General features: G+C 72.4%; 32 protein-coding genes, 3 pseudogenes and 1 riboswitch (1 of these 36 running past the window's edge). Of the genes and pseudogenes, 22 read left to right on the top strand and 13 right to left on the bottom strand.

Annotated elements, in window-relative coordinates; all coding sequences use genetic code 11:
* Nucleotides 1-231 (top strand): annotated as a pseudogene (locus AB0L00_RS21420) (lipoyl synthase); the annotation flags it as partial.
* Between the two features lie 82 nt (nt 232-313).
* Here AB0L00_RS21420 and AB0L00_RS21415 read toward each other — a convergent pair.
* Nucleotides 314-1,576 (bottom strand): C39 family peptidase, encoded by a 1,263-nt coding sequence (locus AB0L00_RS21415; protein WP_345363851.1) that lies wholly within the window; start codon nt 1,574-1,576, stop codon nt 314-316.
* A gap of 204 nt (nt 1,577-1,780) precedes the next feature.
* Between AB0L00_RS21415 and AB0L00_RS21410 the strand changes: the two genes are divergently transcribed.
* Nucleotides 1,781-2,479 carry a DUF4191 domain-containing protein gene (locus AB0L00_RS21410; protein WP_364436736.1) on the top strand — a complete coding sequence of 233 codons (699 nt, stop codon included), beginning with the start codon at nt 1,781-1,783 and terminating at the stop codon, nt 2,477-2,479.
* A 25-nt stretch (nt 2,480-2,504) separates the two neighbouring features.
* Here the strand turns inward: AB0L00_RS21410 and AB0L00_RS21405 are convergent, their stop codons facing one another.
* Complete coding sequence (locus AB0L00_RS21405) at nt 2,505-2,969, bottom strand: RDD family protein (RefSeq protein WP_364436734.1); 465 nt, start codon at nt 2,967-2,969, stop codon at nt 2,505-2,507.
* A 136-nt stretch (nt 2,970-3,105) separates the two neighbouring features.
* On the opposite strand from AB0L00_RS21405, the gene glnA reads away from it, so the two are divergent.
* Nucleotides 3,106-4,530, top strand: a complete 1,425-nt coding sequence (gene glnA, locus AB0L00_RS21400; protein ID WP_364436733.1) for a type I glutamate--ammonia ligase — start codon at nt 3,106-3,108, stop codon at nt 4,528-4,530.
* A 133-nt stretch (nt 4,531-4,663) separates the two neighbouring features.
* Here the strand turns inward: glnA and AB0L00_RS21395 are convergent, their stop codons facing one another.
* The 4 genes from AB0L00_RS21395 to AB0L00_RS21380 form a co-directional block, all read right to left on the bottom strand.
* Complete coding sequence (locus AB0L00_RS21395; RefSeq protein ID WP_364436730.1) at nt 4,664-5,281, bottom strand: hypothetical protein; 618 nt, start codon at nt 5,279-5,281, stop codon at nt 4,664-4,666.
* 816 nt (nt 5,282-6,097) lie between these two features.
* Complete coding sequence (locus AB0L00_RS21390) at nt 6,098-6,865, bottom strand: hypothetical protein (protein WP_364436728.1); 768 nt, start codon at nt 6,863-6,865, stop codon at nt 6,098-6,100.
* A 172-nt stretch (nt 6,866-7,037) separates the two neighbouring features.
* Complete coding sequence (locus AB0L00_RS21385) at nt 7,038-7,982, bottom strand: helix-turn-helix domain-containing protein (RefSeq protein ID WP_364436725.1); 945 nt, start codon at nt 7,980-7,982, stop codon at nt 7,038-7,040.
* Between the two features lie 330 nt (nt 7,983-8,312).
* Nucleotides 8,313-9,254, bottom strand: coding sequence for a fatty acid desaturase (locus AB0L00_RS21380; RefSeq protein ID WP_364436723.1), 942 nt, complete (start codon nt 9,252-9,254; stop codon nt 8,313-8,315).
* A 504-nt stretch (nt 9,255-9,758) separates the two neighbouring features.
* Between AB0L00_RS21380 and AB0L00_RS21375 the strand changes: the two genes are divergently transcribed.
* From AB0L00_RS21375 to AB0L00_RS21345, 7 genes are all read left to right on the top strand, one after another.
* Nucleotides 9,759-9,908 carry a hypothetical protein gene (locus tag AB0L00_RS21375; protein WP_364436721.1) on the top strand — a complete coding sequence of 50 codons (150 nt, stop codon included), beginning with the start codon at nt 9,759-9,761 and terminating at the stop codon, nt 9,906-9,908.
* 313 nt (nt 9,909-10,221) lie between these two features.
* Entirely contained in the window at nt 10,222-11,088 is an 867-nt protein-coding gene (locus tag AB0L00_RS21370; RefSeq protein WP_364436719.1) for a sugar isomerase, read from the top strand.
* Nucleotides 11,085-11,966, top strand: coding sequence for an ROK family protein (locus AB0L00_RS21365; protein WP_364436717.1), 882 nt, complete (start codon nt 11,085-11,087; stop codon nt 11,964-11,966). The genes AB0L00_RS21370 and AB0L00_RS21365 overlap by 4 nt, the downstream gene beginning before the upstream one ends.
* Nucleotides 11,963-13,069, top strand: coding sequence for an N-acetylglucosamine-6-phosphate deacetylase (gene nagA, locus AB0L00_RS21360; protein ID WP_364436714.1), 1,107 nt, complete (start codon nt 11,963-11,965; stop codon nt 13,067-13,069). Before AB0L00_RS21365 ends, nagA begins: the two co-directional genes overlap by 4 nt.
* Nucleotides 13,066-13,998 carry a 1-phosphofructokinase family hexose kinase gene (locus AB0L00_RS21355; RefSeq protein ID WP_364436711.1) on the top strand — a complete coding sequence of 311 codons (933 nt, stop codon included), beginning with the start codon at nt 13,066-13,068 and terminating at the stop codon, nt 13,996-13,998. The genes nagA and AB0L00_RS21355 overlap by 4 nt, the downstream gene beginning before the upstream one ends.
* Complete coding sequence (locus AB0L00_RS21350) at nt 13,908-14,735, top strand: class II fructose-bisphosphate aldolase (RefSeq protein ID WP_364436708.1); 828 nt, start codon at nt 13,908-13,910, stop codon at nt 14,733-14,735. The genes AB0L00_RS21355 and AB0L00_RS21350 overlap by 91 nt, the downstream gene beginning before the upstream one ends.
* Before the next feature lie 432 nt (nt 14,736-15,167).
* Nucleotides 15,168-17,282 (top strand): transglycosylase domain-containing protein, encoded by a 2,115-nt coding sequence (locus AB0L00_RS21345; RefSeq protein WP_364436705.1) that lies wholly within the window; start codon nt 15,168-15,170, stop codon nt 17,280-17,282.
* Nucleotides 17,283-17,354: 72 nt separating this feature from the next.
* Here AB0L00_RS21345 and AB0L00_RS21340 read toward each other — a convergent pair whose 3' ends face one another.
* Nucleotides 17,355-17,720 carry a hypothetical protein gene (locus tag AB0L00_RS21340; RefSeq protein WP_364436703.1) on the bottom strand — a complete coding sequence of 122 codons (366 nt, stop codon included), beginning with the start codon at nt 17,718-17,720 and terminating at the stop codon, nt 17,355-17,357.
* A 101-nt stretch (nt 17,721-17,821) separates the two neighbouring features.
* A riboswitch (SAM riboswitch) is annotated at nt 17,822-17,935 on the top strand.
* Nucleotides 17,936-17,970: 35 nt separating this feature from the next.
* Between AB0L00_RS21340 and AB0L00_RS21335 the strand changes: the two genes are divergently transcribed.
* The 5 genes from AB0L00_RS21335 (at nt 17,971) to AB0L00_RS21315 (ending at nt 25,005) form a co-directional block, all read left to right on the top strand.
* A complete protein-coding gene (locus AB0L00_RS21335; RefSeq protein WP_364436700.1) occupies nt 17,971-19,224 on the top strand; it encodes an aminotransferase class V-fold PLP-dependent enzyme in 1,254 nt (417 codons plus the stop codon).
* Nucleotides 19,225-19,696: 472 nt separating this feature from the next.
* Complete coding sequence (locus AB0L00_RS21330) at nt 19,697-22,639, top strand: SseB family protein (RefSeq protein WP_364436697.1); 2,943 nt, start codon at nt 19,697-19,699, stop codon at nt 22,637-22,639.
* On the top strand, nt 22,636-23,004 hold the full coding sequence (locus tag AB0L00_RS21325; protein ID WP_345365671.1) for a hypothetical protein: 369 nt from the start codon (nt 22,636-22,638) through the stop codon (nt 23,002-23,004). The genes AB0L00_RS21330 and AB0L00_RS21325 overlap by 4 nt, the downstream gene beginning before the upstream one ends.
* A gap of 130 nt (nt 23,005-23,134) precedes the next feature.
* On the top strand, nt 23,135-24,184 hold the full coding sequence (locus tag AB0L00_RS21320) for a hypothetical protein (RefSeq protein WP_364436694.1): 1,050 nt from the start codon (nt 23,135-23,137) through the stop codon (nt 24,182-24,184).
* A gap of 521 nt (nt 24,185-24,705) precedes the next feature.
* Nucleotides 24,706-25,005 carry a hypothetical protein gene (locus tag AB0L00_RS21315; protein ID WP_364436692.1) on the top strand — a complete coding sequence of 100 codons (300 nt, stop codon included), beginning with the start codon at nt 24,706-24,708 and terminating at the stop codon, nt 25,003-25,005.
* A 208-nt stretch (nt 25,006-25,213) separates the two neighbouring features.
* Here AB0L00_RS21315 and AB0L00_RS21310 read toward each other — a convergent pair whose 3' ends face one another.
* Both AB0L00_RS21310 and AB0L00_RS21305 read right to left on the bottom strand, forming a co-directional pair.
* Entirely contained in the window at nt 25,214-26,521 is a 1,308-nt protein-coding gene (locus AB0L00_RS21310) for a carotenoid oxygenase family protein (RefSeq protein WP_364436689.1), read from the bottom strand.
* 71 nt (nt 26,522-26,592) lie between these two features.
* Nucleotides 26,593-27,159: a hypothetical protein gene (locus AB0L00_RS21305; RefSeq protein WP_364436686.1), complete on the bottom strand. Its 567-nt coding sequence runs from the start codon at nt 27,157-27,159 to the stop codon at nt 26,593-26,595.
* Between the two features lie 90 nt (nt 27,160-27,249).
* Here AB0L00_RS21305 and AB0L00_RS21300 point away from each other — a divergent pair, with 90 nt between their 5' ends.
* The gene (locus AB0L00_RS21300; protein WP_364436683.1) at nt 27,250-27,801 is read left to right on the top strand and encodes a PadR family transcriptional regulator; all 552 of its coding nucleotides are present in this window, start codon (nt 27,250-27,252) and stop codon (nt 27,799-27,801) included.
* Between the two features lie 30 nt (nt 27,802-27,831).
* On the opposite strand, the pseudogene AB0L00_RS21295 reads toward AB0L00_RS21300, so the two are convergent.
* From AB0L00_RS21295 to AB0L00_RS21285, 3 genes and pseudogenes are all read right to left on the bottom strand, one after another.
* Nucleotides 27,832-28,290: pseudogene (locus AB0L00_RS21295) on the bottom strand (RNA methyltransferase); the annotation flags it as partial.
* Between the two features lie 336 nt (nt 28,291-28,626).
* Nucleotides 28,627-28,977: pseudogene (locus AB0L00_RS21290) on the bottom strand (rRNA methyltransferase); the annotation flags it as partial.
* A gap of 65 nt (nt 28,978-29,042) precedes the next feature.
* On the bottom strand, nt 29,043-30,023 hold the full coding sequence (locus AB0L00_RS21285) for an endonuclease/exonuclease/phosphatase family protein (protein WP_364436681.1): 981 nt from the start codon (nt 30,021-30,023) through the stop codon (nt 29,043-29,045).
* A 723-nt stretch (nt 30,024-30,746) separates the two neighbouring features.
* On the opposite strand from AB0L00_RS21285, the gene AB0L00_RS21280 reads away from it, so the two are divergent.
* The 6 genes from AB0L00_RS21280 to AB0L00_RS21255 all read left to right on the top strand — a co-directional run bounded on the left by AB0L00_RS21280 (nt 30,747) and on the right by AB0L00_RS21255 (nt 40,990).
* Nucleotides 30,747-33,308 carry a substrate-binding domain-containing protein gene (locus AB0L00_RS21280; protein ID WP_364436678.1) on the top strand — a complete coding sequence of 854 codons (2,562 nt, stop codon included), beginning with the start codon at nt 30,747-30,749 and terminating at the stop codon, nt 33,306-33,308.
* A 231-nt stretch (nt 33,309-33,539) separates the two neighbouring features.
* Entirely contained in the window at nt 33,540-35,000 is a 1,461-nt protein-coding gene (locus tag AB0L00_RS21275) for a sigma-70 family RNA polymerase sigma factor (protein ID WP_364436675.1), read from the top strand.
* Between the two features lie 72 nt (nt 35,001-35,072).
* Complete coding sequence (locus AB0L00_RS21270) at nt 35,073-36,767, top strand: AMP-binding protein (RefSeq protein ID WP_364436672.1); 1,695 nt, start codon at nt 35,073-35,075, stop codon at nt 36,765-36,767.
* A gap of 186 nt (nt 36,768-36,953) precedes the next feature.
* The gene (locus AB0L00_RS21265; RefSeq protein ID WP_364436669.1) at nt 36,954-38,399 is read left to right on the top strand and encodes a sigma-70 family RNA polymerase sigma factor; all 1,446 of its coding nucleotides are present in this window, start codon (nt 36,954-36,956) and stop codon (nt 38,397-38,399) included.
* A gap of 248 nt (nt 38,400-38,647) precedes the next feature.
* A complete protein-coding gene (locus AB0L00_RS21260; protein WP_364436667.1) occupies nt 38,648-40,123 on the top strand; it encodes a hypothetical protein in 1,476 nt (491 codons plus the stop codon).
* 75 nt (nt 40,124-40,198) lie between these two features.
* Nucleotides 40,199-40,990, top strand: a complete 792-nt coding sequence (locus AB0L00_RS21255; protein WP_364436665.1) for an isocitrate lyase/phosphoenolpyruvate mutase family protein — start codon at nt 40,199-40,201, stop codon at nt 40,988-40,990.
* Nucleotides 40,991-41,031: 41 nt separating this feature from the next.
* Here AB0L00_RS21255 and AB0L00_RS21250 read toward each other — a convergent pair whose 3' ends face one another.
* Nucleotides 41,032-41,033, bottom strand: partial view of a phosphotransferase family protein gene (locus tag AB0L00_RS21250; RefSeq protein WP_364436662.1) — a 2-nt sliver only. Its footprint extends 1,063 nt past the window's final position; a 2-nt sliver of its 1,065-nt coding sequence is all that appears in the window; its start codon lies off the right edge, out of view; only part of the stop codon is in view: it crosses the right edge, with 2 bases visible at nt 41,032-41,033.

Genomic DNA, 41,033 nt, shown 5'->3' with positions numbered 1-41,033 from the left:
CGGGACCTGCACGAAGCCGGATGTGAACTGCTCACCATCACCCAGTACCTGCGGCCCTCCCCCCGCCACCACCCCGTCGAACGCTGGGTCAAACCCGAAGAGTTCGTCGAACTCAAAGACGAAGCCGAGGCCATCGGCTTCACCGGCGTCATGTCCGGGCCCCTGGTCCGCTCCAGCTACCGCGCCGGACGCCTCTACCAGCAGGCCATCACCGCCCGCCAGGCCGACTGAGACGCGCAGGGGAACGCCCCGGCCGCGCGCGGCCGGGGCGTTCCTCTCTTCCGGGGGGACAGAAGTCTTCAGGCGGGTGCCCTCACCAGTTCTTCTCGACGCCGGGGACGTTCGCCGGGAGCCGGTGGCCGGGCGGGTACATGATGTAGGCGATGCCGCCGCTGGAGGAGCTGCGCTGCCAGACGTTCTCGAAGTTGGCCCGCGGGTAGACGTTCCGCACGGCCGCGTCCGAGGACGACGCGGGGTCGTTGATGATCGGGTCGCCGGTCTTGGTGAACCCGACGACCACGAACAGGTGGCCGTTGGTGCTGTAGCCGGCGCCCGGCAGCTCCGAGGCCTTGAACGACTGCGAGGTCACGACCGGGATGCCGGCCTTGATGAACTGCTCCAGCTCGGTGAGCGAGCGCAGCCGGGTGATGAACCCGTTCAGGCCGAAGCGGGCGGCGTACGCCGGGTTGAACGGCCAGTTGCCCGCGCCCTGGTAGTTGTAGTCGTAGACGTTGCGGGCGGCGTAGTCGACCTGCGGGTCGGCGTACGACGGGTCGACCCAGGACAGATCCTTCTTGGACGGCCCGCGCTTCCAGTAGGAGACGACCATGGAGGTCGAGGTCGGGCTGCACCACGCCTCGCCGCCGTTGTCGTACTGCGGGTACTGCCCCTTGTGGATCTCCTGGGAGTACGTCGGCACCTTCAGCTCGATGCCCTCCGCCCCGCCGAGCGGGCTCACCGGCACCGTCGTGCGGGACGGCACCAGCGAGGCCATCGCGCCGACCGAGCGCAGCACCGGGCGGACGTGCCCGCCGGGCAGCCGGTAGAGCGTCACGCGGAGCTGGTACGACGTGAGGGAGTTCTTGGCGACGAAGGTGTCGATGTCGACGTTGCCGTTGTCGTCCTTCTGCCCTGGGACCGAGGTGCGGTTGATGTCACCGCCCTCGCCCGGGTCGTCGGCCGCCCAGCGGCCCATGACGTACCACTTCGTCTCGGCGCCCGTGCCGGTGTGCCCGCGCATCTCCACCTGCAGCCAGCTGCCGTGCGGCGTGCTGGCGTTCCAGGACGCGATGAGCTGGCTGGCCCCGAACCCGATGGAGACGTTCGGGGAGGTCCAGCGGGCGTAGTCCCAGGTCTTGGTGCCCGCGCCGTACGGGTCCGTGTAGGTGGTGGTGCCGACGGGATGGGCGATCGTCAGCGCGCCCGACCCCAGGCGGCGCACTCCTTCGGAGGAGCCGGCGGCGAAGTCGCGCGCCGACGTCCACTGGTGATAGGCGACGCGCGACTGTTCTGCGGGGGTCACCTCCGCCGAGCCGGGCGCCGTGGTCGCCACGACCGTGGCGAGACCAGCTGACACGAGAAGCGGAACCTTCCATACCGAAGCACGTACATCGGACCAGGCCATGACGACTCCAAGAGCAGCGGAAACCTGCTTCGGGACGCTAAGACGGCGAACCGGATCATGTCAACGCTTTACACGCCCTGTGGCTGGATCGAAATTTGTTAACGCCGCACTGGCCCGCTTTCGACTCGGGTCCCGAACCCTCGTATCCTTCCATCCATGCCAAAGAAGCCCCAGGACGGCACGCAGGACGAGCGGACCGGTCGCCTCAAGCAGATTCGCATGGTCGCCTCGTTGGTCCACCAGGCCAACCCGAAGGCGATGCCGATCGTCTTCGCGTCCGCGCTCGGCACTCTCGTCGTCTTCGTGGTCCTCGGGCTGGCCCTCGGTCAGGAGCTGTTCCTGATCCCGCTGGGCGTCCTGGTCGCCCTCCTGGTCGGCATGATCGTGTTCAGCCAGATGGCGCAGCGCACGCAGTACGCCATGCTCGAGGGCCGGCCGGGCGCCGCCGCCTCGCTGGTGGAGAACATGCGGGGCCGCTGGGTCGTCACCCCGGCCGTCCAGGCCAACCGCAACATGGACGTCGTGCACCGCGTCATCGGCGTGCCCGGCGTGATCCTGCTGTCGGAGGGCCCGCGGTCGCGGGTCGGCAAGCTGATCGGCGCCGAGAAGAAGCGCATCTCGCGGGCCGCCTCCGAGGTGCCGATCTACGACATCCAGGTCGGCTCCGAAGAGGGCCAGATTCCGATCAGCAAGCTGCAGCGCCACCTCACAAAGCTGCCGCGCAACCTGAAGAAGGAGCAGGTCAGCGAGCTGATCGACCGTCTCAACGCGCTGCCGCAGGCGATGCAGATGCCGAAGGGCCCGATCCCGAAGGGCGTCCGGATGCCGAAAGGCCCCAAGCCGCGCACCCGCTGAGCCCGGCGCCTCCGGCCGACCTCGGTCAGAGGCGTACGACGACGGTGTTGGCCGCGCGGTCGTGCAGGCCACGGTAGTCGCGGTCCCAGATCAGCGCGGGCACGACCAGGACCAGGAGCACCGTGCGCACCAGGGACCAGAACGGCCCGACCGGGCGGCCGTCGACGCGGACGACCCGCAGCCCGCACAGCCGCTTGCCCAACGTCGTCCCGACCAGCCCGGTGAGCAGCCACGCCATCACGCCGAACACCAGGAGCGTGAGGAGGCTACGGGTCTGCGGGCCGACGTGCAGGGCGCCCGCCAGGGCGGCGGCGATCGCCAGCGCGATCAGCCAGTCGATCACCAGGGCGCCCAGCCGCCGTCCGTACCCGGCCACAGCGCCCGCCCCCTCGCGCGGGAGACCCATCCGCTCCCCGGGGCGACCCAGGTCCACACCTGCCGCGCGAGCCCCTTCGATCCACGATCCGATCGAGCGGCGACGTTCACTCATACCCTCAAAGTTAGCCGCCGAACCGCGTTCCAACGGTTCCAGGGTGGCCGTAACACACGCGAAACACATGGGACATGGCTTGGAAACGGCGGGTACCTAACGTTCTAACCGCACTAGAGCGCCCCAAGGAGGTTGGATGTTCAACAACGCCGAAGAGGTCCTGAACTTCATCAGGAGCGAAGGGGTGCAGTTCGTCGATTGCAGGTTCACGGACCTGCCCGGCACGACGCAGCACTTCACGTTCCCGGTGGAGAACTTCGGAGAGAACGTCTTCACCGACGGGCTGATGTTCGACGGCTCGTCCATCCGCGGGTTCCAGGAGATCCACGAGTCGGACATGCTGCTGCTGCCGGACCCGTCGACGGCTGTAGTCGACCCGTTCCGCCAGCACAAGACGCTGAACCTCAATTTCTTCGTCCACGACCCGCTGACCGGCGAGCCGTACACCCGTGACCCGCGCAACGTCGCCCGCAAGGCGGAGGACTATCTGCGCGGCACCGGCATCGCGGACACGGCGTTCTTCGGCCCGGAGGCGGAGTTCTACATCTTCGACGACGTGCGCTTCGAGACGAAGGCGCACGAGTCGTACTTCCACATCGACTCCATCGAGGGCGCGTGGAACACCGGCCGCAAGGAGGACGGCGGCAACCTCGGCTACAAGCCGCGGTTCAAGGGCGGCTACTTCCCGGTCCCGCCGATGGACCACTTCACCGACCTGCGCTCGGAGATGGTCCGGCAGCTCATCGAGTGCGGCATCGAGACCGAGATGCAGCACCACGAGGTCGGCACCGCCGGTCAGGCGGAGATCGACATCAGGTTCGACACGCTGCTGACCATGGCCGACAAGATGATGCTCTACAAGTACATCATCAAGAGCGTCGCCCGGCAGCACGGCAAGACCGTCACCTTCATGCCCAAGCCGATCTTCGGTGACAACGGCTCCGGCATGCACTGCCACCAGTCGCTGTGGAAGGACGGCTCGCCGCTCTTCTACGACGAGGTCGGCTACGCGGGCCTGTCCGACACCGCCCGGTACTACATCGGCGGCCTGCTCAAGCACGCCCCGTCGCTGCTGGCCTTCACCAACCCGACGGTGAACTCCTTCCACCGCCTGGTCCCGGGCTACGAGGCGCCGGTAAACCTGGTGTACTCGCAGCGGAACCGCTCGGCCTGCGTCCGCATCCCGATCACCGGGTCGAACCCGAAGGCCAAGCGCCTGGAGTTCCGCGTCCCGGACCCGTCCGCCAACCCGTACCTCGCGTTCGCCGCCATGCTGATGGCCGGCCTCGACGGCATCAAGAACAAGGTCGAGCCGCCGGAGCCGGTGGACAAGGACCTGTACGAGCTGCCGCCCGAGGAGGCGCGCAACATCCCGCAGGTCCCGGGCTCGCTGGAGGCCGTCCTCGACGCGCTCGAGGCCGACCACGACTACCTCCTCGAGGGCGGCGTGTTCACGCCGGACCTCATCGAGACGTGGATCTCCTACAAGCGCGAGAACGAGCTGGACCCGATCCGGCTCCGCCCGCACCCCCACGAGTTCGAGCTGTACTACGACGTCTGATCGACCCATCGCTGGCGAGGGGGCGCCCCCCCCCCGGGCGGCGGGCCCCCCCGCCGCCCCCCCCCCTCGCCAGGGATCCGCATGCCTGCCGGCTCAGCCGGCTGAGCCGGCCGGCCGCGTCGCGGCTGCGGCGTCACACGGTGGCGAAGGCGAGCCCCGCGCCGACGGCGACGATGACCGCCAGGACGACGATGACCGTCACCGTGGCCAGCGGTTTCTTGCGATGCGGCACGTACACGGCCGTGGGCTTCCTCGGCTCCGGCGCCGCGACGGACGACGACGGCGCCGTCGGGCGGCTCGGCGCCGTCCGCGGCGGCGGGGCCGCCGGACGCGGCGCGACCGGCCGGACGGCGACCGGGACCACCGGGGCGGGCGACGCGGCCGGGGGTGCGGCGGGCGGCGCGGGGTGCGGCGGGGGCGTCGGGGTCGGCGGGGGCGTCGGCGGAGGCGCCGGCGGCGAGGTGGGGGGCGGCGGAGCCGGTGGTGCCGGTGGCGGCGGGGGCGGCGGTGGTGCGGCGCGCCCGCAGGGTCCGATGGCGAGGCGGACGTCCAGGGCGTGCAGCAGGTCCAGGTCGAGGCATACCGAGAGCGTCACGGCGAGCAGCGGCTGCGGCCCGCCCACCGCGACGGAGACCGGCCGGGGAGTGCCCGCGGTGACGGAGAGCGGCAGGAGACCGCCCACGGCGACGGAGAGCGGCCCGGGGTCCCCGACGGTGACGGGCAGCAGCCCGGCCCCGCCGGAACCTGTCACGGCGAGCCGCCGCTCGGCCGGTGTGCCGGACCGGCCGGGAACGCGATCGGCGGGGTGGGTGCGCGCCGAGGCCTGCCGACCGGGCGGACGGGATGGCTGCGGCTCACGCGGATCGGCCGGATCCTCACGGGCCGGTCGCGTGGCGGGCCGGGATGACGGGGACGACGGCCATGCGGGATCGGCGGCGGACGGCCCGCCGGAGTCCGGACCCCGGGACGCCGCGCCGTCGGGGGGCGCGTCGGCGGAGGCCGGGCCGCCGGACAGCAGACCCCCCAGGAGGCCCCCGGCGAGCGGGCCTTCCGGCAGAGGCCCGTCGGAGGGCTCTGCCGAGGAGCCCCGGCGCCCCTCGCCGACCGCGCGCGACCGGGCGGAGCGGGCCCCGCCGTCGGTCGCCGCCTCGCCGACCGTACGGGATCGGGTGGAGCGGGCCCCGGCGTCGGCCGCCGGGGCTGCGGAGGGCGGGCCCCCGGAGGATCTCGTGGCAGAGGCCCGGCGCACCGATCGGGGCGTCCGGGACCTGGAACGGGCTCCGTCGTCGGCCGGCGGGGTGGCGGGGAGAGCGCGGTCGGAGGACTCCGTCGCGGAGGCCCGGTGTCCCTCGCCGGGCGTGCGGGACCGGGTCGAGCGGTCCCTGTCGGCGGTCGGCGGGCCCGCGGAGCGAGGGCCGTCGGAGGACTCCGTCGCGGAGGCCCGGTGCATCGGGCCGGGCGTGCGGGACCGGGTGGAGTGGGGCCCGTCGTCGGCCAGGGCGGGGCTCGCCATGAGCCCGATGAGCGAACCCGTGGCCAGAACGCTGATGCCGCGTGCGCGCATGGGTCACCGGCTCTCAGGGATGCGGGGGAACTCCTGCTGCGCCGACGTGAACGCGTCGGGCTTGACGCGGAGCGCGCCGTTGAACACGTGGGAGATGTCGAACGCGAGGTAGACCCCGACGGCGAGCATCGCGGCCATCGCGGCCGCCGGGATGAGGGCCGTCCCCCGGGGCCGGGCCCCGGCGAGGAACGGGAACGCGCCGACGAGGATCCCCGTGACGATGGTGAGTGCCAGCAGGCCCCTCGGCGGGGCGCTCTTGGCGTCGACCGCGCGCTGGCCGCGGGCGGCCGACATGTCGCGGATGCGGTCGAGGAGGCTGCTGCGGGCGGTCTCCGCGTTGTTGCCGGAGACCTGCAGGCCGGTGACCTGGGCGCGCAGCGTGTCCAGGCGCGCCCAGCCCTCCTGGCTGAGCCGCCCCTGCTTCATGACGTTCCACTCGTTGTCGACGACGAAGCGCACGTAGTCGCGGAGTGACGCCTGGATCTGGGTGCCGGCCGGGGCGGGCAGCGCCGCGGCGGCCCAGTAGGCGTCGACGATCGCCTGGCTCTCCGCCTGGGTGTTCTGCCGGGCGGAGTCGGCCGTCGTCCACGGGACCACGATGGCGATGGCGAAGACGAGCAGGAAGAGGGAGGACAGCATCGAGCCCGCGTGACCCGCGGTCGTGCTGGCCGGTCCCCGGTCGTCGGCGCCGTGCCGTGCCTTCCGGAAGAGGAACGCGGCCGCGAACACGGCCCCGACGGCCGCGGCTACAGCGAGGGTGAACACGAGCATGACCGTCTCCATGGCTTGCCGTTGACGAGACGCGCGTGCGCCGACCTGTAGCGCACCGTCACATGACTATCACACTACGTATCTCGTTAGTAGCCGCAACGTCTCCTGTCCGAAGGCGGCCAACGACGGTGGGTGGCTCGCCGGTCGCGTCGGGATTCGCGAGACCGCGGGATCAGGCCTCGTCGGCGCGGGTGAGCGCGAGCCAGGCGTGCAGCGCCATCTCGAGCGCGAGTTGCCGGTCGGTGTCGTACAGGCGCTCCCCGAACAGGTCCTCGAGCTGCCGGAGGCGGTACCGCACGGTCTGCGGGTGGATGTGGAGGCGTTCGGCGGCCTCGTTCGCGTTGAACCCGCGCTGCAGGCAGGCGAGGAGCGTCTCGGCGAGGCGTTCACGCTGCCCGGGGCGCAGGGCGTCGAGGGGGGCGAGCCGTCCGGCGGCGACGTTCCGGATGAAGTCCTCGTCGCGGAAGATGACGAGCGTCGCCTCATGGTCGCTACAGCGGATCAGGCCGTCTGGGGAGATGATTCCGCGCCGGACGAGGGCGAGGGCCTCCCGGGCCCACCGCAGCGAGCTCGCCGCGGAGCGGAGCGGGACGGTCGGGCCGACGGCGGTGATCCAGTCGACGTCGATGGCCTCGAGGATCCGGGAGCGTCCCGGGCCGTCCGGGTCGGGCAGCAGCAGGTACGGCTGCGGGCCGTCGGTGTCGACCAGCACGTCCGGTGGAAGCGTCAGCGGGGTGAACTGGTCCTGCTTGCGCTCGTGCAGCGCGACGCCCGCGACCGTACGGGGCAGGGCCCAGCCGGCGATCCGGGCGACCTCCGCGGCCTCTTCCGGCGACGCGGGCGGGTCGGACAGGAGCAGGCCCAGAAGCCTGCGCCGGCGGCGCTCGACCTCGCCGGCGGCCCGCCCGATCGCCTTGAGGTACCCCTCGGAGGCGGCGGCGGCGATCTCGTCGAGGAAGAGGAAGATGGCCTCGGCCAGCGGGCCGAGCACGTCGGGCGAGTCGCACTGGTCGGCGATCCGGCGCCAGGCCAGCCGGGCGCCCACCCTGAGGGATCGCTGCAGGGCGTCGAGGCTCCGGCCCTGGTCGGCCTCCCAGGCCCCGATCGTCCGGTACACCGAGGCGATGCTCTCCCAGGGGGCGCGCGGGTTCTCCAGCAGGTCGACGAACTGGCGGAGCGCGCCCTCGACCGCGAGCCGTTGCTGGTGCTGGAAGACGTCGTCCTCCGGGCGGTCGAACTCGGGCAGCCCGGGATCCGATCTCGGCGATCACCTCGTCCGCCAGCGGCCCGACGAGAGGACGCAGCCAGGCGGCCGTGCCTCGGGGGACGGCCAGCCATGGCCGGGATTCGGCGTCCTGTCTCCTCACCACGGTCAACACACCCTTCACCGGCCGATCGTGCACGACGGGGGCGGGCTCGGTCGGCGGATGCCGCCGACTCGGTCGATTCAGTCGGCGCCGGCCCGTGCGGCGAGCCGCTGTTCGTCCGGCCAGCGGACGTCTCGGGCCCAGCCGAGGCGTTCGAAGAGCCAGATCAGCCGGGCGCTGGAGTCGAGCTGGCCGCGCAGGACGCCGTGCCGCGCGCAGGTCGGGTCGGCGTGGTGCAGGTTGTGCCACGACTCGCCGCCCGACAGCGGGGCGAGCCACCAGACGTTGCCGGACCGGTCGCGGGACCGGAAGGGCCGCTCACCGCCGACGTGGCAGATCGAGTTGATCGACCAGGTGACGTGGTGCAGCAGGCCGATGCGGACGAGCCCGGCCCAGAAGAAGGCCGACCAGGCGGCGCCGCCGTCCCAGGTGCCGGAGCCCCACAGGCCGCCCGCGACGGCGGGACCCGCGAAGGAGAACAGCACGATCAGCGGCTGCCACTGCGCGACCCGGCGCAGGTCGGCGTCGGCGAGCAGGTCGGGGACGTAGCGGCGCTGGTTGGTCTTCGGGTTGTTGAACGTCCATCCGACGTGCGCCCAGATCATGCCCTTGACCAGGGCCGGGACGGTCTTGCCGAACCGCCAGGGCGAGTGCGGGTCCCCCGGCCGGTCGGAGAACTGGTGGTGGCGGCGGTGGTCGGCGGCCCAGGTGATCACGTCGCCTTCGACCGCCATCGTGCCGGCCACGGCGAGCGCCGCCTTCAGCGGGCGGGCGGCCTTGAACGCCTTGTGGGTGAACAGCCGGTGGTAACCGATCGTGATGCCGTGCCCGGCGATCACGTACATCACCGCGCCGATCACCAGATCGTGCCAGGTCACGCCCCAGCCCCACAGGGCGGCGACGGACACGATCACGGCGATGAACGGAATCCCCACGAAGATTCCGACGATCACTCGGTCGCCGATGCCCATCCGCGCTCCCCACGGAGCATTCGTGTCGACCGCAACGGCCTGTTCCGCCATCTGACCCTCCTTCTGACATCGCGGGTCAGCGGAACGTTACTGGCGAGTATCTTTGTGATCTACGCAACATTCGCACACCTTGACCGCCGCACTCCTCACAGAAGTGACAAGCCACGGACGCCGGCAACACCACCGGCAAACCCGTCTTTCGCCGCCACGATCGGCAGATCCGGAGCCGGCTTTCCGCGATTTTTCAGCCGCTTTTCGGACGATTCCGCGATATCTCCGATGCAGGGTCAGCGACCCTTTACCGACGCGCCGGCGCCACCGTCATTACCGCGCCTTTACCGTGGGCGGCGCGGGGCGGCGCGCAGGACCCTCGCCACGGGGACGCCGAGCTCGGACGAGCGCACGGGGGGAACACATGGAGGCGCATTCCGGCCGGTCCGTACGGTCGGCGCGGCGAAATGAGGCCGGAGACCGTCTCCGAAGCGCGATCGACGCCGAATCGGTCACACCGCTCATATGTTCTCGGCGTCCATGGCGGCCCGCCACCATGACGGGTTGTCCGTCTCCGGATTCGGGTTCGGGTTCGGGTTCGCGGCCTCGTACTACGGCCTTCCCGACATCGGCTTCATCGCCTGGCCGGACCTGGTGGGCTTCGTCCAGCGGCTCCGGCCGGCCTTTCCACCGACGCCTCGCTGTCCGACCTGAGCGACCTCGGCGTGGGCGTCGCCATCTGCCGCACGCCGTGCCTGTTCGCCGCGCAGGCGGCGATGGACCGGGCGCCGGTCCGGCCGAAGGAGGAGGACGGCCGGTTGCCGGAGATCGCCGGCGGCACGGTCGGGCGTGGCCGCCCGCCTGTCCCTCCTGGAGCGCAACCTCAGCCGGCACCATCCGCGGGACGACGAGTGACCCGTCCGCCGCCTCCCGCGCATCATCTGCTCAGGACTGTTGGCGACTTCGTGTTCATTAGTGCATGATGCAAGCACGAATCGCTCAATAACGAGCAAACGCGGAGGCGGGATTGGCGCAGCAACACGTACTGGCCGAGATCGAGAGTCAGCCCTCCTGCTGGCGGCTGGCGGCTGACCGGCTGGCCGACGCACGGGACGTACTTCCCCGTGACGGCGAGCGGGTCGCCGTGTTCGGTTGCGGCACGTCCCTGTACATGGCCAGGGCGTACGCGGGGTTGCGCGAGAGCCGGGGCCTGGGCGTCACCGACGCCTTCCCCGCCTCGGAGCTCCCCTTCGGCCGCGACTATGACCGGTATGTCGCCATCAGCCGATCCGGCACCACCACCGAGGTGCTCGAGGCGGTCGAGCGCCTGCCGAACGTCACGGCGATCACCGCGATCCACGACGCGCCGTTCGCCGCCGGCACGCGGCAAGTGATCCTCGACTTCGCCGACGAGAAGTCCGTGGTGCAGACCCGCTTCGCCACGACGGCGCTGGCGCTGCTGCGGGCCTCCATCGGCGACGCGGTGTCCGCCGACGACGCCGAGCGGGCGCTGGCCCAGCCGCTGGACCCCGAGTGGGTGGCCGCCGAGCAGATCAGCTTCCTCGGCCGGGGCTGGACCAACGGCCTGGCGGACGAGGCGGCGCTGAAGGCGCGCGAGGCCGCGCAGCTGTGGACCGAGTCCTACCCGGCGATGGAGTACCGCCACGGCCCGATCAGCATCGCCCAGCCGGGCCGGCTGACCTGGATGTTCGGTACCGCTCCGGAGGGTCTGGCCGACGACGTCGCCGCGACCGGCGCGACGTTCGTGACCAGCGACCTCGACCCGCTCGCGCACCTGATCGTCGCGCAGCGGGTGGCGGTCGCCCAGTCCGAGGCGAAGGGACTCGACCCCGACCGCCCGCGGTCGCTGACCCGCTCGGTCGTGCTGAAGTGATCGTCGCTCTCGACGTCGGCGGCACGTCGATGAAGGGAGCGGTCCTCTCCCCCGGCCTCGACCGGGTCTCCGCCCTCCGCCGGCCCACGCCGCGGGGCGAGGCCGCGGTGGACGCCGTGCTGGAGACCGTGGCAGAGCTGGTCGAGCAGGCGGGCACCGCAGAGGCCGTCGGCCTCGCGGTGCCCGGCATCGTCGACGACGAGCGCGGCGTGGCCGCCTGGTCGGAGAACATCGGCTGGCGCGACGTCCCGTTCCGCGACCTGATCGCCGAGCGCACCGGACTGCCGGTCGCGGTCGGCCACGACGTACGCGCCGGGGGCACCGCCGAGATACGCCTCGGCGCCGCGCAGGGCGCCCGCAACTCGCTGGTCATCCCGATCGGCACCGGCATCGCGGCGGCGATGGTGATCGACGGACACCTGTGCGTCGGCAACGGCTACGCCGGGGAGATCGGGCACATGTCCGTCGGCGTCGACGAGCCGTGCGTCTGCGGCGGCACCGGCTGCCTGGAGGCCGTCGCGTCCGCCGCGGCGGTCGGCCGCCGCTACGCACGCCGTACGGGCCGGGACGCGACCGCCGGTGAGGTCGCGGCCCTGGTGAGCGAGGGCGACGCCGACGCGGCGGCGATCTGGGCCGAGACGATCGGTTTCCTCGGCACCGCGCTCGCCGCCGCCACCGCGCTCGTCGCACCCGAGGTGATCGTCATCGGCGGGGGCCTGTCGCGGGCGGGTGACCTCCTGCTCGGCCCGCTCTCCGACGACCTCACCGGACGGCTCACCTTCCATCGCCGGCCGCGCCTTACGATCGCGACATTCGGCGACGAGGCCGGGTGTGTGGGAGCCGGTCTGTGGGCACGCGACCTATTGGAGCGACGATGACGACGATGACGGTGCTGAGCGCGGACAAGGTCGTCACCCCCGGCGGGATCCTCGAACCCGGATGGGTCGGCGTCGAGGACGGCCGGATCACGCACGTCGAACAGGGCCGGCCGGAGCGCGCCGACCGGCACGCCCATGTGATCGTTCCCGGCTTCGTCGACATCCACTGCCACGGCGGCGGCGGCGCGTCGTTCGACTCCGCGGACCCGGACGAGTGCGTACGGGCGGCGGCGTTCCACCTGGAGCACGGCACCACGACGCTGGTCGCCAGCCTCGTCACCGCGTCCCCCGCCGAGCTGGAACGCCGGGCGTCCGTGCTCGCCGAGCTGGCCGACGACGGCGTGCTCGCGGGGATCCACTACGAGGGGCCGTTCCTGTCCGTCGCCCGCAAGGGCGCTCACGACCCCACGCTGCTGCGCGACCCCGACCCCGCCACCGTGGAGCGGCTGCTCAAGGTCCCGAACGTCCGCATGATGACGCTCGCGCCCGAGCTCGACGGCGGCCTGGACGCGGTGCGCCGCGTCCGCGACGCCGGGGTGGTCCCCGCCGTGGGGCACACCGACGCGACGTACGAGGTCGCGGTCGAGGCGACACGGGCGGGCGCGCGGGTCGCCACCCACCTGTTCAACGGGATGCGGCCGCTGCACCACCGCGAGCCGGGACCGATCCTCGCGCTGCTCGAGGCGCCGGAGGTCGTGGTCGAGCTCGTGGGCGACGGCGTGCACCTGCACCCCGCGATCGTGGCGCACGTCGCCCGGGTCGCGGGCGGCGCGCGGACCGCGCTGGTCACCGACTCCATCGCGGCGGCGGGCATGTCCGACGGCGAGTACACGCTCGGCGGGCTCGACGTCGAGGTGCGCGACGGCGTGGCCCGGCTGGCCGAGGGCGGCTCGATCGCCGGCAGCACGGCGACGACCGCGGCGATCTTCCGGCAGACGGTGCGGGCGTCCGGTGTCGCACTGGAGGAGGCCGTACGCCTCGCCTCGACGACCCCGGCCACGCTGCTCGGTCTCACGGACCGGGGCGCCATCGCCCCCGGGCTCCGCGCCGACCTGGTGCTGCTCGACACGGACCTCCGGGTCCAGAGCGTGGTGACGGCGTGATCGTCACCGTCACGCCGAACCTCGCGCTCGACGTGACGTACGAGGTGCCGGAGCTGCGGCCGGGCGGCACCCACCGGGTCGAGACCGTGCACACCCGCGCGGGCGGCAAGGGCGTGAACGTCGCGCGCGTGCTGCGGTCGCTCGGCCACGACGTCCTCGTCCTCGGCCTGGCCGGCGGGGCGACGGGTGACGCCGTCCGCGCCGACCTCGACGCCGCCGGGCTGGCGCACGACCTGGTCCCCATCGCCGGGGAGACCCGCCGTACGGTCACCGTCGTCGCCGGCGGCGACGCGACGCTCCTCAACGAGCCCGGCCCGGTCGTCACCCCGGAGGAGTGGGCGGCCCTCGAGGCCCGCATCCCCGACGCCGACGTCGTCGTCATCTCCGGCAGCCTGCCACCGGGCGTGCCGCAGGACGCCGTCGCCCGGCTCGCCCGGCGCGACGTGCCCGTCATCGTCGACACGTCCGGTGAGGCCCTGCGGCACGCCGCGCCGTACGCCTGGGCCGTCAAGCCGAACGCCGCCGAGCTGACCGAGCTGACCGGCACGGACGACCCGGTTGCGGGGGCACGGGCGCTGCGGGCGCGCGCCGTCGTCGTCTCGCTCGGCGCCGACGGCCTCATGGCCGTCACCGGTGACGAGGTTCACCGCGTGCCCCCGCCGCGGGTGGTCAGCGGCAATCCGACCGGCGCGGGGGACTCGGTCGTCGCCGCGCTCGCCGCCGGCGTCGGAACGCCGTGGCCGGACCTGCTCAAGGACGCCGCCGCCCTGTCGGCCGCGGCCGTACTCGCCCCCGTCGCGGGTTCCTACGATCCCGCCGCCTACGAAGGATTCCGCAGATGCCTCTCGTCTCCGCAGGAGAGTTCGTCGTCGCCGGGCAGGGCGTCGGCGCCTTCAACGTCATCCAGCTCGAACACACCGAGGCGCTGATCGCGGGGGCCGAGGCGGCGGGCCGTCCGGTCATCCTGCAGATCAGCGAGAACGCCGTGCGCTACCACTCGGCCCTCGAGCCGATCGCGGTGGCCTGCCTCGCCGCGGCGCGCGCCGCGAAGGTCCCCGTCGCCGTGCACCTGGACCACGCGACCTCCCCCGAGCTCGTACGGGAGGCGGTCGGGCTCGGCCTGGGCTCGGTGATGTTCGACGCGTCCGCGCTGGACTACGACGCCAACGTCGCCACGACCTCCGAGATGACCGCCCACTGCCACGACCACGGCGTGTGGGTCGAGGCGGAGCTCGGCGAGGTGGGCGGCAAGGACGGCGTGCACGCGCCCGGCGCGCGTACCGACCCGGAGGAGGCGGCCCGCTTCGTCGCGGCGACCGGCGTCGACGCGCTCGCGGTCGCGGTCGGCACCTCGCACGCGATGACCGACCGGACCGCGTCGGTGGACCTCGACCTCATCGCGCGGCTCCGCGACGCCGTACCGGTGCCGCTCGTCCTGCACGGATCCTCCGGCGTGCCCGACGCCGACCTGACGCGCGCCGTCGAAGCGGGGATCGTCAAGGTGAACATCGCCACACACCTCAACAAGGTTTTCACCGACGCGGTCCGGGCATATCTGGCCGACCATCCGACGGTTGTGGACACCCGAAAATATCTGGCGCCGGGGCGGGACGCCGTGGCGCGTGAGGTGGCGCGGTTGATCGGCACGGTGCTCACCAGGGGCTGACGGGCTCTTTATCCTCCGTGGCATAGGATCGTCAAGCCCCCGAACGCCGGGAACGCCGATCCGTACCGCGCGACCCTAACGGTAAGTTCGAGGGTTCACGCAGGTCACGGGGGACGAGTGAGTGACAAGGACACCGGCGCCGACGCCGGTGAATTCGCAACGCAGTCAGGGTCTACGCCAACTTCCGAGCCGTCCGGCGCGTCCAACAATGGAGGCGCCGACGGGCTCGAGGCTGCGGCAGGACCGGAGGACGCGGCCGATCCGCGCGGCGCCGCCGAATCGGCAACACCCGTCGAGTCCGGAGCCGCTGATCACCATGACGCCACTCGACCCGACACCGACCCTCGACCCGGCATCGCCCCGGCCGTGCGACCCACGGCGGGCAGCCCGTCAGCGGTCATGGTCGGCGAAAGCCCGTCGACCATGACCGCCGTGCACGCCCTGCCTGAGGGCGAGAAGTCCAAGCCGCCGAAGAAACCGAAGAAGCAGCGGAGCCGGCGGGCCAAGTGGCTCCGCCGCACGACGTACGTCCTCGGCGTGCTGATCCTGCTGCCCGTCGCCGCGTTCGTCGTCGCCTACCTGATGACGCCGGTCCCGAGCTCCGCGCAGCCCGACGCCGTGAAGGAGGCGTCGGTCTTCTACTACAGCGACGGCAGCGTCCTGCTCCGCACCGGCAAGAACCGCCAGCCGGTGCCCCTGTCCCAGGTGCCGAAGCCGGTCCGGGACGCCGTCATCTCGGCGGAGAACCGCAGCTTCTACAGCGACCCCGGCGTGTCCTTCAAGGGCACCGCGCGGGCGTTCTGGGCCACGGCGACCGGCGGGTCGCTACAGGGCGGGTCCACCATCACCCAGCAGATGGTCCGCAACTACTACAGCGGCCTCAGCCAGCAGCGCACCGCGTCGCGGAAGCTCAAGGAGATCATGATCGCGCTCAAGGTCGGGCGCGAGAAGGACAAGAGCTGGATCCTCCAGAATTACCTCAACACCATCTACTTCGGCCGCGACTCCTACAGCATCGAGTCGGCCGCGCAGGCGTACTACGGCAAGGACGTCCAAAAGCTCACCCCGGCCGAGGGCGCGTACCTCGCGGCGGCCATCCAGGTGCCGACCTACGCCGGTGACCTGTCGGTGAAGGGCGCCCTGCCGTACATGCAGGCGCGCTGGAAGTACGTCGTCGACGGCATGGTGCAGATGAAGAGCATCACGCCGCAGGAGGCGGCGGCCATGCGGTTCCCCACGCCGATCAAGCAGAAGACGAAGGACATCTACGGCGGCCAGAAGGGCTACGTGTACGAGCTCGTCAAGGCCGAGCTGAAGCGCATGGGCTACACCGACGACCAGATCGCCAAGGGCGGCCTGAAGGTCCGCACGACGTTCGACAAGGACCTGATGGACGACGCCAAGAAGGCGGTCGAGGACGCCATGCCCTCCGGCGTCTCCAAGAAGGTGATGGCGGGCCTGGTGTCGATCGACCCGTCCAACGGCGAGGTCAACGCGTTCTACGGCGGCAAGGACTACCTGGACCAGGCGTTCAACTCCGCGTTCGACGCCAAGGTGCAGCCGGGATCGGGGTTCAAGCCGTACGTGCTGGCGGCGGCCCTGGACGACGGGATGTCGCTGGACGACTACGTCGACGGCAGCAACGACCAGACGTTCGACGGCAGCGACAAGCCGATCCAGAACGACAACAACGAGGACTTCGGCCCGGTGAACCTCGTCACCGCCACGCAGAACTCCATCAACACCGCCTACGTCAACATCGCCCAGAAGATCGGGAACGACAAGGTGATGAAGATGGCGGAGAAGCTCGGCATCCCCGAGTCGCAGCTCACCGCCAACGGGGCGAACACCGCCGTGACGTTCCCGCTCGGCGTCATCGACGTCAGCGTGGAGCAGCAGGCCGCCGCGTACGCCGCCTTCGCCTCCGAGGGCGTGTACCACGCCCCGCACGTCATCCGGTCGGTCACCGACCGGGACGGCAAGAAGCGCACCGAGCCGACCGACGGCACCCGGGTCTTCAGCAAGCAGGTCGCCCGTGACGCGACGTACGCCATGCAGAAGGTCGTCGACAACGGCACCGGTTACAAGGCCGCGCTGCCCGACCGGAACGCGGCCGGCAAGACCGGCACCACGTCCAGCGGCAAGCAGATCTGGTTCAACGGGTTCATCCCGCAGCTCGCGACCTCGGTGGCCGTCTTCCGGACCGACAACAAGGCGCTCAGCCTGCCCGGCTACTCCGCGTACGGCGGCGACCTGCCGGCCAAGATCTGGCACGACTACCTCGTCAAGGCCGACGAGAACATGTCGGTGAAGCAGTTCGGCGACCCCTCGGTGTACGTCGGCCAGCGTCAGTGGCCGCCGTCGTACGCACCCGTCCAGCCGCGGCCGTACCCGACCTTCTCGCGGCCCCGGACGACTCGGCCGTCGGCGCCGACGCACCCGTCGCCGCCGACGCACCCGTCGCCCCCGCCGACCGGCGGCCCGCCCCCCGGCGGCCCGCCGACCGGCCAGCCGACGGGCCGGGTGTACGACTCCGGCTCGGAGTGAGCGATCCGAGCGCCCGCGGGCGCTCGGACCTCAGTGACGGCCCTTGGCCAGGGCGGCCGGCTGCCGCCGGCCTCAGTGACAGGCCTTGGCCAGGGCGGCCGGCTGCCGCTGGACGGCCGCCTGCATTCCGGAGATGTCGCGCGGGGTCATGCCGGTGCTGACACCCCGCCACTCGGTGGCCATGCCGCTCAGCGTGCGCTTGACCTTCCGGTCGTCGGACTCACGGGCGAGCGCGTCGAACCGGGTGGCGAGGGTCGCCGCCGCCTGCTTCCACCCGGTGATGTCGTCCGGTGAGATGCGGTTGAGCGTCGCGTTGTAGGTCCCGACCGCCTTGACGGCGTCGTCGCACACCTGGCCCTTGTTCGTCCCGACGGCGCAGCCGGCCGCGCACACCGCCACCAGCGCGGCCCCCACCGGCCACCGCCATCCACTCCGCATTACCCGCTCCCTTCGACGTTGCCTGCCGGTATTAGACGCGCGGAAGCGGTCATGTGATCGCGAATAGGCAGAGTCCGGACGGTGCTCTATAATCCCGATCAGGTCACGAGTGCCAGCGTTGAGCCCCGGCTTGCTGGCCGGCAACCCTCCGTCCGTGGCGGGGTGCCCCGGGTGATGACCGGGTTCGGCACGACCGTGCCGGACAAGCGCGGACCCCTCGTGGGGTCCCAGGCCCCGCTGGAGGTGCGTGTTGTCCGCTGTCCTCGATCTGCCCGCCGTCGCCCGTCCCACTCTTCGTGTCGTCGGCGCGGGTGTTCCCGTCCCCGTGGCCGGTGGCCGCACCGTTTCGTACGCGAACCTCGACTACGCGGCGAGCGCGCCCTGTCTGGAGGCGGTGCGCGACGCGCTCGACGCCGCCCTCCCCTACTACAGCAGCGTGCACCGCGGCGCGGGCTACGCGTCGCAGGTGACGACCGACCGGTACGAACGCGCCCGTCGCGTCGTACGCGAGTTCGTCGGCGCCTGGCACCGGGACGCCGTGGTGTTCACCCGCAACACCACCGACGCGATGAACCTCCTCGCGCACGCCCTGCCGCACGGCACCACGGTCGTCGTCTTCGAGTCCGAGCACCACGCGAGCCTGCTGCCCTGGGGGCGCGGCCACCGGGTCGTACGGCTCGCCGCCCCCGACTCCCCGACCGCGGCCGTCACGGCCGCCGGGGAGGCCCTCGCCGCGGCGCCGTCCGGGCCGCGCCTGCTCGTCGTCACCGCCGCGTCGAACGTCACCGGCGAACTGTGGCCCCTCGCCGAGCTCGCCGCCGTCGCCCGCGCGCACGGCGCCCGCATCGCGGTGGACGCCGCGCAGCTCGTCCCGCACCGGCCGTTCGACATGGGCGCGCTCGACGTGGACTACGTCGCCTTCTCCGGGCACAAGCTCTACGCGCCGTTCGGCGCCGGCTGCCTCGTGGGCCGCGCCGACTGGCTGCGCGCCGCGGAGCCGTACCTGCTGGGCGGCGGCGCCACCGCGAGCGTCGGCGAGCACGTGACGTGGTCCACCGACCCGCAGCAGCGGCACGAGGCCGGCACGCCGAACGTCCTCGGCGTCGTCGCCCTCGCCGCCGCCTGCGAGGCGCTGACCGACTGGGACGCCCTCGTCGCGGAGGAGGAGCGGCTCCTGGCGCGGCTGCGGAGGGGGCTGGCGGCGATCCCCGGCGTACGGGAGCTGTCGCTGTGGGGCGACCGGCATCCGCGCGTCGGCATCGTGTCGTTCGTCGTGGAGGGGCGCGAGTCCCGTGCCGTCGCCACGGCGCTCTCCGAGGAGTACGGCATCGGCGTGCGCGACGGGAAGTTCTGCGCGCACCCCCTCGTCCGGCGGCTGGTCGGCGCGGGAGACGGCGGCTGCGGCGACGGTGACGGCACCGCCCTGCGGGCGAGCATCGGCATCGGCACGACGGACGAGCACATCGACCGCCTGCTGACCGCCCTCCGCCGACTGTCCCGCTGAGCCCGACCCGGTGCGGTCGGCCCCGGGAGGTCCGCCCGCGAGGCCCGAGTCGGTACCCCCCGGATGCGGCCGACCTGGTGCAACGGGCCCGGTGCGGCCGGCCCGGTGCGGTCGGCCCGGTGCGGTCCGCCCGGGAGGCCGACCCGTGCGGCCGGCCCAGTGCCGCCCCCGATCCGGCCGGACCCGGTGCAACCGACCCCGCGCGGTCGGCCCGGTGAGATCGGCCGGATGAGGCCAGCCGGGCGTGGCCGGCTCTCAGGAGATGGGCTCGCCGGCGGCAAGACCGCAGGAGGCGAGCCCCGGCGGGGGGCGGCAGATCACTCCTGAGACAGCAGCGTGTAACGTGGCCAAAAGGGGCAAATGATACCGATTAGTCCTGATTGGTCCGATCGACTGGTGGTACTCGTGCGCACCGCCGGTTTGCTCCCGGTACGGTGGACACCTTGTGCAAAGAGCTTCCGGGGGGTGGCCAATGACCGACACATGGGAGCCCGCTAACCAACTGGAGCAGCAGCTTGGCGAGGTGCTGCGCGCCGGGGACCAGAACGCCTACTTCAGGCTGCTGAGCGTGGCCGAGCTCGTCGTCCCGGTGCCGCAGACGGAGCCCAACGCCTCCGGACAGCCCGCGTTCACGTGGCCGACCAGCGTCCACGAGGGGCGCACCCACGTGCTCGCCTACACGTCCGTCGAGTCGGCGCGCCGCCACCTCGGCCCCGGCTACGAGCAATTCGTACGGATGTCGCTGGTGGAGATGGCGCAGTCCTGGCCGGACGCCGACTGGTGGCTCGCGGTCAACTCCGGGATGCCGATCGAGGCCTACCTGCCCGCCTGGTTCCTCAACCAGATCACCGCGGACCAGGTGAGGGCCGAGCAGCGACCGCACGTCCCGGAGGCGGCTCCCACCCCGGCCGCTCAGCCGGTCCCCGCTCCGGAGCTCGGCACCGCCCCGGCGGGGCACGACGCCGAAGGCGTCGCGCACGCCGCACCGGGCGGCCCCGACACCGGCCCGTACGCCGCGCCGGGCGGTCAGGACTCCGGTCTCGACCCGCGCCCGGCCCTGGACGGAACCGACCCGGCCACCGGCGGCCACCTCGCACCCGGTGGCCAGGACACCGGTCTCGACCCCCACGCGCTCCCGGGCGGAACCGACCCGGCCACCAGCGGTCATCCCGCACCCGGTGGTCAGGACACTGGTCTCGACCTGCGCCCGATCCCGGATGGGACCGGCCCGGCCACCGGCGGTTACCCCGCGCCCGGCGGCCAGGACAGTGGTCTCGGCTCGCACGCGATCCCGGGCGGAAGCGGCCCGGCCACCGGTGCGCACGCCGCGCCGGGCGGCGACGAGGCCGGTTCCCAGCCGACCACGGCCTGGCCCGCGACGATCATCGACGTGCACACCGCGTCCGGCGTGTACGACGCGCCCGGCTCGCAGCCCGCGCCGGCCGACCAGCACGCCGCCCCGCCGGCGCCCCCCGCCGCGGAGACCGCCCCCGCGCCCGTACGACCGGCCGAGCCGCAGAGCCCGGATCCGAGCTTCGCCCCGAAACCGGCCGGAGACGTGCCGACGGTTTCGTGGCCGGACGTGCATCAGCCCGTGCCCGGCGGAACGCCGCCCGCGCCGGACGCGCCCGATCCTGGCATTCCCTCGGCGCCGCCGGACGGCCCCGCGCCGACGCCCGGCCCGGACACCGCGCCGCCGTCCGGGGACGGCACGCGGCCGTACCTCTCGTACGCCACGGCGAGCGCGGTTCCGCCCGCACCCGGCACGCCGCCCCTGGCCGAGACCGCGCCGCAACCGGTCATCTCCGGTGACGAGCCGATGCCCGCCGGCCCCGACGAGGCGGCCGTCGCCGCCGAACCGTCCCCGGACGCGGCCGCCCGGCCGGACGCCCCGGTGCCGTCCTCCGACGCGCCCCTCACTCCCCACTTCACGGCCGGCGCCGAGTTCGTCCCGCTGGACGAGGAAGAGCGCCTGCTGCACGACGCCGCCGCCCGCGACGACCGGGACGGATTCCTCCGGACGCTCCTGGGCGTACGCCAGATCTGGGTGCCCATGGTGGAGGGCGGCGACCTCATGCTGGGCCCCGGGCGGCCGGGCTTCCAGTGGTACACCCGCGAGTCCGGCGGGCGTACCGTCGTCCCGCTGTTCACCGGACCGAGCCGGATGCGCGAGGCGATGGGCGGCCACCCGTTCGTCCTGTCCGACCTCGCCAAGGTCCTGCGCTTCTGGCCGGACCCTGCGTGGGACCTCGTCATCAACGACGGCTCCCCCATCGGCGCCACGATCCCCGGCGAGCGCATCATCGCCCTGTCGCGGCAGGTCGACGACGCGGCCGCGGAGCGACTGACGAGCGACTTCCCGGCGCAGAACGACGCCGAGCGGCGGCTGTTCGAGGCCCGGAACGACCCGGCCCTGCGTCTCACCGCGCTGCTCGAGGCATCGGTGTTCCTGCCCGTGTGGAGCCGTACGCCGCCGACGGTGCAGACCCCGCCGAACGACCCGGCGTTCCCGTGGTCGGCGGTCCCGGTTCGCGGCCGAACGTCGGTGCTCGTGTTCACCTCCTTCGACTGGATGAAGGAGGCGGTCGGCACGACGGGCTTCGTCATGCCGAAGTTCACCGACCTCATCGCCGCGTGGCCGGAGCCGAGCTGGGACGTGTCGGTGAACCCCGGCACCCCGATCGAGATCGCGCTGTCCGCCGAGGAGATCGCCGCGATCGCGGGCCGGTCCGCCGCGCCGCCGCCCGAAGCGGCGCCCGGCGATGTCCCACAGGACACGACGGCCGAGGCACCGGTCACGCCGCAGCCGGAGCCCGCGGCGGTCGTGGAGGCGCCCAGCGCCCCGGCCGAGGTACCACCGGCCGAACCGCAGGCGGCACCGCTCCCGGAACCGGCGCCGCAGCCCTCCGTGGCCGCGCCGCCCGGCGCGGAGAGCGGGTTCACGATCATGCAGAAGGTCGTGGCCCACGACCAGGTCCCGTGGTACCTCGAGAAGGCGTACGACCGGGTCGCCGGCTTCGTGTACCGCGTGCCGGACGTCATCGACCTCAACACGCCGCGTCGGCTGTACGAATGCCTCGGCCTGATCCGCGACGGGGCGCCCTTCACCGCCGACGACCCCGAAGTGCACGTCATCCGGTGGCCCGCGTACCGCGCGGGGCTCTACCGCACGCCCTTCGGCGGCACGTCCGAAGACGCGCTCAAGGAGTGGGGCGAGGACGGCTGGGTCGTCGAGCCTCCGCCGTTCACCGGAGACGGCTTCGCCTCCGGCAGCGCGGGCAGCATCCCGGAGTACAAGGTCGAGAGTTTCCGGCTGCCGCACGGCTCCGAGATGTACGCCATCAGCAGTGACGGGTCCGAGCGCTTCGTCGCGAGGTACGACGCGGACCGGCTCGTGTGGGAGAACGAGAAGTGAACAGAGACGGCTACGTCGCTCGATGGCAGGGCGGCGACTACGACGCCGTGCCCGGTGTCGACGGTGAGGTCCGGCTGTACTCCGCCGGCCCGGCGGAAGGCTTCACCGAGATAGGGCCCGGCCGGTTCCTGCGAATCGTCCGCGAGGACGAGGTCGAGAGCCTGCGCTACCTGCGAACCCGCTGCACCTGGCGCGGGGAGCCGTTCGTCGTCATCGGCGAACACGACGGCTGGGTACGCGTCGAGTACAGCGGCGGCCGCGCCCCCGTCGCCGCCGCTCTCGAATTGGAGCGGGTGGACATCGGCGTCTACCAGGCATGGGTCGCTCGCGACGAGATCACCGGGCTTCACCAAGAGCTCATCTAGGGGTTGCTGCGATATAACCTCGTTAGCACGGTTGATTGATCGGCTTTCACGTGATCGCATGATTCATAACCACCGAGCCGGGGTAAGCCGGGGTGGGCGTCTTTGCGGTGCGATGGGGAGGTTGTGAGCGGTGCTCGCACGATCGGCACGAAACCCGCTGGTCATCGTTCTCGGCGCAGGTATCGTCCTGATCGTCGGCAACGCCCCACCCGCCCTCGCAGCCGACGACACATCGAAATCACCCTCCGTATCGCCCTCCGGCTCAAAGCCGACAACGTCCGGCCACACGGCCAGTTCGAAACCGACGGACGGCACGAGCACGGACTCAGCTTCTCCAACACCGCCCGCGCCAGTGCTGCATGTGAAACTCACGCGTAAGGGCAGCGGCACAATCTATACAGACAGCACGGTCTCTTACACGGCACACGTCTATAGCGAGGAGACCAGCGTCGACGACGTCCGACTGAGCCTGGGAACGACTTCCGGAGTCGTCAGCGCTCGGTGCACGCCCTCCGCAGGTCTGTGCAAGCTCGGGAACGTTAACGCTACGGGCGAGACCATCGACTTCACGGTCGCCGTATCGGCCACCGGGACGGTCAGTCTGTCGGCTGAGGCGATCTCGAGCAGCAGCGGCGCCGACAGCGGCGTTACTCACACCTCTTTCAAGGTGACCAAGAAGCCGACGCCGTCGAAGTCGTCTACGCCGAAGCCGACGGCTACGGCTACGCATTCGAGCGGGTCGAACAGTGGCAGTAGCGGATCGAACAGTGGCAGTAGTGGGTCGAGTTCGACGACGACTCCGTCGGGGAACCTGAACTCCGGGACGACGTCCGGGGCGAACAGCACGCCGCAGACGGCGCCGCAGAACAACGCGGTTCTGCCGAACGTCCCGCAGAACCAGACGCAGGGCCAGACGAATCAGGCGCCGTCGACCGCGCCGCTCCTCGAGAACGCCGGCAACTCGCAGTCGATGCAGAACGCCGCCGACGGGGCGAACGAGCTGACATTCGACAAGCTGGCCAGCACGCAGGCCGCGTGGCTCGCCGCGCTGCTCGTGGCGTTCGGGCTGCTGCTCACCCAGGTGCGGCTCGGCAAGGCGACCAACCGGAGCGTGAAGGCCGTCCCCAAGCCGAAGGGCACGCACCGCAAGCCTCGCGGTGGCACGCGCCGCGCCCACTGAACCGCGGCTCTCGACGCACGACCGGCCCGGCCCCGACAACACCGTCGGGCCGGGCCGTTTCGCGTTGCCCGTACGGCGTGGTCGCGGGCGAAAGGCTCGGAAAAGGCGTCCGGGCCGCCCGGCGTTTCCCTCAATCCAGGTGAATCGCCGGGTTGACGGCGGCCTCTGCCGAGTCTTCCGCCCGCCACCGGGCCGACGCACCGGTCGGGCACCGGTCGGGCACAGGACCGGGGAAAGCCTTTGGCGGGCGTTGCTGCAGTCGTTCAGGCTCGGTCGCGTGAGCCTCAAGCTGTCGCTGGCCGGAACCGATAACGACCTGGTGCGGGCGCTGGGGAACGCTCCGCGCGCGAAGGCCGCGTACTTCTCGCTGGTCGGTCGGGGTGGTGATGCGGTTCCGGCGATCCGCGAAGGCCTGCGGTCGCCGACGCCGGTGTGCGCGAGCAGGGCTGTCATCTCCTCGACCGGTTGCTCGTCGCCGAGGCGCTCGACGGCCTCGTCGCGATGCTCGGCGACGAGAGCGCGTGCGGGTGGCGGTGGTGCACGCGCTGTCCTGCGACCGCTGCAGGCAGGACGCCCGCCGTCCCGCCCAGGGCGTCGTACTGCCGCGCGCGATGCGTCTGCTGGTGGTAGACCCCGGTCCGCACGTCCGGGCGATGGCGGTGGAACTCGGCTTCCGGTACGCGCACGGCAGCCCGGACGCGGCGACCGCCCTGGCCCGCTCACGGGACCACGACCCGTCCCCCGCCGTACGGAAGAAGGCCGGCTGGTACGCACCGGACGGGACGATCCGGCGGAAGACCGCCGGCCGCCGAGCGCACTGAGCCGCTGCGGGGAGTGGTCCGTGACCCGTACGTATGGGGGCGGGTCATAAGGCTCACGGGCAGCCCGGCGATTGCCCTCATTCCCGGTGAATCGCCGAGTCGGCGGCGGCCCTTACCGAGTTTTTCGCCCGGCCGCTGGGCCGGCGCACCGGTCGGACGCGATCGGCCCGCCTGGGATCGGTTCCCGTCCGGGGAGAGGACGGAGCCGTCAGTCCTCGAGCCAGCGGCCGTGGAAGCCCATCGGCACGCGGCGCGGCAGCCGTACGGAGGCGACGAACTCCAGGTCGGCGGCGTCGAGCACGAGCAGCTCCGAGCCGTCGCCGGAACGGTCGGTGACGATGGACAGCAGCCGGCCGTGGTCCTCGGCGCTCGCGTCGGGGGCGGGCACGTAGACCGCCTCGCCGGGCACGCCGCCCACATCGCGGACGCGGGAGATGCCGGTGCGAGCGTCGTACTTGACGACGGCGTCGTCCGTCACCGTGTACAGGAAGCGGCTGGACCGGCCCAGCCGGCTCTCGTCGAAGGTCGGGAACTCCACGTTACGGTCGTCCAGCGGCTCCTCTTTGAGCGCGCCGGAAGCGGGGTCCAGCGTCCATCGGTGCAGGTACGCGCCGCCGCTCGCGGCGGCCGAGGCGGCCGGGTCGGGGCTGCCGCCGATGCCCGACCAGAGGGCGGCGAAGCCGCCGCGGGCGTACCGGACGGCGTCCAGGACGATCCGGCCGCGCGCGTCCTCGTACGCGTTGCCGACGTGGAAGACGTAACAGGGGTCGATGTCGTACCAGCGCGTGGCGCCGCCGTGTCGGGGCATCACGCCGAGCCGCGCGCCGTACGTCTCGTCCCAGCGGTACGGCATGCCGGAGCCGAGGAGCTCCAGGTCGAACACGACGGGCAGGTCGAGCCAGAGCACGTGCCGCTCGGTGACGGCGAAGTCGTGGATCATCGTCGGCCCGGGGACGTCGACGACCCGGCTCTCCACCAGCTCGCCGGTCGCGGAGAGCCGGTGGTAGGTGAGGTACGGCGGCACGAACCCGTATCCGAAGAAGTGCAGCTCCCCGGTGACCGGGTCCTCCTTGGGGTGGGCGGTCATGGCGGTCGTCAGCCGGCCACCGAAGTCGCAGGGCCCGACCGTGTCCAGTTCGGGCGTCATCTCGTACGGCAGACCGACCTCGACCAGCGCCATGATGCGGCCCGCGTGCCGGATGACGCTGGTGTTGGCCGGTGTCGCGGTCAGGTCGACCCCCTCCGGCCCGACGAACCGCGTTCCCTCGAGTTTGCGGGTGCGGACCCAGCGGTTGCGGTACCACTCGGCGCGGCCGTCGCGCAGGCGTACGCCGTGCAGCATGCCGTCACCGCCGAACCAGTGCCCCGGGTCGCGGCCGGGCAGCGGGTTGGGACCGTTGCGGAAGTAGCGGCCGGTCAGGTCGGCGGGCAGCGCGCCGGTCACCGGCAGATCGACGGCGTCGGTCTCGTCGGCGACCGGGGCCTTGAGCCCGCTGAGGTAGTCCGGAAGGTTCATCGTCGTCTCCGTCTCGGCCGGCCGTGCGGCCGGCGCGCTCGCCGGGTGATGGGGGGTACGGGCCGATCCGCTCACTGGGCGACGGGCCGGTGGCGGGCGGCGACGGTCGCGGGGTAGCGGGCGGTGAACAGCGCGGGCAGGACGAAGCCGGCGACCTTGATGAGGATGACGAGGGTCGTGGCGTGCGGGGCGACCTGGACCAGCAGCGCCAGCACGGCGCCCGTCACGGTGAACGCCGCCGCCCACACGGCCGTGATCACCGCGTTGACCCGGTAGAACAGCGGGCTGTCGTGCACTTCCGGCGGCGTCATCGTCCGCGCGATGCCCAGGGTGAAGGGCCGGTGCACGGCCAGGGAGCCCCACGCGACCAGGGCGAGCCACTCGTCGGAGACGGCCGATCCGTACGCGCCGAGCGGGGCCTTGGCGACGGTGAACGCCGCGATGGCCAGCGCGCCGAAGAACGCGACCGAGGTCGCCTCGATGATGAGCGCGTCCCAGGGCTTGCCGGCCCGGCGGTCGGCCGCCAGGAGAACCACGGCCAGGACCGCGCCGACGAGCGCGCCGTACCGCGAGTCGTGCGGCGTGCTGATCACGGCGAAGGCGATCCAAGGAAGGAAGGTGCGGAGGTAGCCGAGCACCGAGGGCTCCTTAGTAACGTTCCTGTTGTGACATGTCGAAAGTAGAACCTCCACTGGCGACATGTCAACAGTGGAAGGTAGGCTCGAGACATGAGTCTCCGTCACGCCGTACTCGGCCTGCTGTCCTCAGGCCCCGCCAGCGGATACGACCTGCTGAAAATCTTCGAGATCTCGCTCGCCAACGTGTGGCCGGCCACCCAGAGCCAGCTCTACGCCGAGCTCAACCGGCTCGCCGACGCCGGTTTCGTCGCCGTCGCCGCCGAGGGCCCGCGCGGTCGCAAGGAGTACGCGATCACCGATGCCGGCCGGGCCGAGCTGCACCACTGGATGACCGAGGTCGAGCCGGCGCAGGTGAACCGGAGCGACATGCTCCTGCGCGTCTTCTTCCTCGGCGTGCTCGATCCCGACGAGGCCCGGACCTACCTCCACAGCCGGGCCGAGGTCGCGGACCAGCGGCACCGGGCCCTCGCCGAGCTGCGGGAGTTCGTGGCGCAGGGCGATGATCCGCTGTCGGTCTACGGCCTGCTCGCCCTCGAATGGGGGTTGCGCTTCACCGCCACCCAGCGAGAGTGGGCCGAATGGGCCGAGCAGGAGATCGACCGGATCGGCGCGCGGAAGGACCGCCGCGAGGTCTCGGGCTGACGGCCCCGCGTCCATCTACCGCACCAGCGGTCATCCGCGCATGAGCTCGTGGCAGGCGATCGCCGTGGCGGCCACGACGTTCAGGGAGTCGACGCCCAAATCCATCGCGCCGGCGCTCATCGGGATGCAGACCGGATGGTCGGCCTCCCGCAGCCAGCGGGAGGACAGCCCGTCGCCCTCCGTGCCGAGCAGCAGGGCGGCCCGCTCCCCCATCGGCGCCTTCTGCAGCGGGACGGCCGACTGGTCCGGGGTGAGGGCGAGCAGCGTGAAGCCGGCGTCGCGCAACTCGGCGAGGCCGTCGTGCCAGTCCGTCATCCGGGCGTACGGGATGGCGAACACCGCGCCCATCGACACCTTCACCGACCGCCGGTACAGCGGGTCGGCGCACCGCGGGGACAAGATGACGGCATCGACGCCGAGCGCCGCCGCGCAGCGGAAGATGGCCCCGACGTTGCCGTGGTCGACCAGGTCCTCCAGCACGAGGATCCGCCGCGGCCGCGACCGCCCGCCCCGACCGGTGTAACCCCCCTCGCCGCCGCCCTCCGGCACGCCGCCGAAGGTACGTCCGCCCGGCCGGGCACGCCCGCCCTCCCGACCGCCACCGTCGGCAAGCCCGGCGGTCCCGAGACCCTCGGCCTCCGGCCCCCCGCCGCGCGCACCTCCGCCCGGCCGGCTACGCCCACCATCCTGACCACCGCCGCCCTGACCACCGCCACCTTGACCGCCGTCGCCCTGACCGCCGTCACCTTGACCGCCGTCGTCTTGGTCGGTGTCGTCTTGGTCGGTGTCGTCTTGGTCGGCGTCGCCGTTGGGTCGGCCGGCGGGCCGGGCGCCGGCCAGTACGGCGGCGACCGAGGGCAGGGGCAGGCGTTCCATCGAGGCCAGGGCGCCGCGGTGCACCGCGAACCCGGTGACCGCCTCGATCACCTCATCGTCGGCGACATAGACGGGGGCGTCGCCGACCACGTCGGAGAGCGGCTCCACCCAGCGCCGGGCCATCAGCAGGGACCGCACCGGGTAGCCGGTGGCGACGGCCCGCCGGATGACCTTCTCCCCCTCGGCCATGAAAAGGCCGTGCTGGGCCTCCAGGCTCTTGCGCAGGTTCACGTCGCGCAGCCGCGTGTAGTCGGCGAGCCGCGGGTCGGCGGGGTCGGTGACGGGGATCAGGCGGGCCATGGCCTCAGTATCGCGGGCGCCCTCCGCCGGAACGGCGCGGGGCGGGCCGCCCGGCCCCCGGCCGGTCAGGGCAGCCGCAGGACGGCGAACAATGCCCGGTGGTCGCTGCGCGATCGACCATAGATCTTGACCCGCAGCACCGCGCAGCGCCGGTCGGCCAGCACGTGGTCGATGGTGATGGGCGGCCACGGCCGGAACGTCGGCACCAGGCCCTGTCCTCTGGCGTCCGCGGCGTCGACGTACCCGCTGTGAATGATCTGCCGCAGCCGCGCGTGGTCGAGCGTGGCGTTGAAGTCGCCCGCGAGGATCCCGACCTGGCCGCCGGGGGTCGCGTCGGGCACCCGCGCGAGGTCGTGCGTCCAGGTCGTGATGTCCGACCCGAGCGGGGCCGGCGGGTGCACGGCCGTCATGCGCACGGGTGCGGTGCCGGGCACGGCGAGGGTCGCGCTGGGCATCGCGGACATCGTCCCCCGGACGGGCGAGGGGGTGAGCGGGTACCGGGCGTACAGCCCGATGCCCGCAGCGCCGGGCTTCGGGTCAAGGATCCGGTACGGGAAGAGGCGCCCGATCCCCGCCGCGTCGAGACGAGCGGCCGCCTCCGGCGTGAACTCCTCAACGCTGAGGATGTCGGCGCGCGTGCGCCGGGCCAGATCGACGAGGCCGGCGTCGCCCGCCTCACCGAACCGCAGGTTCGAGGTGAGGATCCGCAACTCCGGCCCGCTCGCGCGCGGAGTGTCCCCGGCGACCGCGCGTGGCAGCACGATTCCGGCGAACAGCGCGGTGACGGCCACCGCCGCGACGAACGCCACCCGGTCCCGGACGACGGCGGCCACGATGAGCGGGAGCACCATCGCGGCGAAGGCGTACGGCACGGCGGCCATCGCCGGGATGAGCAGCGCTGCGAGGGGACCGATCCGGTCGGCGCCGAAGAGACGTGCGAGGGCCCACAGCGCGAAGCACCCGACGAGGATCCGCGCGACGATCGCCCATCTCCGGCGGCGCATCCGTGGGGGGTCGGTCACCGACGCCGTGAGCGAGTCAGTCATCCGTGCGCCTCCCCCGTACCCGTACCGTTCTCCTCCACTTTGCCCGATCGCGCTGAACGCGGAACGACGACGCGCGGCGACGAACATCGAGGGGGCCGTTCTGCCGAGGATTTCGGTGGTCAGCGCGACGAAAATCCGGGGCGCAGAGTGGCCGCCCGAACGTAGCCGCGCCTGGGCGAGCGCGGTGCGCTGTTCGCCGGCCGGCGGCGAGCTCACCGACCGGATCGACCCCGGCCGCGTCGCCGTGATCGGCCTCGTGGCGCACCGACCGGATCGGCCCCCGCCGCGTCGTCCTGATCGGCCTCGTGGCGCACCGGGCCGTCGGTGTGGCGCGGCGGCGAATCGGCGCGCGATGGGCCGGGCGGTAAGGGGCCTCGACGGAGCGGACGGGGACGGGCCGGTGAGTTGACCAGCGCATTGACAGGATCGGTCAGCGGCGGGCGAGTGCGGCGGCCGACGGAGCGCGCGCCGCCCGCCGGAATCGGCGCAACGGACGGATGGAGGCGTTCGCCGGCGGCCGTGTTCACCTGGGTTAGGCGACGGCGAGCACCTGCCCGTCGGCCGGACCCGGCCACCGGAGGGCGGTACTGGCGGGTATCTAAATGATCTTTACTGGCGATGACCTGCGACATCGCGCGAAATGATCATCTTTGTTACCAATTGCGAAGACCGCTACAGTTCCGCTCTAACACTCATCCCTGCCGGCCGCGAGATGGGACAGCTGTGAGCCGACGTCGTCGCAACGACCCGCCCCCGGGGGACACGCCCGGCGACGGCCAGCCCTATCGACCGTCGGGAGGCGGCCGTCCCTCGGGGAACCAGACTCCCGATGCCGGCCAGGGTCCCTTCGCGCCGCGCTCGTCCGCGCCGGGCGATTCGCAGTACGACACGACCGGCGGGTACGGCACCGGTGGCCCAGGCGGCCCCGGCTCCTATCCCGGTAGCGGCAGCCCGGCCGACCCCGGCTCCTACCCGGGTAGTGGCGGCCCTGGCGGCCCCGGCTCCTACGCAGGTAGCGATGAGCGCGGCCGTTACGGCGTCGTGCCCGGCGCGTACTCCGGTCCCGGCGAGCAGAACCGGAACGCCACCGGCCCCGGAGCCGGTGGGCAGGACCGCTACGGCGCCGCTCCCGGTTCCAACTCCGGATCAGGCGAGCGCGACCGCTATGGCACCGGCTCGTACGACTCCTCCTCCTACGTCCCGGGCGGTGGGTTCTTCGGCAGGCAGGGCGGTGGCCTGGCCGGCTCCGGAGGCGGTTCGGGCTACGGCGACGGCTCGGCGTACGGCGGCGGCTCCGGCTACGGCGCCGGCCCTGGTTACGGCGGCGCCGGGTCCGGCTACGGGGCCGGCCAGGGCGCGGGCGGGCAGGGCCGCGGTCCGGGCGGGAGTGGCCCCGGCGGGGCCGGCTCCGGTGGTACGCGGTCCGGCGGAGCGGGCTACGGAGGCACGGGATCCGGGGGATCCGGCTACGGAGGTTCGGGCCGGGGCGACGCGGGGGGCGGGTCCGATGACGACCGGCCGCAGTCTTCCACTCCCGGCACGGGACGCCGCCGCGCCCAGCGCCGCCGTACGATCGGCGCGCTGATCGGCCCTCTCGCCGGCGCGATCGGCCTGGCGATCCTGCTCGGCGCGGGGGTCTACGCGCTCGCCGACGGCAGCAAGTGCGGCGGCACCCCGATCAGCCTGAGGGTCGTCGCGGCGCCCGACATCGCCCCGGCCGTCAGCGACATCACCAACTCGTTCAACCGGGAACGGCACTCCGTCGACGGCAAGTGCGTGAAGGCGACGGTGAAGGCCGCCGACCCGGCGGGCACGACCACGATCCTGTCCGGCCAGGGTACGGTGCCGGGGGACGTGACGCCGGACGTGTGGATCCCGGACTCATCGCTGTGGGTCACGCTCGTGCGCAGCTCGCCCAAGGGCGCGTCCAGCGTGAACAGCACGCCGACGAGCGTGGCCGAGACACCGCTCGTCGTGGCGACCACCCGGGGCTTCGCCAACAAGCTCAGCGGTCAGGGCGTCCGCCCCACCTGGGACATGCTGCTCAAGGCCACCGACGCCCTCGCCGCCGGCGCGGTCAGCAAGAACGACATGCTTCCGGCGAACTCGGTCCACCTGCAGATCCTCGACCCGACGCGCAACGCCGGCGGGCTCGGCGCGGTCGTCATGACCCGGATGCTGCTGCAGGGCGACCCGAACGCCAACGCGATCTTCACGCAGATGGCGCGGAAGGTGCAGAACAGCCTCTCCCCCAACACGCAGGCGCTGTTCGCCACCTTCCACCGCAACCTGCACGGCCGGGCGCCCGTCGTGATCGCCCCGGAGCAGGCGGTCTGGAAGTACAACCGGGGCAGGCCCGGCACGCCGGCCAGCGCCATCTACCCGAACGAGGGCATGCTCAGCCTCGACCATCCCTACACCCTGACCACGGACGACGACAAGAAGGTCCGCGCGGCGCAGGTGCTGGAGAAGGCGATGAGCACCGAGCAGGCGCACGCCGCCGTGCGCGCCCTCGGGTTCCGTACCCCGGACGGGAGGGCCGGCACCGGGTTCGCGTCCGCGAGCGGGCTGAGCCCCCGGATTCCCCGGGCGCTTCCGACGCCGGGTTCCAGCGACGTCACCGGCGTCGTACAGGCCTGGGCGAAGTTGTCGCTGCGTACGCGGATGCTGACGCTGCTCGACGTGTCCGGGTCCATGGCACAGCCGGTCGGCAAGGGCGTCACCCGGATGGAGGCGACCGCGCAGGTGGCGCAGGGCGGCCTGGCGCTGCTGCCAGACGACAGCGACCTGGGGCTGTGGACGTTCTCCACGAACCTCAAGGGGAACCAGGACTACCGGACCGAGGTGCCGATCGGCCCGTTGTCCACCCGGCTCGGATCGGGGACGCGCCGGCAGGCCATCCTGAGCGCGCTGGGCCGCCTCCGGCCCAAGCCGGACGGCAACACGGGGCTGTACGACTCGGTGCTGGCGGCGTACCGGTCGATGAAGAAGACGTACAAGCCCGGCTACTACAACTCCGTCCTCGTGTTCACCGATGGCAAGAACGACAAGGACAACGGCATCTCGCTGAGCACTCTCCTGCGGACGCTGAAGAAGGAGAACGACCCGAACGCGCCGGTCATGCTCATCTTCATCGGCTTCGGCCCGGACGTCGACATGGCCTCCATGCAGAAGATCGCCGCCGAGACCGACGGCGCGGCGTACCAGGCGATGAAGCCACAGGAGATCCAGCGCATCTTCCTGGAGACGGTGGCGCGCCGGATCTGCGCGCCGGAGTGCCACTGACCTGCGCAAACCCGGCTCGGCGCGTTGGAGCGCCGAGCCGGGCGAAAAAAATCCAGATTCTCCAGAGAATCCGGTGAACCAACGTCACCCACGCGGCGTCTCTTTTACGGAGGCCCGACGGGAGCGGGGCGTCGGGCCTCCTTCAAATCTCCGGGGGCGCGTCCGACACCACACCTCCGGGAGGTCGCTGTGGCCGGTTGGCCCAGTCTCGGTCGCGTCGATGACCGCCGGTTGGCGCAGGAGCTGCGCACCGGCGATGCCAGCGCGCTCGCCCAGATATACACCATCTACGCACCACGCCTGTTCGACTACTGTCACGCGCTGCTGCGCGACGAGGATCTCGCGGCGGAGGCGCTCCGCGACTCGCTGATCGCCGCGCTCGCGCACATCGACAGGCTGCGGGAGCCGGAGCGGTTCCGCAGCTGGCTCTACGCGCTCGTACGGAACGAGTGCCTGCGGCGGCTGCGGGACCCACAGACGCCCGAGGAGCGGCACCCGGCCGCCGAGGAGGCCGACGACGCGTTCCTCGACACCGAGGAACGCAACCGCCGCCTCGAGACCCGGCGGCTCGTGCACAGCGCGCTGGCCGGCCTGCCGGGCCGTCACCGCGAGGCCGTGGACCTCACCGTCCGCCACGAACTGGCCGCCGAGGAGCTGGCCGGCGTCCTGGGGATCTCCTCCCAGGAGGCCCTCGAGCTGACGGCCGAGTCCCGCGACGAGCTCGACAACGCCCTCGCCGCCGCGATCATCGCGCGTACGGGACGGGGCGACTGCCCGAGCGTCGCGGCGCTGGTGGACGAGCACGAGTGGCCGCTGCCGCCCGAGGTGTCCCACAAGCTCATCCGCCACATCGCCTCCTGCCCGACCTGCCGGGACCGCCGTAAGCGCAAGGTCTCGACGAACCGGCTCCTGCAGGTGATGCCGGTGGCCGCGCTCCCCCCGGGGCTGCGCGACGCCGTCCTGACGCTGGCGACCGCCCCCGACCTGCCCGAGGCCCGGTCGCGCATCGCGCGGCGCGCGGAGCCGTTCGACGCCTGGGGCTGGCCGACCAGCCTGGACCACGTCCGGCCGGCCCACGACGAGGACCGGCGGGGCGTTCCCCGCCTGTGGCCGGCCGTGGGCGCGGCCGCGTGCGTCCTCCTCATCGCCGGAGCCATCTTCCTGGTCACGGGCGGCTCGTCCGCCCAGCACCCGTCGGGGGACTCCCGCCGCCCGGTCGCCGCCGACACGGGCGCCTCTCCCTCCGACAGCCCGTCCGCCGACGACTCCGGCGACTCAGGCTCACCCGATCCCACGCCGAGCAGTACGACGCCCACCCCGACGCCGACCCGTACGAGCAGGACGCCCACCCCGACGCCGACCACACGGAGGCCGGCGCCCAGGCCGACGCACACCCGGAGAACGAGGTCGCCGAGGCCCGTACCCGGCACGCTCGTGGTGGCCGCGTCCGGCTCGGGCTCCGCGCGGACCGTGACGCTGACCGCCAAGGGCGGCACCGTCCACTGGACGGCGAGCCCCGGCCAGTACGTCGACATCGGCGGCCCCACCGACGGCACGCTGGCGGCGGGGCGCTCGGCGACGCTCGCCGTCACGGTCCGAACGGCCGAAGCCTGCGCGGCCGACACTCCGGTCGAGCAGTCGGGCGTCACCTTCACCCCGAACGGCGGGGTCACGCTGTCCTGGACCTGCTGACGCGCACGTCGGAGGGAAAATCCGATCTGGGAGTGATCGGGTCCTTACGCAACGGGCGGCTGGAGTGCCAGGATGCGCCACATGACTCCTGACGTGGCCGCATTCCGAGCCGCCCGCGACTTTCTGCTGGCGAACGCCGAAGACTACGAGACCGCCTACCGTGAGTTCCGCTGGCCCGAGGTCGCCGGGTTCAACTGGGCGCTGGACTGGTTCGACGGCGTACTCGCGGCGGAGACCCCCGACCGTCCCGCGCTGTGGATCGTCGAAGAGGACGGCTCGGAGCTGAAGCTGACGTTCGCCGAGCTCGCGAACCGGTCCGGCCGGGTGGCGGGCTGGCTGCGGGCCCATGGCGTACGGCGGGGCGACCGGATCCTGCTCATGCTCGGGAACCAGGTCGAACTGTGGGAGACGATGCTGGCGGCGATGAAGCTCGGCGCCGTGGTCGTCCCCGCGACCACCCTGCTGACCCCCGACGACCTGCGCGACCGGGTCGCCCGGGGCGGCGTCTCGCACGTCGTGACCGGGGCGGCCGACACGGCCAAGTTCGCCGGCCTGACGGGCGAGTTGACGAGGATCTGCGTGGGCACGGCGGACGGCTGGCTGTCGTACGGCGACGCCTACGGACACGAGCCGTACGACGGGACCGGGACGACGACGCACGCCGGCGACACGCTCCTGCTGTACTTCACCTCCGGGACGACCGCCCGCCCGAAGCTCGTCGAGCACACGTACGCGTCGTACCCCGTCGGGCACCTGTCGACGATGTACTGGATCGGCCTGCGCCCCGGTGACGTGCACCTGAACGTCTCCTCGCCCGGCTGGGCCAAGCACGCGTGGAGCAACGTCTTCGCGCCGTGGAACGCCGGCGCGTGCGTGCTGGTCCTGAACTACGCGCGGTTCAGCGCGCCGACGCTGCTGGAGGTCATGCGGCGGTGCGAGGTGACGACGTTCTGCGCGCCGCCGACGGTGTGGCGGATGCTGATCCAGGAGGACCTGCGGTCCTGGCGGCTGAACCTGCGCATCACCGTCGCGGCGGGCGAGCCGCTCAACCCGGAGATCATCGACCAGGTCCGCGAACAGTGGGGTCTCACCGTGCGCGACGGCTACGGCCAGACCGAGACCACGGCGCAGATCGGCAACTCCCCGGGGCAGCCGCTGAAGCCCGGGTCGATGGGCCGCCCGCTGCCGGGGTACCGGATCGCGCTCATCGACCCGGTGAGCGGACGGCCCGCCGACGAGGGCGAGGTGTGCATCGACCTGTCCGAGCGGCCGGTCGCGCTGATGGCCGGGTACCGCGACGCCACCGGGCGGACCGACGAGGCGATGGACGGGGGTTACTACCACACCGGTGACGTGGCCTCCGTGGACGCCGACGGCTACGTCACGTTCGTGGGGCGCACCGACGACGTCTTCAAGGCGTCGGACTACAAGATCTCGCCGTTCGAGCTGGAGAGCGTACTGCTGGAGCACGACGCGGTCGCCGAGGCCGCCGTGGTGCCCGCCGCCGACCCGGTACGGCTCGCCGTGCCGAAGGCGTACGTCTCGCTGGCGGCCGGTCACGAGGCGACGGCCGAGACGGCGCGCTCGATCCTGGCCCACTGCCGGCAGCGGCTCGCCCCGTACAAGCGGGTGCGCCGGCTGGAGTTCGGCGAGCTGCCGAAGACGATCTCCGGGAAGATCCGCCGGGTCGAGCTGCGGGGGCTGGAGGGCGCGGACCGACGCGCCGGCGAGTTTCGGGAGGAGGACTTCCCGGACCTGAGGTCCTGACGAGGGTGATCACTCAGCGTCAACATCTCTCGCACGTCACAGAAATCGATTACTCACCGTTGCCTGTTTTGCCGTTTTTGCCACCGAACCGGCTTATGCACCGGTTGATCGATGGCAGGATGCGTAAACCGAGGATGCCAGTGGGGCGTCTGTGTCTTCTTTGGCAGGCGAACAACGGGAGGATCTGTGGCCGGGTGGCCGACCAACGACTGGGCTGATGACCAGCGGCTGGCACAAGCTCTCCAGGCGGGCGACCCGACCGCGATGGCGGGGATCTACGACGCGTACGCGCCACGGCTGTACGACTACTGCCATGTGCTGCTCCGCGATCAGGATCTGGCCGCGCAGGGTCTACACGACTCCCTGATCATCGTGCAGGAGCGGATCTCGGCGCTGTCGGACCCCGGGCTGTTCCGGGGCTGGCTGTACACCGTGACACGCGCCGAGTGCCTGCGCCGCCGCGCCGAGACCGGGATCCCCGAGGACCGGCGGAAGGCGCGGGAGGCCGAAGGCCCGGTGGAGACCGACGAGTCGACCCGCCGGCTGGTGCACGCCGCGCTGATGGTGCTGAGCAGCGCCCAGCGCGAGCTGCTCGACCTGGCGCTACGGCACGAGCTCGACACACTCGAGCTCGCCGAGGTGCTGGGCGCGAAGCCGCAGGACGTATCGACGCTCGTCGAACAGGCCCGGAACGACCTGGACGACGCCTTCGCCGCCGTGGTCGTCGCGGCGACCGGGCGGGACGACTGCCCGAGCGTGCCCGCCCTGGCGGGCCCGGCGGGCCGACCACTGGACGCCGAGACCTGCGGCCGGCTCGCCCGCCACATCGGGAGCTGCCCGATCTGCGGGCTGCGCGCGAACGGCAAGGTGGCGACCGCCCGGCTGCTGCACACGATGCCGGTCGCGGCCGTGCCGGCCGACCTGCGGGCGCGCGTGCTCGGCACCGTGACGCCCGAGTACGCGGACCTGCGGGCGACGATCGCGACGCGTTTCGACCAGCCCCGGCCGGCGCCGCGCCACGAGCCCGAAGAGGACCGGCCGAACCGGAGGGCCGGGATGTGGGTGGCGCTGGGAGCGGCCGCCTGCGGCGTCCTGGCCCTCACCGGGATCCTCCTCGTGCTGTCCGGCTCGGGCGGCAACGCGAACTCCGGCGGCCAGGCCGCCGCCGCGCCGCCCAACGGTTCGCCGAGCGACGATCCGTCCGCGTCGTCCCCGGCCGGTCCGTCACCGGGCAGGTCCGACAAGTCGCCGACCCCGACGCCGACGCCCACCCCGAAGAAGAGCAGGACACCGAAGCCGCTGCGGACCGCCGGCCACCCCGAACGCACCACTCCGACCCCGACGACCTCCTCCGCGCAGCCTCCCGCCTCCGGGACGCTGGCCGTGGCCGGCTGCGACATGCGGTACACCGGCCACTGCAAGGTGAAGGTGACCGCCGAGGGCGGGCCGGTGCACTGGGCCGTCGCCGGCACCCAAGGGTCGATCAGCGCCAGCGGCGCCGGCGACCTCGGCGCGGGACAGTCGGCCTACGTGCCGGTCTCCCGCAGCTACAAGGGCTTCTGCGTCTTCGAGGACAAGGGCGCGGTGGAGTTCGCCTCGGGCTCGTCGGCCGACGTGCACTGGAACTGCTGACACCCGCCGGTCCCGGCGCCCGAACGGCCCCGCATCGCCCCGGACGGTCCCGCGCCTTCCCGAACCGGGTTTCGGTCACGCTCGACAGGAACTCCCGCACCGGAACCGGCGGCGAAGCGTAGTCAGTATGAGCACTTTCGTGGCAGAAGGCGGTCATAAGGCCCGCGTTAGTGGCAGTATTCGGGAACTGATGTTACGCCTGGGACTTCTGGGCACTGGGGGACGAACCGACCAGCGGGGAGGGGCACGTGGCCGGGTGGCCGAGGATCGACAGGGCCGAGGACCAGCGGCTGGCACGGGCACTCGACGCCGGGGACACCAACGCCATCGCGCAGCTCTACTCCGCGTACGCGGACCGGCTCTTCGACTACTGCCACGTCCTGCTGCGCGACGAGGACGCGGCCGCACAGGCCGTGCACGACTCGCTCATCGCGGTCCGGGAGCGCATCGGCGCGCTCCCGGACTTTCGGCTGTTCCGGGGCTGGCTGTACGCGACGACGCGCGCCGACTGCCTGCGCCGACTGGCGCACGGCGAGCTGCCGGCCGAGCGCCGGCCGGCGCCGGAGACCGGCGTCGCGAACGGTCTGGACGCGGCGACCCTCGGGTTCCTGCGCGGCGCGCTCCACGTGCTGGGCCCCGAAAAACGCGAGGCCCTCGACCTGGCCGTACGGCACGAGCTGAACCCGCATGAGCTGTCCGAGGTGCTGGGAACGACGCCGCAAGAGGCGTCCGCGCTGGTCGATCAGGCGCGGGCCGACGTCGACGGCGCGCTCGCCGCGGTCGTCGTCGCGGCGACCGGCCGGGAGGACTGCCCGAGCGTTCCGGCCCTGGCGGGGCCGCCGGGTGAGCCGCTCGACGCGGAGCGGTGCACGGCGCTGGCCCGGCACATCGACGGCTGCCCGATCTGTGCCCTGCGCGTGAACGGCGAGGTCGCGGTGGACCTGCTGCTGCGGGCCATGCCCGTCGCCGTCCTCCCCACGAACCTGCGCGGGCGCATCCTGGCCACGGCGTTCTCCCCCGAGCACGCCCAGGCCCGGGCGACCATCGCGATGCGCTTCGACCCCCCGCCGGCCGCCCCCGAGCCGCCGCCCGCGAAACGACGCAGGGCCTCGCCGGTGTGGGTCGTCGCCGCCGCGGCGGCCTGCGCGGTCCTGGTCCTCTGCGGCTTCCTGCTCGTGTCCCCCGGGTCGGGCGGCTCGAACGGCGAGCAGCCCACCGACGGCCACGCCGCCGCGGCGGCCCCGGGCGGCTCCCCGACGGACGACGGCACGATGCCCTCGCAATCCGTGGACGCCTCACCGACCGCCAAGAAGAAGTCACCGACGCCCACGCCCACGCCCACACCGACTCCGACGCCGACCCCGGCGAAGTCCACGCCCGCCAGGACCGCCGCGCCGACCCGCCATTCCCGGCATCCTTCCGTCCCGCCGCACCACTCGACGCCTCCCTCCCATCCGCAGTCGGGCACGCTCGTCGTCTCCGGGTGCGACATGGGAGACGGAGACCAGTGCCAGATCAGCCTGTACGCGGCGAACGGCTCGGTCACCTGGTCCGTCACGGGCACCAGCGGCAACATCAGCACGGGCGGCAGCGGTACCCTCGCCGCGGGCACGCGCACCTATCTCACGGTCAGCCGCTACGGCCGGTGCCGGTACGGCCAGGAGGGCGAGGTGTACTTCTCCTCCGGCGCCGTCGCGTCCGTCACCTGGCACTGCTACTACTGAGCCGTCGGGTGGTCCCCGGCCATCGCCGCCGAGTGGCCATACCGGCGGCGCGGCCGGGCCCGTACGGTCGACCTCATGGACCTGCCTGCCAAGAAGGCGCTGCTGCGCGCCCTGCACGAGGAGCACCCGGACGACCGGGGCCTTCCCCTGATCCTGCCGAACGCCTGGGACGCCGCCAGCGCCCGCGTGCTCGTGGACGCCGGGTTCCCCGCGATCGCGACCGCGAGCCACGCGGTGTCCGCGAGCCTCGGGTACGGCGACGGGGAGGAGGCGCCGTATGAGGAGATGTTCGCCGCGGCCGGTCGCGTGACCCGCGGTGTCGACGTCCCGGTGTCGGTCGACGCCGAGGCCGGGTACGGACTGCCGCCGGCCGAGCTGGCCGCCCGGTTGCGCGACGCCGGCGCCGCGGGCTGCAACCTCGAGGACACCGTGCACGGCGCACCGGACGCGGGCCGCGCCCTCGCCGACGTGACCGCGCAGGCCGAGCGGATCGCGGCGCTGCGGGACGCCGACCGCGACCTCTTCATCAACGCCCGGGTCGACGCGTACGCCGACGGGGTGCTGCCCGGCGCGTCGGACGCCGAACGCCTGGAGGAGGCCGTCGGCCGCGCCCTCGCCTACCTCGACGCGGGAGCCGACGGCGTCTTCGTCATCATGGTCTCCGACGAGGAGACGATCGCGAAGCTCGCCGACCGGATCCCCGCACCGCTCAACGTGCTGTACCGGCCCGGCATGCCCTCCCTCGCCCGGCTCGGCGAGCTGGGGGTGCGCCGGGTGACGTTCGGTCCGGGACTGCATCGGGCGACGCTCACGCTGCTGGCCGGGCTCGCCGAGCGGCTGCACGCCGGCGAGACCCCCGAGCCGTAGCCCCGGCCCGCGAGTCGGCCGGCGGGGCCCGGAGCGGTGACTC

It is taken from the genome of Actinoallomurus sp. NPDC052308, assembly GCF_040679195.1.
GTDB lineage: Bacteria > Actinomycetota > Actinomycetes > Streptosporangiales > Streptosporangiaceae > Actinoallomurus > Actinoallomurus liliacearum.
The sequence above is the reverse complement of the archived record's forward strand: the minus strand, read 5'-3'. Positions and strand labels throughout refer to the sequence as shown.

Coding starts and splice junctions, on each gene's coding strand:
- glnA (WP_364436733.1), top strand. CDS start 3,106: ATGTTCAACAACGCCGAAGAGGTCCTGAACTTCATCAGGAGCGAAGGG.
- AB0L00_RS21255 (WP_364436665.1), top strand. CDS start 40,199: ATGGACCTGCCTGCCAAGAAGGCGCTGCTGCGCGCCCTGCACGAGGAG.
- AB0L00_RS21310 (WP_364436689.1), bottom strand. CDS start 26,521: ATGAACCTTCCGGACTACCTCAGCGGGCTCAAGGCCCCGGTCGCCGAC.
- AB0L00_RS21330 (WP_364436697.1), top strand. CDS start 19,697: ATGACCGACACATGGGAGCCCGCTAACCAACTGGAGCAGCAGCTTGGC.
- nagA (WP_364436714.1), top strand. CDS start 11,963: ATGACGACGATGACGGTGCTGAGCGCGGACAAGGTCGTCACCCCCGGC.
- AB0L00_RS21300 (WP_364436683.1), top strand. CDS start 27,250: ATGAGTCTCCGTCACGCCGTACTCGGCCTGCTGTCCTCAGGCCCCGCC.
- AB0L00_RS21350 (WP_364436708.1), top strand. CDS start 13,908: ATGCCTCTCGTCTCCGCAGGAGAGTTCGTCGTCGCCGGGCAGGGCGTC.
- AB0L00_RS21340 (WP_364436703.1), bottom strand. CDS start 17,720: ATGCGGAGTGGATGGCGGTGGCCGGTGGGGGCCGCGCTGGTGGCGGTG.
- AB0L00_RS21285 (WP_364436681.1), bottom strand. CDS start 30,023: ATGACTGACTCGCTCACGGCGTCGGTGACCGACCCCCCACGGATGCGC.
- AB0L00_RS21380 (WP_364436723.1), bottom strand. CDS start 9,254: ATGGCGGAACAGGCCGTTGCGGTCGACACGAATGCTCCGTGGGGAGCG.
- AB0L00_RS21270 (WP_364436672.1), top strand. CDS start 35,073: ATGCGCCACATGACTCCTGACGTGGCCGCATTCCGAGCCGCCCGCGAC.
- AB0L00_RS21390 (WP_364436728.1), bottom strand. CDS start 6,865: ATGCTCGTGTTCACCCTCGCTGTAGCCGCGGCCGTCGGGGCCGTGTTC.
- AB0L00_RS21410 (WP_364436736.1), top strand. CDS start 1,781: ATGCCAAAGAAGCCCCAGGACGGCACGCAGGACGAGCGGACCGGTCGC.
- AB0L00_RS21405 (WP_364436734.1), bottom strand. CDS start 2,969: ATGAGTGAACGTCGCCGCTCGATCGGATCGTGGATCGAAGGGGCTCGC.